The organism is Clostridium estertheticum (assembly GCF_011065935.2).
GTDB classification, from domain to species: Bacteria; Bacillota; Clostridia; order Clostridiales; family Clostridiaceae; genus Clostridium_AD; species Clostridium_AD estertheticum_A.
On sequence record NZ_JAAMNH020000001.1, the window covers coordinates 2,740,212 to 2,797,882 of the forward strand.

The 57,671-nt window shown below is 29.9% G+C and carries 58 protein-coding genes and 1 other annotated feature; of the genes, 43 read left to right on the forward strand and 15 right to left on the reverse strand.

Going from position 1 to position 57,671, the window contains the following annotated elements:
- Nucleotides 1–12 precede the first annotated feature (12 nt).
- A complete protein-coding gene (adhE, locus tag G9F72_RS12860) occupies nt 13–2,595 on the forward strand; it encodes a bifunctional acetaldehyde-CoA/alcohol dehydrogenase (protein ID WP_164958738.1) in 2,583 nt (860 codons plus the stop codon).
- Between the two features lie 140 nt (nt 2,596–2,735).
- Here adhE and G9F72_RS12865 read toward each other — a convergent pair whose 3' ends face one another.
- From G9F72_RS12865 to G9F72_RS12875, 3 genes are all read right to left on the reverse strand, one after another.
- Nucleotides 2,736–4,217 (reverse strand): sensor histidine kinase, encoded by a 1,482-nt coding sequence (locus tag G9F72_RS12865; protein WP_224676113.1) that lies wholly within the window; start codon nt 4,215–4,217, stop codon nt 2,736–2,738.
- Complete coding sequence (locus G9F72_RS12870; protein WP_164958737.1) at nt 4,210–4,893, reverse strand: response regulator transcription factor; 684 nt, start codon at nt 4,891–4,893, stop codon at nt 4,210–4,212. The genes G9F72_RS12865 and G9F72_RS12870 overlap by 8 nt, the downstream gene beginning before the upstream one ends.
- Nucleotides 4,894–5,117: 224 nt before the next feature.
- Nucleotides 5,118–5,579: a DUF4342 domain-containing protein gene (locus tag G9F72_RS12875; RefSeq protein WP_164958736.1), complete on the reverse strand. Its 462-nt coding sequence runs from the start codon at nt 5,577–5,579 to the stop codon at nt 5,118–5,120.
- Between the two features lie 223 nt (nt 5,580–5,802).
- Here G9F72_RS12875 and G9F72_RS12880 point away from each other — a divergent pair, with 223 nt between their 5' ends.
- Nucleotides 5,803–6,957, forward strand: a complete 1,155-nt coding sequence (locus G9F72_RS12880; RefSeq protein WP_164958735.1) for a glycerate kinase — start codon at nt 5,803–5,805, stop codon at nt 6,955–6,957.
- Between the two features lie 109 nt (nt 6,958–7,066).
- On the opposite strand, the gene G9F72_RS12885 is transcribed toward G9F72_RS12880, so the two are convergent.
- Both G9F72_RS12885 and G9F72_RS12890 read right to left on the reverse strand, forming a co-directional pair.
- Nucleotides 7,067–7,642: a DNA-3-methyladenine glycosylase I gene (locus tag G9F72_RS12885; RefSeq protein WP_164958734.1), complete on the reverse strand. Its 576-nt coding sequence runs from the start codon at nt 7,640–7,642 to the stop codon at nt 7,067–7,069.
- Between the two features lie 54 nt (nt 7,643–7,696).
- Nucleotides 7,697–7,852, reverse strand: coding sequence for a hypothetical protein (locus G9F72_RS12890; protein ID WP_224676114.1), 156 nt, complete (start codon nt 7,850–7,852; stop codon nt 7,697–7,699).
- Between the two features lie 139 nt (nt 7,853–7,991).
- On the opposite strand from G9F72_RS12890, the gene G9F72_RS12895 reads away from it, so the two are divergent.
- From G9F72_RS12895 to G9F72_RS12925, 7 genes are all read left to right on the forward strand, one after another.
- Nucleotides 7,992–9,437 carry a DEAD/DEAH box helicase gene (locus G9F72_RS12895; protein WP_164958733.1) on the forward strand — a complete coding sequence of 482 codons (1,446 nt, stop codon included), beginning with the start codon at nt 7,992–7,994 and terminating at the stop codon, nt 9,435–9,437.
- A 238-nt stretch (nt 9,438–9,675) separates the two neighbouring features.
- Entirely contained in the window at nt 9,676–10,467 is a 792-nt protein-coding gene (locus tag G9F72_RS12900) for a methyl-accepting chemotaxis protein (protein ID WP_164958732.1), read from the forward strand.
- A gap of 242 nt (nt 10,468–10,709) precedes the next feature.
- Nucleotides 10,710–11,699: a hypothetical protein gene (locus tag G9F72_RS12905; protein WP_164958731.1), complete on the forward strand. Its 990-nt coding sequence runs from the start codon at nt 10,710–10,712 to the stop codon at nt 11,697–11,699.
- Complete coding sequence (locus G9F72_RS12910; protein ID WP_164958730.1) at nt 11,668–12,342, forward strand: hypothetical protein; 675 nt, start codon at nt 11,668–11,670, stop codon at nt 12,340–12,342. The genes G9F72_RS12905 and G9F72_RS12910 overlap by 32 nt, the downstream gene beginning before the upstream one ends.
- Nucleotides 12,323–13,333, forward strand: coding sequence for a DUF4350 domain-containing protein (locus G9F72_RS12915; protein ID WP_164958729.1), 1,011 nt, complete (start codon nt 12,323–12,325; stop codon nt 13,331–13,333). The genes G9F72_RS12910 and G9F72_RS12915 overlap by 20 nt, the downstream gene beginning before the upstream one ends.
- On the forward strand, nt 13,294–14,259 hold the full coding sequence (locus tag G9F72_RS12920; protein ID WP_164958728.1) for an AAA family ATPase: 966 nt from the start codon (nt 13,294–13,296) through the stop codon (nt 14,257–14,259). The genes G9F72_RS12915 and G9F72_RS12920 overlap by 40 nt, the downstream gene beginning before the upstream one ends.
- Nucleotides 14,260–14,303: 44 nt before the next feature.
- Nucleotides 14,304–15,617, forward strand: a complete 1,314-nt coding sequence (locus G9F72_RS12925; protein WP_164958727.1) for a DUF58 domain-containing protein — start codon at nt 14,304–14,306, stop codon at nt 15,615–15,617.
- A 42-nt stretch (nt 15,618–15,659) separates the two neighbouring features.
- On the opposite strand, the gene G9F72_RS12930 is transcribed toward G9F72_RS12925, so the two are convergent.
- Complete coding sequence (locus G9F72_RS12930; protein ID WP_164958726.1) at nt 15,660–16,607, reverse strand: stage II sporulation protein M; 948 nt, start codon at nt 16,605–16,607, stop codon at nt 15,660–15,662.
- Nucleotides 16,608–16,700: 93 nt separating this feature from the next.
- Here G9F72_RS12930 and G9F72_RS12935 point away from each other — a divergent pair, with 93 nt between their 5' ends.
- On the forward strand, nt 16,701–17,393 hold the full coding sequence (locus G9F72_RS12935) for an RDD family protein (protein WP_164958725.1): 693 nt from the start codon (nt 16,701–16,703) through the stop codon (nt 17,391–17,393).
- A 123-nt stretch (nt 17,394–17,516) separates the two neighbouring features.
- On the opposite strand, the gene G9F72_RS12940 is transcribed toward G9F72_RS12935, so the two are convergent.
- Nucleotides 17,517–18,146: a DUF975 family protein gene (locus G9F72_RS12940; RefSeq protein WP_164958724.1), complete on the reverse strand. Its 630-nt coding sequence runs from the start codon at nt 18,144–18,146 to the stop codon at nt 17,517–17,519.
- A gap of 400 nt (nt 18,147–18,546) precedes the next feature.
- On the opposite strand from G9F72_RS12940, the gene G9F72_RS12945 reads away from it, so the two are divergent.
- Entirely contained in the window at nt 18,547–18,873 is a 327-nt protein-coding gene (locus tag G9F72_RS12945) for a hypothetical protein (protein ID WP_164958723.1), read from the forward strand.
- A 75-nt stretch (nt 18,874–18,948) separates the two neighbouring features.
- Here G9F72_RS12945 and G9F72_RS12950 read toward each other — a convergent pair whose 3' ends face one another.
- Nucleotides 18,949–19,647 carry a cyclic nucleotide-binding domain-containing protein gene (locus tag G9F72_RS12950; protein WP_164958722.1) on the reverse strand — a complete coding sequence of 233 codons (699 nt, stop codon included), beginning with the start codon at nt 19,645–19,647 and terminating at the stop codon, nt 18,949–18,951.
- Between the two features lie 194 nt (nt 19,648–19,841).
- Between G9F72_RS12950 and G9F72_RS12955 the strand changes: the two genes are divergently transcribed.
- Together G9F72_RS12955 and G9F72_RS12960 are read left to right on the forward strand one after the other, a co-directional pair.
- Nucleotides 19,842–20,264, forward strand: a complete 423-nt coding sequence (locus tag G9F72_RS12955; RefSeq protein WP_164958721.1) for a DMT family transporter — start codon at nt 19,842–19,844, stop codon at nt 20,262–20,264.
- Between the two features lie 16 nt (nt 20,265–20,280).
- Nucleotides 20,281–20,727 (forward strand): DMT family transporter, encoded by a 447-nt coding sequence (locus G9F72_RS12960; RefSeq protein WP_164958720.1) that lies wholly within the window; start codon nt 20,281–20,283, stop codon nt 20,725–20,727.
- A gap of 102 nt (nt 20,728–20,829) precedes the next feature.
- Here G9F72_RS12960 and G9F72_RS12965 read toward each other — a convergent pair whose 3' ends face one another.
- Nucleotides 20,830–22,305, reverse strand: a complete 1,476-nt coding sequence (locus G9F72_RS12965) for a UDP-N-acetylmuramoyl-L-alanyl-D-glutamate--2,6-diaminopimelate ligase (RefSeq protein ID WP_164958719.1) — start codon at nt 22,303–22,305, stop codon at nt 20,830–20,832.
- A 202-nt stretch (nt 22,306–22,507) separates the two neighbouring features.
- Here G9F72_RS12965 and G9F72_RS12970 point away from each other — a divergent pair, with 202 nt between their 5' ends.
- The 7 genes from G9F72_RS12970 (at nt 22,508) to G9F72_RS13000 (ending at nt 31,262) form a co-directional block, all read left to right on the forward strand.
- A complete protein-coding gene (locus G9F72_RS12970; protein ID WP_164958718.1) occupies nt 22,508–23,392 on the forward strand; it encodes an AraC family transcriptional regulator in 885 nt (294 codons plus the stop codon).
- A 199-nt stretch (nt 23,393–23,591) separates the two neighbouring features.
- Nucleotides 23,592–24,794, forward strand: coding sequence for a MerR family transcriptional regulator (locus G9F72_RS12975; RefSeq protein ID WP_164958717.1), 1,203 nt, complete (start codon nt 23,592–23,594; stop codon nt 24,792–24,794).
- A 128-nt stretch (nt 24,795–24,922) separates the two neighbouring features.
- Nucleotides 24,923–26,101: a DegT/DnrJ/EryC1/StrS family aminotransferase gene (locus tag G9F72_RS12980; protein WP_187356093.1), complete on the forward strand. Its 1,179-nt coding sequence runs from the start codon at nt 24,923–24,925 to the stop codon at nt 26,099–26,101.
- A gap of 33 nt (nt 26,102–26,134) precedes the next feature.
- Nucleotides 26,135–27,256, forward strand: coding sequence for a DegT/DnrJ/EryC1/StrS family aminotransferase (locus G9F72_RS12985; protein ID WP_164958715.1), 1,122 nt, complete (start codon nt 26,135–26,137; stop codon nt 27,254–27,256).
- 422 nt (nt 27,257–27,678) lie between these two features.
- Entirely contained in the window at nt 27,679–29,172 is a 1,494-nt protein-coding gene (locus tag G9F72_RS12990; RefSeq protein WP_164958714.1) for an O-antigen ligase family protein, read from the forward strand.
- Between the two features lie 407 nt (nt 29,173–29,579).
- Nucleotides 29,580–29,858 carry a CD3324 family protein gene (locus tag G9F72_RS12995; RefSeq protein WP_164958713.1) on the forward strand — a complete coding sequence of 93 codons (279 nt, stop codon included), beginning with the start codon at nt 29,580–29,582 and terminating at the stop codon, nt 29,856–29,858.
- 174 nt (nt 29,859–30,032) lie between these two features.
- A complete protein-coding gene (locus tag G9F72_RS13000) occupies nt 30,033–31,262 on the forward strand; it encodes an alpha/beta hydrolase-fold protein (RefSeq protein ID WP_164958712.1) in 1,230 nt (409 codons plus the stop codon).
- A gap of 39 nt (nt 31,263–31,301) precedes the next feature.
- Here G9F72_RS13000 and G9F72_RS13005 read toward each other — a convergent pair whose 3' ends face one another.
- Entirely contained in the window at nt 31,302–31,484 is a 183-nt protein-coding gene (locus G9F72_RS13005; RefSeq protein ID WP_164958711.1) for a hypothetical protein, read from the reverse strand.
- A gap of 310 nt (nt 31,485–31,794) precedes the next feature.
- Between G9F72_RS13005 and G9F72_RS13010 the strand changes: the two genes are divergently transcribed.
- From G9F72_RS13010 to G9F72_RS13095, 19 genes are all read left to right on the forward strand, one after another.
- Nucleotides 31,795–31,998: a hypothetical protein gene (locus G9F72_RS13010; RefSeq protein WP_164958710.1), complete on the forward strand. Its 204-nt coding sequence runs from the start codon at nt 31,795–31,797 to the stop codon at nt 31,996–31,998.
- 196 nt (nt 31,999–32,194) lie between these two features.
- A complete protein-coding gene (locus G9F72_RS13015; protein WP_164958709.1) occupies nt 32,195–33,715 on the forward strand; it encodes a hypothetical protein in 1,521 nt (506 codons plus the stop codon).
- A 29-nt stretch (nt 33,716–33,744) separates the two neighbouring features.
- Nucleotides 33,745–33,912 carry a hypothetical protein gene (locus G9F72_RS13020; RefSeq protein WP_224676115.1) on the forward strand — a complete coding sequence of 56 codons (168 nt, stop codon included), beginning with the start codon at nt 33,745–33,747 and terminating at the stop codon, nt 33,910–33,912.
- Between the two features lie 51 nt (nt 33,913–33,963).
- Complete coding sequence (locus G9F72_RS27100; RefSeq protein ID WP_263486909.1) at nt 33,964–34,089, forward strand: hypothetical protein; 126 nt, start codon at nt 33,964–33,966, stop codon at nt 34,087–34,089.
- 474 nt (nt 34,090–34,563) lie between these two features.
- Nucleotides 34,564–36,021, forward strand: a complete 1,458-nt coding sequence (locus tag G9F72_RS13025) for a hypothetical protein (protein WP_164958708.1) — start codon at nt 34,564–34,566, stop codon at nt 36,019–36,021.
- 15 nt (nt 36,022–36,036) lie between these two features.
- Nucleotides 36,037–36,189, forward strand: coding sequence for a hypothetical protein (locus G9F72_RS13030; protein WP_164958707.1), 153 nt, complete (start codon nt 36,037–36,039; stop codon nt 36,187–36,189).
- A gap of 461 nt (nt 36,190–36,650) precedes the next feature.
- Nucleotides 36,651–37,115 carry a hypothetical protein gene (locus G9F72_RS13035; protein WP_164958706.1) on the forward strand — a complete coding sequence of 155 codons (465 nt, stop codon included), beginning with the start codon at nt 36,651–36,653 and terminating at the stop codon, nt 37,113–37,115.
- A gap of 69 nt (nt 37,116–37,184) precedes the next feature.
- Nucleotides 37,185–37,444, forward strand: a binding site (T-box leader).
- A gap of 52 nt (nt 37,445–37,496) precedes the next feature.
- Nucleotides 37,497–38,492: a S66 peptidase family protein gene (locus tag G9F72_RS13040; RefSeq protein WP_164958705.1), complete on the forward strand. Its 996-nt coding sequence runs from the start codon at nt 37,497–37,499 to the stop codon at nt 38,490–38,492.
- A gap of 49 nt (nt 38,493–38,541) precedes the next feature.
- Entirely contained in the window at nt 38,542–39,345 is an 804-nt protein-coding gene (locus G9F72_RS13045) for a class I SAM-dependent methyltransferase (protein WP_164958704.1), read from the forward strand.
- 233 nt (nt 39,346–39,578) lie between these two features.
- On the forward strand, nt 39,579–39,935 hold the full coding sequence (locus G9F72_RS13050; RefSeq protein WP_202054880.1) for a PadR family transcriptional regulator: 357 nt from the start codon (nt 39,579–39,581) through the stop codon (nt 39,933–39,935).
- On the forward strand, nt 39,919–40,482 hold the full coding sequence (locus G9F72_RS13055; RefSeq protein WP_164958703.1) for a DUF2812 domain-containing protein: 564 nt from the start codon (nt 39,919–39,921) through the stop codon (nt 40,480–40,482). Before G9F72_RS13050 ends, G9F72_RS13055 begins: the two co-directional genes overlap by 17 nt.
- Nucleotides 40,483–40,669: 187 nt before the next feature.
- Nucleotides 40,670–41,095, forward strand: a complete 426-nt coding sequence (locus tag G9F72_RS13060; protein WP_164958702.1) for an EamA family transporter — start codon at nt 40,670–40,672, stop codon at nt 41,093–41,095.
- Nucleotides 41,096–41,173: 78 nt separating this feature from the next.
- Nucleotides 41,174–41,704, forward strand: a complete 531-nt coding sequence (gene sigY / locus G9F72_RS13065; RefSeq protein WP_164958701.1) for an RNA polymerase sigma factor SigY — start codon at nt 41,174–41,176, stop codon at nt 41,702–41,704.
- Complete coding sequence (locus G9F72_RS13070) at nt 41,705–42,112, forward strand: hypothetical protein (protein ID WP_164958700.1); 408 nt, start codon at nt 41,705–41,707, stop codon at nt 42,110–42,112.
- Complete coding sequence (locus G9F72_RS13075) at nt 42,112–42,336, forward strand: hypothetical protein (RefSeq protein WP_164958699.1); 225 nt, start codon at nt 42,112–42,114, stop codon at nt 42,334–42,336. Before G9F72_RS13070 ends, G9F72_RS13075 begins: the two co-directional genes overlap by 1 nt.
- A gap of 202 nt (nt 42,337–42,538) precedes the next feature.
- A complete protein-coding gene (locus tag G9F72_RS13080; RefSeq protein WP_164958698.1) occupies nt 42,539–42,745 on the forward strand; it encodes a PLDc N-terminal domain-containing protein in 207 nt (68 codons plus the stop codon).
- Complete coding sequence (locus G9F72_RS13085; protein ID WP_224676116.1) at nt 42,726–43,673, forward strand: ATP-binding cassette domain-containing protein; 948 nt, start codon at nt 42,726–42,728, stop codon at nt 43,671–43,673. The genes G9F72_RS13080 and G9F72_RS13085 overlap by 20 nt, the downstream gene beginning before the upstream one ends.
- The gene (locus G9F72_RS13090) at nt 43,660–44,415 is read left to right on the forward strand and encodes an ABC transporter permease (RefSeq protein WP_164958697.1); all 756 of its coding nucleotides are present in this window, start codon (nt 43,660–43,662) and stop codon (nt 44,413–44,415) included. The genes G9F72_RS13085 and G9F72_RS13090 overlap by 14 nt, the downstream gene beginning before the upstream one ends.
- Nucleotides 44,416–44,765: 350 nt before the next feature.
- Complete coding sequence (locus G9F72_RS13095) at nt 44,766–45,497, forward strand: TraX family protein (RefSeq protein WP_164958696.1); 732 nt, start codon at nt 44,766–44,768, stop codon at nt 45,495–45,497.
- A 65-nt stretch (nt 45,498–45,562) separates the two neighbouring features.
- On the opposite strand, the gene G9F72_RS13100 is transcribed toward G9F72_RS13095, so the two are convergent.
- Nucleotides 45,563–49,126, reverse strand: coding sequence for a S8 family serine peptidase (locus G9F72_RS13100; protein ID WP_164958695.1), 3,564 nt, complete (start codon nt 49,124–49,126; stop codon nt 45,563–45,565).
- Nucleotides 49,127–49,297: 171 nt separating this feature from the next.
- Between G9F72_RS13100 and G9F72_RS13105 the strand changes: the two genes are divergently transcribed.
- Nucleotides 49,298–50,296 carry a DUF4003 family protein gene (locus G9F72_RS13105; RefSeq protein WP_164958694.1) on the forward strand — a complete coding sequence of 333 codons (999 nt, stop codon included), beginning with the start codon at nt 49,298–49,300 and terminating at the stop codon, nt 50,294–50,296.
- A gap of 101 nt (nt 50,297–50,397) precedes the next feature.
- Here the strand turns inward: G9F72_RS13105 and pdaA are convergent, their stop codons facing one another.
- Nucleotides 50,398–51,312, reverse strand: a complete 915-nt coding sequence (gene pdaA, locus G9F72_RS13110; RefSeq protein WP_224676117.1) for a delta-lactam-biosynthetic de-N-acetylase — start codon at nt 51,310–51,312, stop codon at nt 50,398–50,400.
- A gap of 209 nt (nt 51,313–51,521) precedes the next feature.
- On the opposite strand from pdaA, the gene G9F72_RS13115 reads away from it, so the two are divergent.
- Together G9F72_RS13115 and yfcE are read left to right on the forward strand one after the other, a co-directional pair.
- On the forward strand, nt 51,522–53,024 hold the full coding sequence (locus G9F72_RS13115; RefSeq protein WP_164958693.1) for a LexA family protein: 1,503 nt from the start codon (nt 51,522–51,524) through the stop codon (nt 53,022–53,024).
- Between the two features lie 23 nt (nt 53,025–53,047).
- Nucleotides 53,048–53,590: a phosphodiesterase gene (gene yfcE, locus G9F72_RS13120; protein WP_164958692.1), complete on the forward strand. Its 543-nt coding sequence runs from the start codon at nt 53,048–53,050 to the stop codon at nt 53,588–53,590.
- 152 nt (nt 53,591–53,742) lie between these two features.
- Here yfcE and G9F72_RS13125 read toward each other — a convergent pair whose 3' ends face one another.
- Both G9F72_RS13125 and G9F72_RS13130 read right to left on the reverse strand, forming a co-directional pair.
- Nucleotides 53,743–54,138: an MFS transporter gene (locus G9F72_RS13125; RefSeq protein WP_164958691.1), complete on the reverse strand. Its 396-nt coding sequence runs from the start codon at nt 54,136–54,138 to the stop codon at nt 53,743–53,745.
- A gap of 7 nt (nt 54,139–54,145) precedes the next feature.
- Nucleotides 54,146–54,928, reverse strand: a complete 783-nt coding sequence (locus G9F72_RS13130) for a hypothetical protein (RefSeq protein WP_164958690.1) — start codon at nt 54,926–54,928, stop codon at nt 54,146–54,148.
- A gap of 363 nt (nt 54,929–55,291) precedes the next feature.
- On the opposite strand from G9F72_RS13130, the gene G9F72_RS13135 reads away from it, so the two are divergent.
- A complete protein-coding gene (locus G9F72_RS13135) occupies nt 55,292–56,149 on the forward strand; it encodes a DegV family protein (RefSeq protein ID WP_164958689.1) in 858 nt (285 codons plus the stop codon).
- A 56-nt stretch (nt 56,150–56,205) separates the two neighbouring features.
- Here G9F72_RS13135 and G9F72_RS13140 read toward each other — a convergent pair whose 3' ends face one another.
- The gene (locus G9F72_RS13140) at nt 56,206–57,099 is read right to left on the reverse strand and encodes an FUSC family protein (RefSeq protein ID WP_164958688.1); all 894 of its coding nucleotides are present in this window, start codon (nt 57,097–57,099) and stop codon (nt 56,206–56,208) included.
- Between the last annotated feature and the right edge of the window lie 572 nt (nt 57,100–57,671).

Genomic DNA, 57,671 nt, shown 5'->3' on the forward strand with positions numbered 1-57,671 from the left:
GAGGTGTAGCATATGAAAGTAACAAACGTAGAAGAATTAATGATTAGAATAAAAGAGGTTAGAAGTGCTCAAAAGGAGTTTTCTACTTATTCTCAAGACCAGGTAGATGAAATATTTAGACAAGCAGCAATGGCTGCAAATAATTCAAGAATTGATTTAGCAAAGATGGCAGTAGAAGAAACAGGTATGGGAATTGTAGAAGACAAGGTTATAAAAAACCATTTTGCTTCAGAATATATATATAATCAATATAAAGATGAAAAAACTTGTGGAGTTATAGATGTAGATAAATCTTTTGGTATTACAAAAATCGCAGAACCAATAGGAGTTGTAGCTGCCATTGTGCCAACTACAAATCCAACATCTACAGCAATATTTAAAGCTCTTATATCGTTAAAAACTAGAAATGGTATCATTTTCTCCCCACATCCAAGAAGTAAAAAGTCCACTATTGCAGCAGCTAAAATAATACTGGATGCAGCAGTTAAAGCGGGCGCTCCAAAAGGAATAATAGCGTGGATAGATGAGCCCTCAGTAGAACTATCACAAGTAGTTATGAGAGAATCAGATATAATACTTGCAACAGGTGGCCCGGGAATGGTTAAAGCTGCTTATTCTTCAGGAAAACCAGCTATCGGAGTTGGCGCAGGAAATACACCAGCAATTATTGATGAAACAGCTGAAATTAAAATGTCTGTAAACTCGATTTTACTTTCTAAGAGCTTTGATAATGGGGTAATATGTGCTTCAGAACAATCAGTATTAGTTATGGAAGAAATATATGATGAAGTTAGGAAAGAGTTTTCTGAAAGAGGAGCTTATATCCTTAAAAAAGCGGAAGTAGACAAAGTAAGAAAAATAATATTAACTAACGGATCATTAAATGCAAATATAGTAGGTCAATCTGCATTTAAGATAGCAGAAATGGCAGGAGTGAAAGTTCCTGAAGAAACAAAGGTAATTATAGGAGAAGTTGAATCTGTAGAACTTGAAGAAGCATTTTCACACGAAAAATTATCTCCAGTGCTTGCTATGTATAAGGTTAAAACTTTTGATGAAGCACTAACAAAAGCAGAAAGACTTGTTGAACTTGGAGGCTTTGGACATACATCATCATTATACACTCACAGAACTAAGTCTGCAGATAGAATAGCTAAGTTTGGTGCAACCATGAAAACAGGAAGGGTTATAGTAAACATGCCGGCGGCTCAAGGCGCTATAGGTGATCTATACAACTTTAAGCTAGCTCCTTCATTAACCCTGGGTTGTGGATCATGGGGTGGAAACTCCGTATCAGAAAACGTGGGAGTTAAACATTTATTAAATGTGAAGAGTGTAGCTGAGAGGAGAGAAAACATGCTTTGGTTTAGAGTTCCAGAAAAAGTTTATTTTAAATATGGTAGTCTTGGAGTAGCATTAAAAGAATTAAAGGACATGAACAAGAAAAAAGCATTTATAGTAACTGACAAGGTTCTTTATGACCTAGGATACGTTGACAAAGTTACAAGCATTTTAGAAGAAACTGGAGTAGAATTTAAAATATTCTATGATGTAGAACCGGACCCAACTCTTGCTATAGCAAAAAAAGGTGCTAAAGAAATGGAAATATTTAAGCCAGATACAATAATAGCACTTGGTGGTGGCTCACCGATGGATGCAGCTAAAATCATGTGGGTAATGTATGAGCATCCTGAAGTAAGATTCGAAGATTTAGCTATGAGATTTATGGATATCAGAAAGAGAGTATATCCTTTCCCTAAAATGGGTGAAAAAGCTATGATGGTTTCAATACCAACTTCAGCAGGAACAGGTTCAGAGGTTACTCCATTTGCAGTAATTACCGATGAGAAAACAGGAGTTAAATATCCATTAGCTGATTATGAGTTAACTCCAAATATGGCCATAGTAGATGCAGAACTTATGATGAATATGCCAAAGGGACTCACGGCAGCTTCTGGTATAGATGCATTAACTCATGCTATAGAAGCCTATGTATCAGTACTTGCATCGGAATATACTAATGGAATGGCTTTAGAAGCAATGAGATTAATATTCAAGTATTTACCACAAGCTTATAATGAGGGTACAACTAATATAAAAGCAAGAGAAAAAATGGCTAGTGCATCAACAATGGCTGGTATGGCTTTTGCAAATGCTTTCCTAGGAGTATGTCATTCCATGGCACATAAATTAGGTTCAGAGCATCATGTACCACACGGTGTTGCTAATGCATTACTAATCAATGAAGTTATAAGATTCAACGCTGTAGATAACCCAAGAAAACAAGCAGCCTTCCCACAATATAAATACCCAAATGCTAAGTGGAGATATGCAAGAATGGCTGACTATTTACAACTAGGTGGAAACACAGAAGATGAAAAAATAGAATTATTAATTAAAGCTATTGATGAATTAAAAGCTAAAATTAACATCCCTATGACAATAAGTGAAGCAGGCGTTTCTAAAGAAAAATTCTATGCTACCTTAGATCATATGAGTGAGCAAGCTTTTGATGACCAATGTACAGGAGCTAATCCAAGATATCCATTGATTAGTGAACTTAAGCAAATGTATATAAATGTCTTTGAAAAATAAATTTACTAATTTGATAAACTTTAAAAGTCAATCTTAAGAAGTTTATTCAACTTATATACAAAAAAAGCAGCAGTGCATGAAAATGCATTGCTGCTTTTTAAATTATACAATACTTTTTCTTATATTATTCTATAACAAATTTATAATTTGTTTTTCATTGGAAGCCCAATGGTTATCTTTGTTCCCATTTCAGGTCTGCTTTCTACTACAATGGAGCCATTATTCTTGCCAATAATCCATTTTGCTATAGATAAACCAAGTCCTGTTCCACCACTTTCTTTTGTTCTTGACTTGTCACATCTATAAAACCTATTGAAAATAAAGGGAAGATCTTCTTTAGGGATACCTATTCCTGTATCTATAATTTCGATCAATAGAATCTTCTTTTTAATATAGCTATTTAACACAATAGTTCCACCCTTTGGAGTATACTTTATGCTATTATCTATAAAAACCCTTAATGCCTGCTTAAGTAGTTTTTTATCTGCATAAATAGAAGCTTGTTCATTCACATCAGATTTTATTTCATGGAGAATATCAATTAATTTCGTTTCTTTTATGATTTCATCTATCAATTCATTAATATAAAAATACTCTTTTTCTATTTTTTGAGTATTTTTATCACTTCTAGCAAGGAATAAAAGCTTTTCTACTAACAGTTGCATATCCTCAGCTTCACCCTTGATAGCGGTTATAGACTCCTCTAGCACTTCTTTATCATCTTTTCCCCAGCGGTATAGCATGTTCGCATAGCCCTGAATAACAGAGATTGGCGTTCGAAGCTCATGAGAAGCATCTGATACAAATTGGTTTTGCTGTTCATAGGAAGTTTGAATACCATCCAGCATTTTATTAATAGTTTCAGCTAAATCTTTTAGTTCATCATGGGAAATACTAACATTTAATCTAGTATCTAAGGCATTAATTGAAATGGCTTTTGTGATTTTTGTCATGTCTTTTATAGGCAGAAGCATTTTTTTACTGGCTTTAGATCCAACACCTAATGTAACAATTAAAGAGAATATGTTTACTAGAAAAATAATTAGAGAAAAAATGCCCCAATATTCATTTTCTTTTTTAAGGCTTTTAGAAAATTGAAGGAAAAAGGTTTTATTATTTTGGGTCAGTTTAGTAGTAACAAAAACAATTTGTTGGTTTATTTCATTAATAACAGGGTAAGTTGAGGTATCTTTATTAAAAGATACCTTTGTTTTATCTTTTTGGGTAGAATAAACAAGATTTTCACTTTTATCAAAAACACTAAAGGTTACATATTCTATATTAGAAAAAATATCCACATTAAATTTCTGAATATCACTGTCTAATTTAGCATAATTAATAGCCACTGAACTATATTTAGTAAGCTCACCCTGAACTTCGTTTAGTTGAAATAACCTAAAGCCTATAATTAAACCTACACTTAACAGAAGTAGTGTAATAGAAAAAATAAGAGTGTATACTGCGGTCATTTTAAAACTAATTGAAAATCTTAACCCTTTATGAATTTCGTAAGTTAGTTTCTTTAATAACTTTGGTATAAAAATTAGTATTATTTTTATTGCCTTGAATAGAAATCGCAAGTATTGTAACATAAACTTAAAGATAAATTTTAAATTATTCATCTTTTAAAAGATACCCCACCCCTCGTACTGTATAAATAAATTTCTTGTTGAATCTATCATCTATTTTACTTCTTAAATATCTAATGTACACATCCACTACATTAGTATCACCCATATATTCATAGCCCCATACTATATCTATAATTTTATTTCTTGTAAGTACAATATTTTTATTTTCAATTAGGTATTTAAGTAAATCAAATTCCGTTTTAGTTAGGTCTATGGAGTTGCTTCTAAATGTAACCATATGTCCATCTAAGTCTAAGGACAATTCCCCAATAGATAATATATTAGTGATTCCTTTAAAAACTGGTGCTTTTTTTAATGCTGTTCTTATTCTTGCTAGTAATTCTTCAATAGCAAAAGGCTTAGTCATATAGTCATCGGCTCCTATGTCAAGGCCCATAACTTTATCCATTATCTCATCTTTTGCAGTAAGCATTATAACGGGAACCGCAGACACTAGCCTTAGTCTTCTTAATACTTCTAGGCCGTTTAGTGAAGGTAGCATAATATCAAGAATTATTATATCAAAAATTTCGTTAATAGCTTTATCTAAGCCCTCTCGTCCGTCATGACATTGATAAACGGTATAGCCCTCATAGGCTAATTCTAGCTCAAGAAATCTTGCTATTTTTATTTCATCCTCAATTATTAAAATTTTTTGTCCACTCATATATACATTAACCCCCAAAATATATTATATTACCCCCCAACTATCGCACTTAATTTCTCTATGCAGTAATATAGAACGATTATGTGCGAAAGTTGAGTTAATTACCATAGTTTTATTATATATTATTTTGTATATAATTGCAGACATTCGATTTTATATTTTTATTTAAATTTTACTGTTATAAAAGAACAACCTACATTGATAAAATGTAGGTTACTAGGGCATTATTCAGTTTTCATTTCTTCTGTAATTTTTGTAGTTACTTTATTGATAGCAACGGACATCTTATCAAAAACTTTATTTATTTCTAAGTTTTCACTATTTTTCTTTTGAATTCTTATTTTATGGTTAGTTACCAAAGCATATATTATTGCTGCAATTGCTAATGGAGTAGCCACTATACTTATTATAATACCTAGGGTTACAGAAATATTTAATACAACATTATCATCCTTTTTAACTATTAATTTTGTTTCGTTGCCTTTTTTAATAAGCTTCTTTACACTCTTAAAGAATTTGCTTTCACTGGAAGGAGTCTCTTCTGGCTTAATCTTGTTTTGTTTTTCAAGATATACTATTGCCTCTATAAGGTTTCCTGCATTTTGCTCTAAGGCGTTTTTAGCATCCTCATAACTTACATTAGCTCTTTTTCTTAACTCATCAATTTGCTCTAAATTTATTGACATTTAAATTCCTCCTAATTTTTATTTGGGTTGTATAAGAATTATTTGCTTTCTATGTTTTTATTATATAATGCACGGATTAAAGCATTATTAGTAGGAGATTAGAATTGCATTAGAAATATCTTTCCGTGATATTAATAAAAGTGATATATTTAGAGTGAGAATTAATAATAGAATATATTTCAATGTGTAAATTATAGACTTACTTTGGAAAGGATAGATAAACATGAAATTTTTATTAGCTCCTGATTCCTTTAAGGAAAGTATGACAGCAAAAGAAGCAGCAGACGCTATGGAAAGAGGAATTAAAAAGGTTATTCCATATGCAGAATGCGTTAAGGTTCCCATGGCTGATGGTGGAGAAGGGACAGTTCAGTCTCTTGTAGATGCAACTGAAGGCGAACTATATAAAGTGCTAGTTAAAGGACCTCTTGGTGATGAAGTTGAAGCTACATTTGGAGTACTTGGGGATAAAAAAACAGCAGTAATTGAGATGGCTAGCGCTAGTGGGTTACACCTTGTGCCTAGAGAAAAAAGAAATCCTCTTTTAACTACAACTTATGGTACAGGAGAATTAATTAAAGCCGCTCTGGATAAGGGAGTTAATCATTTGATTATAGGAATAGGTGGTAGTGCTACAAATGATGGAGGAGCAGGAATGATACAAGCACTTGGTGGAAAGCTTTTAACCCTGGATAATGAAGAAATTAATTTAGGAGGTGGATATTTAAATCTTCTTCATAAGATAGATTTAGAGGGACTAGATAAAAGACTAAAAGGTATTAAGATTGAAGTAGCTTGTGATGTTAATAATCCCTTAACAGGAAAAAATGGTGCGTCACATGTTTTTGGACCGCAAAAGGGCGCCACTGACGATATTGTGAAAATTTTAGATGAAAATTTAAGTCATTATGCAAAAACTATAAAAAAGCAGTTAGGAATGGATATTGAGGGTATTCCCGGAGCAGGAGCAGCGGGTGGGCTAGGTGCAGGACTGCTAGCTTTCTTCAGCGCAGAACTTAAAAGGGGAATAGAATTAGTTACGGAGCATACTAAACTTAAAGAGAAAATGCTATATGCAGATTATGTGTTTACTGGAGAGGGAAGCATTGATGCGCAAACACTTTATGGAAAAACACCTCTTGGAGTGGCTTTAATAGCCAAAGAATATAATATACCTGTTATAGCATTTGCAGGACGTATAGGTGATGGAATAGTGGATTTATATGAGCATGGAATAAATTCAATAATAGGCATATTATCAGAAGCTGATACAATTGAAAAAGCACTTAAAAAAGGTCCAGAAAATATTGAAAGAACTTGTGAAAATATAGCAAGAATTATCTTGCTTTGCAATTCACAAAGGTCAAAGGACAAATAGGGCTTATTTTTACTCTAACTAATAGAAATAAAAGAAAATAGTTCTTAATATGATTTAGTATCTTATTAAGAACTATTTTACTATTTTTTGTTAAATGAAAAATTCACAATTATTCACTCTTAACTGTCAAATCTCCACTGTATCTAAAGCAGCTTGCAATATGGTCATTTATTATGCCTGTAGCTTGAAGATGAGCATATGTTATGGTTGAACCTAAGAACTTAAAACCACGCTTTTTTAAATCCTTGCTAACCTTATCTGATAAATCAGAGGTTGCGGGAACATTTGCAATACTGTCCCATTGGTTTATTAGAGGTTTATTGTCTACAAAAGCCCATATGTAATTATCAAAACTACCAAATTCCTCTTGAATTTTAATAAACATCACAGCATTATTTATGGAAGCTGCTATTTTAAGTTTATTCCTAATAATGCCTTCATTTTGAATAAGCTCAATTACTTTTTCATCATCGTATTGTGCTACTTTATTAAAATCAAAATCATCATAGGCTTTTCTATAGTTTTCTCTTTTTCTAAGTATGGTAATCCAGCTGAGTCCCGCTTGAGCAGATTCAAGAATTAGAAACTCAAAATGCTTTCTATCTTCGTGGACGGGTACCCCCCATTCCTCATCATGATATTTCATATATAGTGGATCATTTCCACACCAATCGCATCTAATCAATTTGCTACACCTCTTTCAAAAGTTATTAATCTAACTTTATCATATATATCATAATTATTTCAATATTTCATCTCCAGTTTTAATCTTTGAGGTTTGTACTAAAATAACACCTCCTAAAATGACTACAGTAGATAATACTACACCTATGGAAATAGGCTCCTTTAAAATTAGTGCTCCAAGCAAAACCGCTACAAGTAATAATAGGCACATACAAATAAATAAATTTGTTAATTGTTAAAATTTGCAATAGGAATTATGTGTCTAAATATGGTATAATATCTACTTATGAGTTAAAAATATATTTAAGTTATGCTTAAAAATTATATATGAAACAAGAGAGGAAGTTAAAATGAGTAACATAAAATTTGAGGAATTTAATATTAGTGAAGAAATATTAAAAGCAATTGTTAATTTAGGATATAAAAACCCTTCAGAGGTTCAAGCTGCAGTAATACCTATAGCGCTAAAAGGTAAGGATATTATAGTAAAATCACAAACAGGTAGTGGAAAAACAGCAGCTTTTGCTATACCACTTTGTGAAAGTGCAGACATAGAGGAAACAGAGCCTCAAGCACTTGTATTAACCCCTACTAGAGAACTAGCGCTTCAAGTAAGTCAGGATATAACACAAATCGGTAGGTATAAAAAAATTAGAGCTATAGCTGTTTTTGGTAAACAACCTATAGCAATGCAAGTTAAACAGTTAAAGCAAAGAGTACACGTAGTAGTAGGTACCCCTGGAAGAACCTTAGATCATATTGAAAGAGGTACTATTAATTTAGCTAAAGTAAAATATTTAATATTAGATGAAGCAGATGAAATGCTTAGCATGGGATTTATAGAACAAGTAGAAGAGGTTATTAAGGCTGTTCCTAAAAATAGGGTTACTATGTTATTCTCAGCCACAATACCAGAATCTATTGAAGCAATTTGTGTTAAATACATGGTGAGTCCCGTTAAAATAGAAATAAACCCTGAGAATTTAACCGTGGATAAAATTGATCAAGTTTGCTATGAAGTAGAGGAAGATAAGAAATTTAGTGCCCTTAAGAGAATACTTTATATTGAGAGTCCAGATTCTTGCATAGTATTTTGTAGAACAAAAGAAAATGTTGATGCAATAACTGCTCAAATGAAAAATCGTTATTATTCATGTATTAAGATACATGGAGGCATGCTTCAAAATGATAGATTAGATGCCATGGAAAGATTTAAAAAAGGTGAATTTAGATTTTTAGTGGCTACAGACGTTGCTGCTAGAGGAATTGATGTTGAAAGCATAACTCATATTATAAATTATGATTTACCACTAGAAAAAGGTAATTACGTACATAGAATAGGTAGAACAGGGCGTGCAGGAAAAAAAGGAAAAGCTATAACCTTTGCCACACATTATGAAAATAAATTTCTGCATGCCATAGAAGAGTATATTGGTATGGAGATACCTAAAGCGGCAGTTCCATCAAAAGAAGAATCAGAGCCTTACAGGCAGGCCTTTTACGAAAAGCACGATACTAAGCCTATTCTTAAAAAGACTAAAGCCTCTAATTTTAGTAGTGATATAATGAAATTATATCTCAGCGCAGGTAAAAAGAAAAAAATAAGGACTGTAGATATTGTAGGAACCATATGCAATATTGAAGGGGTTAGTTCTGAGGATATAGGCATTATAGACATTCAAGATAATTTCTCTCATGTAGATATTATGGGCGGAAAAGGCAAATTGGTATTAGAAACCCTTAAAACATCAACAATAAAGGGAAAAGCTATTAGGGTAGAAAAAGCAAATAAATAGTAATTATTATGTACCTATAGTGGATACATGTAATAAAGGATGAGGCGGATAATCAGATTATCTACCTCATCTTTTATTAGCTATTGAAGAAAAATAACTAATAATTATTAAAAAATTTAATCTGGTTTATATTGAGAATAAAATGTTTACATGTTACAATAATATAAGATTTTACTAAAGTTATCCAAAGTTTTTTCATGTTATTTTGTAATAATTCGTTAAGAAAAGAGGGGTTCGCTTGAATATTGTTATCGTTGGCGCAGGAACAGGTGGGTGTGAAATATTAAGTTCACTAATTCATTTAGAAGATATAAAAATTGAAATGATTATTGACAAAAATTTAAATGCTCCAGGCATGGAACTCGCTAAAACTTTGAAAATTGCTTTTTCACAAAATGTAGAAGATATTAATGTAAACAAAACAGATATTATTATTGAAGTTACAGGGAATGAGAACTTAAGGAATATTTTAAAAGAAAAGTTTGAAAATAAATGTACTATAATTGATTCAAAATCAGCGCTTTTGTTTAGTATGCTAGTAAAAAAAGATGCACAGCGAGCTGAAAAAATAAACAAAGACATAAACATTATTAAAGGTACTTCAGAAATAATTCAAAGTGAATTAAATGATATTTCTTCCTCCGTAAATAATATTCACGATGTTAGTGCTAATTTAATGAATTCAATAAATTTATCTAAACAACATATAGCAGAAAGTGATAAGATTATTAAGTATTTTAATGATATATCCAAGCAAACAAAGATTCTAGGTATAAACGCATCTATTGAGTCAGCAAGAGCAGGAGAGCATGGTAAAGGTTTCTCTGTGGTTGCTATGGAAGTTCAAAAATTAGCAAACAATAGCGGAGAATTTGCAAAAGAAATAAACCTTATATTAACAAAATTATCAAAGGAAATAACAAATATTAATAATGAAATTAACAATATTGATAAGCAATCAGATATTCAAATAAATGCATCAAAAAAAGCTAATATTGCTGTAAATAAATTAGTAGATGAAACTGCGTAATAATATAAACCAATGATTTAACTAAATATCAAAGAGTGGTTGATTATTTTTCCAATAGTATACGGCTGTTCATTTAATAATAAGTCAAACCAAGTTAGATATACGAAAATTTAACTTGGTTTTTATTTTATGATTTAGAGGCTAATATTTCTAGTTTATCAAATTTGTAGAAAAATATTTCTAACATTAGAAATTATTATTCTTGCATATTAAATTCCAATATTTTCAAAAGGAGATGTGTCATGGGCATAATGAGTCTTACCGAAATAATGGATAAATCAATAGAAACTTTAAAAAGATACATAAAAACGATAGTTACTTTTAATCTTGCTTATGGGGCTCTGTGTTTTATTGGAATCATTGGGGCCATTATTGTAGGAGCAATTCTAATGGTAATAGCTCTAGGACTTAAATTAAACCATGTAGTATTGGGAATATTTTCTTTCATACTAGGTATAGGCATTTTTACTTTTGTAATGAGTTTCAAAATAGGACTAATTAAAATATCCAGTCAAGAATTCTTGGAGGGCAGAATTTATGCAAGTCAAGCTATAGGAGTCTCATTTAAAAATTTTTTTGTGGTTTTAGGAGTTTTATTAATGGAAATGATATTATTCCTTCCTATTTTTGGTGTTTTTGCTGCTATAGGCTACGTATTTTATAATGGATTTCAACAACCATTGCTATGGTTTGGAATGTATGACAACTATGAAATAAGTACAATAATTCTGATGATTATATTTGCAATACTTCTAATTTTATCTGTTCTAGCTTATATCACTATATTTTCTTTTTCATTTCATGCAGTTGCAATAGAAAATAAAGGGGTGTTTGCTGCATTAAAACGTAGTTATAATCTTGTAAAAGGAGATTACTTTAAAATATTCGGATGTATTATATTATTCAACTTAAGTGTATATGCAATTGTATATTCCCTTCAAAGTTTTTTTGGAGTAGTGGCTAGCGTAGTTTTTATGATTTTAAAGTTCTTAAATATTCAACAAGACCTTCTTTCCTTTGCTACTATGGCTTATAATTACTCCTCATGGCCTATTAGCATTTTATCATGGCTAGTTATATCTCCATTAGGTACAATTATGTTAACCTACTTGTATTACAACCAGAGATTTAAAAAAGAAGGATATGATATTACACTAAGGCTTAATAAAATACAAAAGTGTGAAGAAAAGGAGCAGTTGTGTGAAAGTACTCAGTATAATAACTCCATCTAACAAAGAGTTTGATACAACCATTAATAAGATACTTCAGGGCTCTGAATATAAACATTTAAAAAATAACTTATTAGATTTTATTACCAAAATTAAGGAGAGTATAAGTCAGTGGATAGTGAAAATAATTAAAAAAACTATTTCAAACATACCATCTCCAGATTCTGTATCAAATAATTTAGCCAATATACTAATAATTATTGGATTATTACTGATTTTTGTAATAGTTGTGATAATAATTGTAAAAGTGTGCAAAACCTTTGAAAGAAAATCAAGAATTAAAGAAATTTTAGGAGAAAAAATCAGTAACAAAACAACTCCAAGTAGTTTAAGAAGTACAGCAAAGGTCTTTGGAGAAAAGGGAGATTTTAGAGAAGCCATTAGATATGATTTTATTGCTATTTTGCTGCTCATGCATGAAAAGAATATTATATATCTTGATGAAACCAAAACCAATGAAGAAATCTACCAGTATTTAAAGAAAAATAAATTTACTATATTTTCAATATTTGAATATATAATAAATGACTTTAATTCATCCTGGTATGGGCATAAGGTTTATAATAGGGAAACCTATGATAAGGCTTTGAAAAGCATTAATCTGATTTGGAATGAGGTGATAGCGTATGAAGAAAAAAACAAATAAAGACTTAATATTATTTGTTTTAGTTGTGCCTGTATTTCTTTTTTTAGCCTTTTATATCTCTAATAGAATGGAAAAAAGCAATCCCGCATATTCTGTAGTAAATAAATCTAAAATGGGATACAGTGTGTTTTATGAAGCATTAAAGCAACTTAATTATCCAGTAGAAAAAGCGTTAGTGCCTGTGAATGAGTACCCAAATAATAGTGTACAGATAATGCCACCTGGAGGGAATTTTAATATAAATAACCAGGAGGTAAAACAATGGTTAGAAAATGGTGGAACACTGGTTTATCTTACAACAGAGAGTGATCAAAACATTGGATACGGAGCACCGGTGGAGACAAAAAACAATATAAAACAATATACATATCTTAAGGGTAGAATAATAAACGCTGATGCCGATTTTATGACAAATAAGACGCTTATTAAAGATACCGATTACGCCTACGAACTACTTAAAGAAATTAGTAATTTACCCTATGAAAAAATATATTTTAACGAATCTTATTTATTTTTATCAACTAGTACAAAATCACTGTGGGATATTACACCTATAGAAATAAAATATATAATTTATCAAATGATTATATCTTTAGCAGCATTCTTTTATTATAAGAGTAAAGGTTTTGGAAAAAAACTACCTCTATATGAGGAAGTAGAGCGAAGTGAGAACGAGTACTTGTATTCAGCCGCTTCTTTATACAGACAGGCTAAATGTTATGATTTAATGGTGGATAACTATTATAAAAATTTTTTAAAAGGATTTGTAGGTAATAGTGAAGAGTGGTTAGAGTATTGGGAAAAAGAGAAAATACCATCACTAAATCAAGCTAGAAGTGTTTATGAATTTATGAAATATAAAAAAACAAAGCCAAGGCAAAAAGAATATATTAAAATAGTAACTATGATAGAACATCTTAATAATATTTTGGATAAAAGGAGCGATACGAATTGGAAAACCTTGAAAAAGACACTACACGAAAACTTGTAGAAAAAATAAATTTAGAGTTAAAGAAAGTTATAGTAGAGCAGGATGAACTTATAGAATACTCATTAATAAGCTTATTTTCTGGGGGCCATGTACTTCTAGAAGGATTTCCTGGTGTTGCTAAGACTTTGATGGCGAGAGCACTATCTAAGACCCTGTCAGTGGATTTTAAGAGGATTCAGTTTACACCAGATTTAATGCCATCAGACGTAACAGGTACAAAGGTATTTAACATGCAAACAAGAGAATTTGAACTTAAAAAAGGTCCTATTTTTACAAACTTTATTTTAGCAGACGAAATTAATCGTACTCCTCCGAAAACACAGGCAGGACTGCTTGAAGCAATGTCTGAGAGTACTGTTTCTATTGATGGAGAGATGTTTACTCTAAATGCGCCTTTTATGATATTTGCAACGCAAAATCCACTAGAATATGAAGGCACTTATTCACTGCCAGAAGCACTTGTAGATAGGTTTATGATGAAAATCATAATTGATTATCCCTCAACTGTTGCAGAAAAAGAAATTTTAAGGCGTCACAATGAAGGATTTTCAAGTATAGATTTAGATAAGTGTGATTTACAAAGGGTTTGCACTGCAGGAGATATCTTAAAATGCAAAGAAGAAATCCAAAAGGTTAAGGTAGATGAAGCTCTTATGGAATACATAGTGAATATAGTCTATGAAACTAGAAATAATCCTATTATTGAAATCGGAAGTTCTCCTAGAGGAAGTATTGCACTACTTCAGTGTTCTAAAGCTTGTGCTGCTATTTGTGGCCGTGACTACGTAATTCCTGAGGATATAAAAAAAATGGCAATACCAACACTAAGGCACCGTATAACCTTAAAGCCAGAATTAGAGCTTGAAGGTATTATGCCAAAAGAGGTACTTATAGATATACTTTCTAAAGTAAAAGTACCCAGGTAGAGAGCTTAGGTAAAGAGTACCTAGATAGAGAGTGGGGGATAGCATTGGGTATTACTAAGCGATTTGTAATTTTGTTATGTGGTGGTATTGTGCTTCTTATATTAGCACTGTTTTTAAATAATTCCTTTACAATGCTTATAATTTATAATCTGATATGTGTTGCACTGCTAATAATTGATTACTTTATTTCCATAGATGAAAGGGATATAACTCTTTTGCGTAATGGTGATGATAAGTTGTCAATATATGAAAGTGGAATTATAAGTATTCAAGTTTTTAATAAGAGTAATTATATGCTTTATTTGGAGATTAAGGATGAAATTCCAGATTTTCATTTTGAGACTAAAACTACTACAATGAAAGGTAGGGTTATGCCTAGGGAAAAGGATGATTTTAAATACATGGTATATCCTACTAAGCGTGGAGCCTTTACTTTTGAAAATGTTCATGTTAAATGTGAAGGAAGATTGAAGCTTTGCACAAAGATATTTAAAGTAGAGATTCCTCGTGATTATAAGGTTTACCCAAACATGGAAAACCTTCGCAAATACAGGCTTAACATGTGTAATAATCGATCCTTTAAACAGGGTCAAAAAACACTAAAAACCATCGGAAAAGGTACATCCTTTGAAAGTTTAAGAGAATATGTAGCAGGGGATGAGTATAGAAAAATTAACTGGAAGGCAACTGCTAGAGGGGATAAACCAATATTAAATCAATATGAACCTGAAAAAGATCAGCACGTTCATATTTTAATAGATACTGGGCGAGCTATGAGTTATAGCGTTAGAGGTTTTAGAAAGCTTGATTTAGTTGTTAATACAGCCCTAGTACTTTCAGATATAGTGAATCAAAATGGTGATAAGTCAGGACTCATGGTATTTAATACCAAAGTAGACAATATGATAATGCCTGGAAAAGGACCGGGACATAGAGGCAAAATCATGGAGGCTCTTTACCACATTGATAATACTAATCAAACTTCTAACTATGATGAAGCTTTTTACTATTTAAAAAAAAAGGAGCGTCATAGAAGCATTGTATTCTTTTTTACAGACTTTAATACAGTAGAGGAAACTGAAAGTATACTTAAAGTTCTACCAACTATTTCAAAGAATAATCTAGTTGTTATTATTCTTATAAAAAATGAAAGCATAGAATTAATAAGTTCTTTAAAAATAAAAAACAAAGAGGATTTATTTAATAAAGGTGTTGCGCTAGAAATTATTGAAGAAAGACGCAAGATAATAAACCTTTTGAATAAAAAAGGAATTCTTTGCATTGAATGTGCACCGGAAAAACTAGAATACACAGTGGTAAATAAATATATTCAAGTTAAAAACCGCACTTATTTATAAAAAAATGGAGAAGCTCGTCCTTAGGATAAACTTCTCTAGTTATTATTTTTTTATTAAGTAGGGAATAGAAAAATATAATGTTAATATTACACCTGTTATAGCTGCAAAAATTAGTTTTGATACTTCGGAAATTTTCAGAGGAGTAAAGAAACCTTCTATAATTCCTGCAATTATAAGCATAAAGATTATACCAATTATTAGAGAAATAGATTCTTTTGCACCTTTTATAAGTGAATGTCTTCTAGAATATTCGCCAGGAAGTAATATGCTTTTAGCAATAATAAGCCCTGCAGCACCTGAAATAAAAATAGCAGTGAGCTCAATTATTCCATGAGGAAGAATAAGAGACCAATAGTTCATAGGATTACCATAAGTATAAACTAAGGCTGTTAGAGCTCCAAGTAATGCACCGTTAGAAAACAGAACATAGATTGTTCCTATTCCAAGAGTTATACCCATAACAAAAGCTTTTAAGGAAACTGAAATGTTATTTACCATAATATAACTTGACATTAAGGGATAGTTCCACTGGCCACCACCGGATTTGCCACTTTTTATAGTAGCAATTAGATTTTCAGGAAGAAATATACTAGCATTATCAACGTTCACTATAACTAATAGCATACTGAGTAGAACACCAACAGCAAAAAAAGAAAAGGAACATATTATAAACCATCTATACTCCTTTAAAAGCCTTGGAAAATCTCGAGCAATGTATTTTAATAAAATCCCTGGGGATATTTTTTTTACTGCATAAACATGGCTGTGGCATTTATTAATAAGTGAATTTAAATATGACACCACACTGCTACTCGGGTAATGAGTTCTAGCATAAGCTAAATGATGACTACTTTTCCTAAAAATACTTAGAAATTTTTTTACATCTTTAGAGGGTAGAATTTTAAGACCCTTTTTATTTATTATTGTGGAGAGTGTTTCAAGTTCTCTCCAAGTATCAGAATTTAATTTTATGAATTGTTCTTCTTTCAATATTTTCACCTCATACTTATTTTATCATATATTGTAAATATTGTAGATATTTTTTTGAAAAAGGTATTTTAAAAGAAAGAATTGGAGGGTACTATGGAAATAATTAAAATTACAACTCCAGAAAACATAGAAGTTGAATATACGCTAGCGGGGCTAGGTTCACGAACAGGCGCCGCACTTATTGATATGGTAGTTCAGGGCTTAATGCTTTTGATACTGGGAATTGCACTACTACTCATAGGCTACTTTTCTCCGAATTTTTGGGAAGAATATTATGGCTGGATTATAGGTGGAACACTACTAGTTTTCGCACTAATAAGCTATGGGTATTTTATAGCAATGGAGCTAAGCATGAATGGCATGACACTAGGTAAAAAAGTTTTTAAAATAAGAACCATCAGAAATAATGGCCAACCTATAACACTCAAACACTCTGCACTAAGAAATTTATTTAGAGTGTTTCTCGATATTTTTGGGGTAGGTGTGGTATTAATATTTTTCACAAAGCAGCATAAGCGATTAGGAGACTTTGTTGCATCAACTATTGTAGTTTCAGAAGAAAATAAAGCTCGCCCAATTACATTAGAAGGTCTAAGGGGAATTAATGAGAACTACAGGTATCTAATGTCCGCGGAAGAATATGAAATCTTAAGGGATTATGCTGCGCGTAAAAGTAGTATGGAAGATTGTGATTATTTGAAAGAACAACTAAAGACATATTTCAGGAAAAAATTTGAGCCCCAAGTAAATTCAAATGAGTGGGATGCTTTTATTGATGGATTGTAAAACTTTCAAAGATAATATACAAAAAGAGACTTAATGCGGATTAGTATAAAATATTAATCTGCATTAAGTCTTTTTTTTTATTGTGTAGGAAAGTATAAATTTATGATTGTGTTAGATAAATTGTTAATACATTGCCTTTTGCTGAGTAGTTTTTAAATTTTCATAGAAGTTTGCAGTAGCACCGTAGATATATGGTGTTAACCACAAATAACCTATTCCAAGTGTTAGTATTCCAAGTAATGCCCAACCTATAAAAGTTAAATGTAGGCAAAATAACTTCCATTTAAAGCCTAGCATCATTTCTTTGCTTTTGTTTAAAGCTTCCATTGCGCCTATTTGTGGGTTGTCACTTAATACATAAAATACCATGGAATATCTATAAGCTGCTATTATTCCTGGTATTAAAAGAAGTAATGACCAAAGTAAAACAAATATTGTTATTAATAATTGCGCAATCACAGAAGATGAAAAGTTTTTGAAACCGTCAAATAAATTTTCAAACATAAAAGATTCATGTCTAACAAGCTTTAAAAAACATGTGTTAAGACCTAATGCTAGTGGGCCACCTATTATTATACCAAAAATCTGGCCAGCGTAAGGATTAAATTTAGAAAAGATAAGACCAGGCGAGCCACATATTATAGAGAATATTAGGCATAATAAAATAGCGGTACCCCAGTTTCCCTTAAGTTGTTCTCTTGTAGAGCGTCTAAGCTCAGAATTTGTTTTGATAGATACATTTTCGAATTGCATATGTTTCCCCCTTAAAATAGTGTGCAGTTACTTATTGTATATTCTTCTAATAAGTACTTAAGACTGTGTTAAAAAAATAAAAAATAAAAATGCATAAAAATTTACAATAAATAATGCTTTAACAATTTATTGTACCATATGAAATCCATATAACCTAATAAACTATGAATTATTCTATGTCTAAAATAATGGTACACTTGAATATATTTTATTAATTAGGAAATTATAAAATTTGTTTATAAACATAATTCAAATATTCTTTAATATGTGTTAAAATATAAAAGTTGTGAGAAAGATTAGTAAAGAGTAACTTTCTTAAAACAAACAACTAGGTGATATTAAGTATAACAAGGATAATATAATCAAACCATAATATTACCTGTTAAAAAGGAGAGCTAAAATGAAAACATTTCAAGATTTAGTTAATGAGACTTTAGAGGTTCAAGATTTAGAGGAATTAGAATCAGCAGCAGATTTATTTCAGTTTGGCATTGAAAAGGGGCATTACAATAAACGCCAAGCAGATCAATTTAACATAACCTATTGGAAGATGAAAAATAAATATTTAGCTTATGAAGTTGCCAAAGAAATAAAAGGTAACAAATTAGATATAATTAGCATGGTTACTAGCGCTCCAAACGAAATAAAAGAGAATAAAAATGAGCTTGTTAATTATGTAAATGGGAGAGTTAAGGCGCTAAAGGGTAAAATGAATGGTATGAAATAGCATCGCTATTTGGGAATAATAAGAAAAAGGGTATGTATTGTTATAAGGGGATGAGCTTATAACAATGCATGCCCTTTATTCATACAAATCTCCTGCAAGAGCTTCCAAGGCCTTTATATTTAGGATGACAATAGAATTTTTTTCTTTTTTTATTATGTTTTCCTGGCATAATTTATTTATGGTTCTAATCAAATGTCTATAGCTTGTTCCAAGCAAATCTGCCATTTCTGTAAACTTATCTGTAATAATTCCACCATCTAAATTTGAATGTTGACTATTTTCAGGTGTTATAGCAAGTAGATAACTTGACAACCTATTTTCTAGTGGATAAAGGATATTTATTGATGAGGCAATAGATGAGCTAATAAATTTCTTGCCAAGGCTTGCACACATACACTTTAGAAAAGTAGAATCGTTAACAGCATATCTTCTTATATTGCTCATAGATATTCCAATGCACAAGCATTCATTTATTGCTTCAATGTTTGAATTAGCTGTATCACAATCAATAAATTCTACATCACCTATTATAATCATAGGTTTATATAATCTAAAAAGTAGAGATTTGCCGTTTTTCAGAACAGTGTATACCTTTACCTTACCTTCAACAAAAAAGTAAAAATAATCTATGGGTTCATTAGTTTTTACAAGGTGACTTCCTTTTTCGAAAATATGTAATTCCATATATTTTTTCATATCTACTCCAAAGAAATCTTCAATACTATATTTTTCTATGTAATGCTCTAATTTAGTTTGATTATAAATACGTTTCATATAAGCTGCCTCCTTGTAGTTCTCTTTGAAGATAAAGGATATTTATTATTGCCTTATGTCTTATTATAATTGTTTATTTTAGTTTTGTATAATAAATTTGATGAAAATATGACATGTGTCATATAGATGAACAAGCTTTTATGTTAGTCTTATCTAAGAGATATGATGAACAATCAAAGAATGGAGGAACTTAAATGTATAAAGCATCTGCGGTATTAATAGGAATATTAATTGCTATAATGGTTACTTTTAATGGAGTTTTAGCAAATTATACAGATCAATATAAATCAATATTAATAATTCATGTAGTGGGACTTATTGTTTTAATTATTATTTTATTGTTAAAAAAGGAGAAACTCAAGTTTAAAAAAGACATTCCTATTTACTTATTTAGTGGGGGGTTAATAGGAGTTTTTGTAGTTTTTTTAAATAATTTATGTTTTAATTCTCTTGGAGCTTCTTTAACACTATCCCTTGGAATTTTTGGACAATTAGTTTTAGCTTGTTTTATAGATCATTATGGCCTATTTGGCCTCAATATTTATAAGTTTAATAAGAAAAAGATTATTGGATTTTTTATAATATTATCTGGGCTAATTACAATGATAAGATATTAGAAAGGGGGGTGAAAATATGTTATATATAATTTTAGCGGTTTTTTGTGGCTGTATTACTATAATATCCATGATTATAAATTCACATCTAGCTAAAAAAATAGGGACACTTCAAGGAACCCTTATAAATTATATTGTAGGATTAACTACTACTATATTACTTATGCTTATAGTAAAAAGTTCTTTAAGCCTTCCTTATAGTAGTTTTGCTAAAATACCATGGTGGGCTTTTTTAGGTGGGCTACTTGGAGTAGTGGTTGTCTCAAGTTCTAATATTGTACTTCCTAAAATTCCTACAATATATACCACTTTGCTTATATTTATAGGCCAACTATTTACAGGGATACTCATTGATTATTTCAGAGTGGGTTTTATTTCAAATGGTAAAATTATTGGTGGATTATTAATTCTTTTAGGATTATTATATAATTCTAATGTTGATAAGAAAGAATTAAATGTACAATAAATTTTAAATATTCAAAGAAGATTCGGCATGTAGGATTCTAAACAATTATTAATTGTTTAGCATCCTACATGCTTTCACCTTCATAATTAAATTTAAATTATTTTAATATAAAGAATGAAGAGAGAAATACTCCATTACCACTTCTACATCATCAAAGTGTATAACTTTGTCTTTTAATATCTGATAGTTTTCATGTCCTTTTCCAGCAATAATAACTACATCGGAAGGATTAGCTTTTTTAAGTGCAGTATGAATTGCAACTTTTCTATCCTCTATTTTTTCATAGGGGCATGAAGTTCTTTCTATTCCTTCTTCAATCTCTTCAATTATTCTAATAGGATCTTCCTTTCTAGGGTTATCGCAGGTAAGAACACAGTAGTCTGCAAAGTTACCTGCTACTTCGCCCATGATAGGCCGCTTTGTCCTATCTCTTTCACCGCCACATCCGAATACAACAATGAGGTTACTTTGAACTTGCTCTTTCACATCCCCAAACGTCGTTAAAATATTTTTAAGACTATCTGGAGTGTGTGCATAATCTACAATGACCAGATATCCATTATCATTTGGGACTACTTCAAACCTTCCTTTAACTCCATTAATATTTGTTAATGCAGCAATAATTATATGTAACGGAAATCCTAAAAAATAACAAGATGCAATAGCACTCAAGGCATTATAAACATTGAATTCACCTGGGACATTAAGTTTAACTTTTTTATGATTATCACAAAAGTTTAAGGTGAACGATACCCCTTCTTGTGAATACTTAATATCTTTTGCCATAAAATCAGCAGCGGTATTAATGCCATAGGTGATAATTTCACAAGTGGAATTTTGGATTATATCTTGTGATACTGGATCATCAGCATTAATAATTCCAAATCTACACATTTTAAATAATTTCATTTTTGCATTTTTATAATTTTCCATTGTGCCATGATCATCTAAATGATCTTGCGTTAAATTAGTAAATATACCTATATCAAAATCACACATATAAGTTCTGTGCTGTTCTAGAGCTATAGAAGTTACTTCCATAACAGCATCTGTAACATTGTTTTCTATCATTTCAGCAAAGGAGGATTGAAGTTCAATGGAATCAGGAGTTGTGGGATTTAATTTTGCTGTTATTAATGGAGTATTTCCGATGCGGTTTTCAATAGTACTAATAATACCAACCTTACGTCCAATGCATTCTAATATTTTTGTTATAAAGAAAGTTACAGTTGTTTTTCCATTAGTTCCAGTAATCCCAATAAGATTCAGTTTTTTCGAAGGCTCATCATAAAAGCGACTTGCAATAATAGCCATAGCTAACTTTGTATTTTTAACTTTTATTACATTAACACTATTAGGTATATTTTCAATTTTATGTTCTATTAACAACGCTGTAGCACCAACATTAATTGCCTCATGTGCATAATCATGTCTATCTATATTTTTATTTTTAACACAAATGAACAATGAGTTAGGTTTTAAGCTTCTTGAATCCCATGAAATATTAGGGACATTTATTTCATCCGTGCCTTGAATTACCTCATAGTGAATTCCTTTTAAGAGATCTTTCATTTTCATAGTTAGTCCTCCGTTTCACAAAATTATATCTATATACTTATTATATTGAAAATTTTTACTATGTTTATTGCTAAAAATGCTTGAAACATTGCAAAAAGTGCTCTACTATTAAATTATCATATAAAAGGCTCGTATTAATGACCTCTAATGACTGAACAATTACTAATTGTTATTTTCAAAAGAGAAGTACTAGGAGGATATTATGAAAATCGAAAGGGATGCACCTAATAGTAAAAGAGGTTACTTAAATGAAGATTTTCAATTATTCAATTTAAAAGATCAGAGGAACATTGAGTTTGGATTTCATCACCATGACTTTAATAAAATAATAATTTTTATATCAGGTAATGCTACTTATCTAATAGAGGGTAAGGCTTATAAACTGAAGCCTTGGGATATACTTTTTGTAAGTAGTAGTGAGGTGCATAAGCCTATAATAGATTATTCTATACCTTACGAACGTATAGTTATTTGGGTAAATTCTAGGTTTTTAGAGAAGCATAATTCTGATGATTGTAATTTACTAGCTAGTTTTGAATTGGCTGTAAAAAGGAAGTTTAATATGCTTAGACTTAACAGTGAATTACTCGTTAACATAAAACATATATTATTTAACCTTGAGGAGGAGTGCAAAAGCAGTGAATTTGGAAGTTGTATATTAAAAAATTCATTAATTTTACAACTATTAGTTTCTTTAAATAGATTGTATATGGGCATGGAAAACAATAGTGGAATAAGTGGGATTGAATATGATGAGAATATCGGTGATATTTTGGATTATATAAATAAAAATATTAGTGAAGAATTATCTATTGATAATCTTGCCAGCTGGTTTTATATGAGTAAATATTATCTTATGCATAAATTCAAAAAGCAAACGGGATATACTATTCATAATTATATACTTCAAAAAAGATTAATTATGGCCAATTTGTTGATAAAGCAAGGCAAATCAATAATGCAGGCATGCGCTGAATGTGGATTTGAGGATTATTCTAGTTTTTTTAGAGCGTTTAAAAAGATGTTCGGATTATCTCCAAAAAAGCATTACAAGGAATTAAAAGAGATTGAAAAGTTATTGCAATAAACTATTAAGTTTTACGATGAAGAGCGATAATTTTAATTTGTCGTCTTTCAAAATCAAATAACATATATGGTTATTATAAAGAATTCTTAAAAATTTTTAAAAAAACTATTGCACATGACGTAACGTAATGTGTTAATATACCTATAGAAGGATAAATCATAACATATTTACCATCTAAGTTCCATAAGGGGTGATGACATTGAAAAATAATGAATCACAGTTTTTCACAATTGGTGAATTTGCAGAAAAAGCAGGTGTTACCTTAAGAACTCTTAGATATTATGATAAAATTAGTTTAATGAAGCCTAGTTCCTATAGCGCGGCAGGGCACAGATTGTATAGTAATCAAGACTTTGCAAGGCTTCAACAAATTTTAACCTTGAAATTCATTGGATTTTCTCTCCATGAAATTAAGAAAATAACTGAAAATGATGTCACTGATGAAAATTTCGTAAAATCCTTGGAAATACAAAAGAAAATCATGAAACAAAGAGCTGCACATACTTTCATGGTAATTAAGGCTATTGAAGAAGCCATTGACATGGAGAATAAGCAGAATGTAAGTTGGGATAAGTTTACCAATATTATAAATGTAATTAATTCGGACAAAAGGCTAATTGAACAATATGAAAATGCATCAAATTTAAGAGCCAGAATAAACATTCATGAGATGTTTAGTGTAAACAAATATGGATGGATGAGATGGTATTTTGATGGATTAAATCTACCAGAGAAGTGTAGCATTCTTGAGCTTGGATGCGGAGATGCCAATTTATGGGAGAAAAATAAAGATAGAATCCCCAGTGACTTAGATATTACATTAAGTGATTTTTCAAGAGGAATGTTAAGTGATGCTAAGATAAACTTAGGTAAAAAATCAGAGAATTTTAAGTTTCAAATTATAGACGCAGAGGATATACCTTATGATGAGGGTAGCTTTGACGTTGTTATAGCAAATCATATGCTTTATCATGTGGACAACATTCAAAAAGCACTGTCAGAAATACATAGAGTATTAAAGCCCGGTGGATATTTTTATTCTTCAACAGTTGGACAAAATCATATGATGGAAATTAGAGATATTATGTCTAAGTTTAAATCAGAAACAATGGATATTAAAAGCTCAGATATTACTTCAAGGTTTAAGTTAGAAAACGGCGCTGAAAAGTTAAAAAAATGGTTTGATAACATAGAAATGAAAAGATATGAGGATAATTTAATTGTAACAGAGAAAGCATCTATTATTGATTATATGTTTTCAATGCCAGGGAATGTACGTGAAAGTTTTAATAGTGAAAGGCTTCAAGAGCTTAACAAATATTTAAAAGATAAAATTGATACAGAAGGTGGAATTTACATAACAAAGGATACAGGCTTTTTTAAGGCACAAAAGAGTCTATAAGTTCAAATTTCATTTACTCTATATTTTTTAGTTGTTGTAGTTTATTTATAAGATTTAAGTAAAAAATAAAATATAAATAGTTTAACACAAAAATAAAATCTAATTTGAAAGGTAGGATATATATGAAAATTAAGAATATTCCTTTTTCACCACCAGACATAACAGAGGAAGAGAAAAGGCTTGTAATGGAGGTTTTAGATTCAGGTTGGATTACAACGGGACCTAAGACTATGGAATTTGAAGATAAAATTGCGAAATATTGTGACGCTAATAATGCAGTAGCACTATCAAGTGCAACTGCGGGTTTAGAGCTTATATTAAAGGTTTATAACATTTCAGAGGGTGACGAAGTTATTACAACCCCTTATACCTATACAGCTACAGCAAGTGTAATAGTTCATAGAGGAATTAAACCAACTTTTGTAGACGTTAAAGAAGGTAGTTTTTTAATAGATGAGCAAAAAATGGGTATGGCAATTACACCTAAAACAAAAGCAATAATCACTGTGGATTTTGCAGGGGTTCCTGTAGATTATGATGCTATAAAAGCAGTGCTTAAGGAAAAAAACAGAGAAGATATTATATTTATATCAGACTCAGCTCATTCCTTCGGAGCAACTTACAAAGGAAACAAAGTTGGAACACAGGCTGATTTTCATGTTTACTCCTTCCATGCGGTTAAAAATTTAATTACAGCTGAAGGTGGAGCAATTACCTTTAATGATAATAATTTTAAGGGCAAGGAAGATTTAAAGAAAGAGCTTAAAATTAATTCTCTTCATGGACAGTCAAAGGATGCATTGTCTAAGATGAAAGCGGGAGCTTGGAAATATGATATTATTACAGATGGATTTAAATGTAATATGACGGATATTAATGCAGCTATAGGTCTTGCACAAATTGGAAGATATGAAGGAATGCTTACAAAAAGAAGAGCTATTTTTGATATATATACAAAAGCTCTTGGCACTAAACCTTGGGCAATAATTCCTTTTACTAAAGATGAAAATAGTGAGACTTCTTATCATCTGTACCCACTAAGATTAAAAGGATTTACTGAGATGCAAAGGGATGAATTAATACAAAAGGTTGCAGATTTAGGCATAGCTACTAATGTTCATTTTACCCCTTTACCAATGTTTACACTTTATAAAAATCTTGGATATTCTATAGAGGATTACCCAAATGCATACAATCAGTATGCAAATGAAATTACACTTCCAGTATACTCAACACTTAAATTAGAGGATGCAGCATATGTAATTAAAGAAGTAATAAGATGTGCAGAAGAGATAATTGCTAAATAATAAATATTTTTATATTAAATCGGAGGTTAAACAATGGAAGTTAAATTTTATACATCTACAAGAGAATATAATGAAAAAAAAGCGGAATTTGATAATGCTGTTCTAGGAGTTATGGGAAGAGGAATATCAATGCTTGGCAAAGAAGTAACTGCCTTTGAAAGTGCAGTTCAAGAATTTACTGGAGCTAAATATGCAATTGGTGTTGCATCCGGTACAGATGGTCTAGTAATGGCTGCTGATATACTAGGTTTTAAAGATGGAAAAGAAGTAATAACTTCACCCTTTACTTTCCTCGCTTCTACATCTTGCATTGCAAAGCATAGAGCAAAGCCTGTATTTGTAGATATTGATGAAGAAACTTTTAGCATAGATGCCAATAAAATAGAAGAAAAAATAACAACAAATACTGCTGGAATTATTCCAATTCATTTATTTTCACAAATGGGTGATATGGATAAGATTATGGATATATCTAATAGAAATAATCTAAGGGTTTTAGAAGACTCTGCAGAATCATTTGGTATGAGATTCAAAGGTAATGGATCAGAATACAAACATGCAGGAACTATAGGAGACTTTGGTGTATTCTCATTCTTCCCTACAAAGACTCTAGGCGCATATGGCGATGCAGGTATGATTGTAACTAATGATGAAAGCTTAGCACGTATTACTAAGATGTACAGAGTTCACGGAGCGTCTAGGAAGTATCATTATGATTTTATTGGTTATAATTCAAGATTGGATTCAATTCAAGCTGCTATATTACAAGTGAAGATGAAATATATAAATCAGGCAATTCAAAAAAGAGATCAGATTGCAAAATTATATATAGACAGATTACAAGATTGTGAATATATTAAAATTCCTAAAATTAGTGCAAATCAAAAACCAGTTTATTATGTATTTAATGTATTGGCACAAAAAAGAGATGAGCTTTCAGAATACTTAAAAGCAAATCAAATAGGAACTAGCATTTATTATCCAATACCACTTCACCTTCAAAAATGCTTTGAATATTTAGGCTACAAAAAAGGTGATTTCCCAATAGCTGAAAGAACTGCAGATAATATCATTGCACTTCCTATATATCCAGAGATAACTGTTGAAGAAGTAGAATTTGTTTGCGAAACTATTAAGAAATTCTATAAAAAATAATGGAATCCCAGAGTGCCTTAGTATGTCTCTTGGATACATAACAATTATTAATTGTTATGCGTCCTGGGCTGCTTACGGGATTTTTATTACATAAACAAAAGGAACATTACCTAATTAGTTCGACTAATTAGGTAATGTTCCTTTTGTTTTGAATAACATATAATTAAGAATATTTATATATTGAAATCCGAAACTTGGATAATTAGGTTGATATTAGGGGTTTATGTAAGTATAATGGAATTATTGCATAAAGAACTCCATAGGGTAAGCTCCTTAAATATAGTAAAAGAATTTAGAGATTATACAGATAATATTTGAACTAATAAATTTAAATAAAATGTTTTTAAGTCAAACTTATATAAAGTGAAAAATGAATAATTCATAATTGTTCAGTACATCAGAGGAATAACAGGGGGTAAGAAATGAATTTATTAATTAAAAATGGGTCAAAAGAATATATCGAATACTTATTAAAATATAAAATATTAATTTTAGTAGCATATTTAGTTTGTCAATTAGGTATTTATTTGCATATAGGAAAAACCAACTATTTTATATTTGCAGCTAGTTTTTTCACAACAATATTTATAATTAGTTCATTAGTTTTAATGCTAAAGGATTCAAAAACTGCCATACTCATATATAATATTTCCATACCAATACTGCCTATGCAGTTATACTTATTAAATAGATTGAATCAAAATAGTATTGGTGCTACAATGTATTTTATATTTTTTATATTTTTAATAATTGGTATAAGAAAGGAAAAATTAAATTTTAAAAAGGTTAGTATAAAAAGTAAATATAGAGTAGTTACCATAGTATATTTTTTCCTGTGTGCTATTGCCCTAATTTCATCATTGCTAAGTGCTTATAAATTTGAAGCATTTAGATTAACATTTATTGGAGTCATATTTATGCTTCTTTATAGTTTAATATTAATATGTTTAGAAATAAAGGAATATGATTTTTATAAAAAGATTATTTTATTTTTATGTATAGGAGTTACAATATCGGGAATACCAGATACTTTTATAGCCTTATATAGTCTAATATTAAGTGGGGAAAATACTCACCTGTATGGGGTATTAGGCAGTAATTTTATGCTAGGATATACTTTGATGGTACTTCCATTTATACTAATATATGCTGTTAACAAAGAAGTTTCAGGTAAGTATAATTTTATATACAAGTTACTGTTGCTAGTTGACATTGTTAATTTATGTACTCAAAGATCTAGAGGTTTCTTGGGCGTATTAGGTATAGCCTTTGTAGCTATTATTATAATAGATCATAAAAATTATAAAAAATATTTAATAGTATCCCTAGTAATACTAGGATGTAGTACTTTTAATGTACTCCAAAGAGGTGAAATGGCAGAAATAACTGAATCCATTGTAAATGTTGGAGTACCTAAAATTGAAGGTGCTCTAGCAAGTGATAATGGATTCTTTTATAAATTAAGTGAGCAGGCTGGTAATAGAAAACCTATTTGGTCAGCGGCATATAGAATGATAGAAGATCATACTTATATTGGAGTAGGTCCAGCTAATTTCAAGTATTATTTTCAAGTATATACACCGGAACTGCATAAAGCATATATTGATGCTCATAATATATTTTTAAATGTTGCGGTAGAGTTTGGAGTACCTTTTGCTATAGTATTCTTCTGTTCATGGTGGATTACCTTATTCAAAGCTCTAATATACGGATTTACTAAAAAGAAAAAATACAATAAAAGATTCATATTTCCTACATTTATAGGCATGGTTTCACTTATGGCATATGGTAATATTACAGGTCAGGCATTTATCACATCAAAGCATCCTATAAGTGTGGTTCCAGCATTTGTATTAATTAGTTTATTGACTATTTTATTAATAATAATGAAAGAAGAAACTATTTCAAATAACTAAAATTAAATTGAGGTGTTAAAGTGAGTAATAATATATTATCGATATTGTATTTTTTTCCACCTATGGTGGAAGCGGAGTCCAAAGAACTTTTTCAATAATTAACAATAAAAACCAAATATGTTAAAATGTAAAAAGAATATAAAATCCGTTCTTATAAGGGGGGTGCTATTATGAGTCTCTATATGTTTCATACATTTTATAAATCGAGTGCAAATGCTCCAAGCAAAGACTACTAAAATAAAGTTATGTTTTGCTTGGAGCTTAATTTAAAAACAATATGAATTAAGCTAAATAAAATTCAGGAAACTAAATAAAATATAGACATAGCTAACACATTAAGGCATTTAAAAGTGCCTATGTAGTCTTTGCTTTTTTCCAAGTATTGAAATATGAGGAGGGGCAAGGAAATGAGATATTCTAAAGCACAAAATGTGTTGCCAGAGGAGATAGTAAAAATAATACAAGAATATGTAGATGGTGAATACTTATATATCCCTAGAAAAAATGGAAATGAAAAAGCTTGGGGCGAGAAAAACGGAACAAGAAAGAGCCTTAAACATAGAAATGTCGAAATTTTTAATAAGCACATTGAGGGATCTAGTGTTATAGAACTAGCTAATCAGTATTATCTTTCAGAAAAAAGTATAAGAAGAATAGTAAGTCAAGAAAAGGTATTATGCGCATAATAATATTATTGTGCCATAAGAAAAATGTGATTATAGGAAAGGGTTTTATCATTGAGATAACGCTCTTTCTTTATATTATATGCTTAAGTTTAATATAGAACTGTTTATGGGCTTTGGTTAGCAGGATGTAAAGGATATAATATGTGTAATGAAAACAAGGGGGGAAAGATTAATATGAAAAAATCTTTATTGAAAAGTAGGATTATCCTTCAATTAGAGGAGAAAATTAAACAGTATGGGGATAGGGTGATAGAAGAATTTTTATGTGATATTGAACAGAAGGGTACTCCAATAATAGAAGAGTTAGAAAATGATACTAAAAACAATTTAGTTACTTTTATATACGAAGGGGATAAAGAATGTAAAAGTGTTTTGTTTGTGCCTGATATAGGATTAGATAGATTTAAAGATAATTATAAAAATTTTCAAATGCAAAGAATAATGGAAACAGACCTATGGTACATCACTTATGAAGTGAAAAATAATATGCGGTTTGTCTACTATTTTTCACCAAACGATCCATTGGATAATGATTGGAATGACAGATTTTGTAATAGAGTTATATATGATAGGTTTAGTAAAAAAGTATTAATTTTTAAAGGGGGAAATGGAGAAGAGGATGATAAAAGTTCTTATGTAATAATGCCAAAGTCACCAGAAGATATTTGGGCTAAAAAAATAGAAGATGTACCAAGAGGCAATGTAAAAGAATATAAATTTGAAAGTAAAAACTTAGAGGACAAGCGCAGAGTTAGAGTTTACACACCTTATGAATATGATAAGGAAGAAAAACCATATGGATTTATGGTTTTCAATGATGGTGATGACTACATTTCTGTTCTTTCTGCCATAGAAACTTTGAATAATCTTATAGCTTCTAAAAGAATACCTCCTATAGTTGCAATATTTATTGATTCAACAGAAACAAGGGGAAAAGAATTAAAGTGTAATGATTCTTTCTGTGAAATTATTATAAAAGAATTAATTCCATGGGTTAAGCAAAATTATAATATTTCTAGCAATCCAGAAGAAGCCGTAATTTGTGGGCTTAGTTTAGGAGGTTTGACAGCAGCTTATTTAGGATTAAACTATCCAGAAGTTTTTGGCAATGTTCTTTCTCAATCAGGCTATTATTGGTACAATTCAGAAGACTTTGCACCTAATGAGGATTGCTGGATGAGTACTAAGTTTAAGGAAATAAATAAGCTGCCTCTTAAATTTTATTTAGATATGGGAGTTTTAGAAACTAAGTATAAAATTATTGATACGAATATAAATTTAAGAGATACATTAATATCTAAAGGCTACCATGTTGATTTTCAATTGTTTAATGGCGCTCATGATTATTTATCATGGGGAGAAACATTGGCATATGGATTAATTTCTCTTATCGGAATAAAATAGTACAATAAGATAATAAATATATAAAAATGACAAGTTTTATTACTTGCCATTTTTTCTTGTAATTAATTTTAAATTTACAATGTACATTTTTATATAAGCTCTTACCTTGTAAATTTCTACTGAGGTAAGTAATGTTGGTGGGCCTAGATTAGATATAAATTTAATAACTTCTGTACCTTGCTGTGAAGCATCTTTTGCATATACTTGATCTTGGTTTAACAATATACTGCTCGTTATAAAACCTATTATGGCTGGGTATGCGTTAATTTTAATATCTTTTAGTTTTGCTTCAAAGATAGCATTATTAATGCTATCTACTAAGGCTTTTCTGGGGTGACTTAAATTTATTGTTTTGAATATAATAAATACCCCCTAAAAATTATATATATTATGTATAGTATATGATATAAAGGGGTAAGTGATATAGGCATCTCGAAATAGTTTAAAAAGGGTGTTCTTAAATCATGTAAGATGTATAAAAATAATGTATAATAGGTTTAAATATAATATATAGAATGAGAAGGAGATAATTATGGATATTGAAATAAAAGAAATGTTAATACAAATGCAAAAGGATATTAAAGACATCAGTGTTAGGGTTAAAAACATTGAAACCAATCAAGTGAATGTGTCAAATGCTGAACATAAGAATTGGCATATGTTAGCAGATAAGCTAGGGCAATATGATTTAATATTACATAAACTTTATGGGAAAAAGGGTTCTGAAAAAGAATAATAGTCAATTGGAAAAATAATGGGGTGAAATTTAAAAACAAAAAAGAGGATGCCAATAAGGTATCCTCTTATTGTTTTTGTGTGACTATAAGTTGTAGCTATTTTGTAACCAAATATTCTCTAAATTTTAACTATTTCAATAAGTAAATGAGATACTATTAGTATATAAAACAATTAGTTTAAATGGAGGAATAATTATGATAAATAAATTTTATACGCTATCAACTATACTTTTAAGCTCACTGATTATTGCAGGAACTACAATAAGTGCCCAAGGTATTACAACATCTAAACTGGCAAACTATAAAATAGGTTCACCTATATCAATACCTGAACTAAAATTAAGTAAAAACACTTATGTTTCAGATTATAAATATGTTGATATAACTGGTGATAATATAAAAGACAATGTAATTTTAACAGGAACAAAAACAAATAAGGCTGATATATATTTTGAGAACTTAAATATAATAGTTCAAAATGGAAAAACTAAAAAATTTATTAAATCATCCTTAGGAAAAGACAGTGCTGGATATCAGCCTACAATATTTTTAGGCGATTTTAATGGGGATAAAAAACCTGATATATTCATAAAAATGCCAACTGGTGGAAGTGGTGGATTTACCGACTATTCCATTATTAAGCTTAAGGGAAATAACCTAAGTGTGCTTTGGGATAGCAAAAAAAATGACGGTGAAATAGACCTAATAGGTAAATTTGAAGATAACTTTATGGTAAGTTTAAGTAGTAAGAAATTAAATAAAACTTTTGAAATTGATTTATCAGCTAATAAGGTTCAATATATAGACTCGAATATATATGATAAAGATGGTAAATTGAAAGAAAATATTGAGCCATGGATGGGAGGATTGGGTGAACTAACCCCAATAGACACAGATAAAAATGGAACATATGAGTTAATTGCTTCTCAACGCATAGTGGGAACATGTAATGCGGATACACTTGGATATTTACAATCACGGTGGAAATGGGATGGCAAAAATATAAAACTAGATGTTGATAAAGTAAGTATAAAACATATTTTTACTCAAACTGAGGCCGATGTTAATGGCGATGGAATAAAAGAGTTTATTAGCTTAACAGGAACCTCTGACCTTAGTTTATCAGGTTTATATGTAGAGAATATAAGTATTGATGTTTATGATTCTAAAACTAATAAGGTTAAGCAAGTCCCTGTTAGCAAAAACAATTCTGGATATACGCCAACATTGTTTGTAGCTGATTTAAACAATGATAAAGCTGAGGAATTACTTATTAGCATACCAAGTGGCGGGAGTGGTGGTATGAAATCCTATAGCTTAATATCACTAAAAGATAATAAAGTAATTAATTTATTTGACACAGAGAAGTTTAGCTATGGTTTAGAATATGATGTTCAATTTAAAGATGGTTTTAAAGTTGATGTTAATGTTAAAGATAGTAATAAAACATATTCATTAGACATAAGTAGTACGAAAGATGCTTATATAAATTTAAATGTATACAATAGTGATGGGAAACTTATGGAAAACGCTTCTGGCATGAGAAATCCATTAAGTAATGTTGAAGTTAAAGCTGTTGATGGTAAATATCAACTAATAAGTTCTCAAAGAGTAATTGGAACAAGCAATGCTGAAACCCTTGGATATGTACAAGGAACATGGGATATACAACAAGATGGAATTAAACTTGTTAATGTTGAAGTTGTAAATCCTTAAGTATATATGAAAGATTACCTATAGCATTTGTGAAAACAGGTTATTTAGAAAAAGTTTCAATGAATGCAAGAATAATTCAAGTGATACCAAAAAAGTTAGACCTTTCGTCCTATAGTAGGATGAAAGGTTTTTTGCATGAAATTAATTTACAATTAGATGAAAATAGCATTATAATTATAAGTGAGTTAGATTTATAAATGTACAAGTTAAAAAGCTTTTGAACGTATATATGCGCGGGAGGGATATCAATGAAGGATTTAAAAAATCTAAATAAAAAAAGAATAGATATTGATGAAATACAACAATATCTTAATATAAAAGATTATATAGAACTGGTAAATGTAGTAACAAATTTATTAATAATGAAGCAATAATACCTATAAAAAGCAGCAAGTTAAATGGTAAGAAGCCAGCTTTATATAATAGATATACCATTGTAGGAGAGAATGAAGATAATACTAAGTATACACAGGAGTTATCCTATGGTATTAACATTCAGTTAGATAAAACCTATTACTTGAAAAATATTGATAAATATAAAGAAGACAGGAAATTTATTCTTTCTTTGAGTAAATTTCTTGATAAAAGGTTAAATTTACTTAATACACAAGTAGCAGCTAATGAAAGAAGTTTTCAAATTTGGGAAAGAGAAAAGTTCCTTAACAGAGAAGGTGGAAAAAGGATACTGAAAAATCTTAACTTATCCTGAAAGTTCAACTAAAAAAGAGGAAATAATTACTAAGAGCAAAAAGTTATATGAAGATAAATCTATTGAGGTTAAGGCTCGAGAAAGAGAAAAAGATGATATTTCAAAAGAAATAAGTAATATCAATAATGAAATATCCAATATGAAAAATGAGAAAAACAAGCTACTTAAAGAAATAGAAAATAGAAAGAATATTATAAGATATATAGATGTAGATGAGAGCAAGCTTTTTGATAAAGAATATATAATAAATGAGTTTAATAGTAAAATTAGAATTTTAAAAGAAGAAGAAAATAAATTTATTATTAAATTAAATAAGTTGCAACAAGATGAGAAAAAACTTCAAACAGGAAGAACACTAGAGATTCCAAGGGACATGGAAGAAAAGCTTCGCTTGCGAGATATAAATATAATATATGGTATGGATTGGCTTAAGAAAAATAATTACAGTGAAGTGGAAAATATAAAATTCATAGAGGATAATCCATTTCTACCCTATTCCCTAATTATGGATCCAGAGGATTTAATAAAGCTTCAAAAGGAAGAGCTAGGAGTGTTTACCTCCTATCCTATTCCTATAGTGAAAAGGGAGAGCTTAACTAATAAATCTAGTGGAAAAGTTAATAGTTTATGCAACCTAGAGGATATCACATTTTATGTATCCTTTAACAATGGGCTTATAAATGAAGAAGAGCTAAAGAAATTATTGTGTGAAAAACAAGGTGAAATAACTTCATTAAAGGAGGCTTTAGTCCGAAAAGTAAGTGATATTGAGTTTTATGAAAGAAATAGAAGTGAAGTTCAATTTTCTGTATTAGATAAAGAAACTTACGAGAACTTAGAAAAACATTTGATTTTAAAGGAAGAAGAATTAATATCAAAGGAAAACAGGTTTAATATTATTCGCGATACCATAGTAGATATTAATAAAACTATAGAAAAAACAAACAAAATAATAAGAACAGAAGAAAATGAATTACAGAATCTAAAAAGGGAAATAGAAGATTTTAATTCACTTCTAAAAAGCTATGAAAAATATACTTTTGATAAGAAAAAGCTAGATGATCTTTCTGAAAATATAACGCAGCTTGCTAGTGATAAAAACACTAAAGAAAAGAATAAAATGGGCTTAGAAACCTCATTGTCAAATCTAAAAGATGGATTTAGAGATCTAAATGGAAAGCTTAAAAAAATTAATGATAATTTCAATAAGTACAATCAATATAATCAAGGCGAAATTTTGCAAAAGGATATAGAAGACTTAGAAGCTAGATATGATAGCTTAACTAAGGAAATTTCCACAGATATTCAGCTTTTAGAAGATAGCCTCAAAGATGCAAATGAAAGATTTAGGCTAAAAGAAGAAGATTTAATAGCTAAAGGTAGTGAATATTGTTTAAATGAAATTCAATATAGGGAAGCAACCTATGATAGATTTAAAGAAGAAGAAATAAAAGGCCAGTTAAAGAATCTTAAAGGTGCTATAGCTAAAATCAATAATAACATAAATGAGTTACAAATAGCTATTGCAAAAGTTGATACCAATATAGAAAATCTTTATAAAAGAATAAGAGATGATTTTAATAAAGAAACTCCGTAAGCAAGAGAAGAAATATTGGATAGAGATTTTAATAAAAGAACCTTTGAGAAAAGTCACCAATTAGAAGAAGTTAAAAAGGGAAAATTATTATCAGTAAACACTATAGAAAAACTTGAAAACAATTTATCTAATTTAGAAGAGTTTAAGGATTTCGTTATAACTCAATAGCTTATAATAGATGTTGAAATTCAAGGGCTTAACAAATATAGCGGAGAGCTTAGGCGTGATTATAGACAGTCATTAGATGAAGACGCAAAGAAAAGTCTTGCATTAAGTAATGAAATAAATAGAGTATCAAGAAAACCATTATTTTTAAATGATGATTTCTTTAAAAAGTCCTTAGAAACTATTGAAAGAAGTATAGATAAGCCAGATATTGTAATAGAAAACTTAAACTCCTCAATAAAAATAAAAGATAAATATGTAAAGATGTAAGTATAAAGCTTCCAGAGTGGGAGTCAAACAGTGAACTTTATAGATTAAGAGTTAATGATTTTTTAGAAACTCTTACTATAAAAGCCCTTGAAAGACTTCAAAGCAATGAAAATATAGAAGACTTAATATCTAAGAGTATTAATACCCGTGATCTTTACAATGAAGTTGTATCTATAAGCAATATAGAGGTTAAATTGTATAAAATAGAAGAGGATAGACAAATTCAATTATGTTGGAACGAAATTGCACTAAATTCAGGGGGAGAAGGCTTCCTTTCAGCCTTTGTAATATTGTCAAGCCTGCTATCATACATGAGACGCGACGAAACAGATATATTTGCAAGCAATGAAGATGGAAAAGTTCTCATAATGGATAATCCATTTGCTCAAACTAATGCAGAGCACTTATTAAAACCTCTTATGGATATAGCTAAGAAAAGTAACACGCAGCTTATTTGTTTGTCTGGACTCGGAGGAGAATCTGTATTAAATAGATTTGACAATATATATGTGCTGGATTTAATACCATCAAAGCTTAAAAGTGGGTTGAAATATTTAAAATCAAAGCATATAAAAGGCGAAGAATATATAGAAACTATTGTTGCTTCAAGATTTAAATTAGAAGAAGAAGTAGCCGTTGATCAAATGGAACTTTTTTAAAGTTTATATATGAAATTTCTTATTGACAATAATAATAGCAACCAATATAATGTAACAAATGGAAAATTTATAAATACTATGAAGAGAAGAGTAAGTTTTGGAAGAAGTTATAGCGAGCCAATGATGGTGTGAGATTGGTATGGAAACCTTAACCGAAAAACATCTCGGAGTATCCAGCTGAAAGCAATGCTCTAAAAAGCAAGTAGGTGGGGACGGTATCACACCGTTATAAGTGAGCAGTATCGAATATTGTTCCGTACTGCACAGTGAGTGATTATTTTTATAATAATTTAGGTGGTACCACGGAAGTTAAACCTTTCGTCCTATAGTAGGATGAAAGGTTTTTTTGTATTGAATGAAATTATAAGAGGAGGAATTGTAATGGATAGCATAATGAAATTAAAAAAAGGAGATTTGATTGGTGTATTTTCACCATCATCACCTATAACTTACACTTGTCCTAAAAGATTTGAAAGATCAAAAAAGTATTTAGAAAACAAGGGGTTTAAAATAGTTGAAGGAAAATTAACGGGAAAATGTGATTGTTATAGAGCAGGAAATATTAAAGAAAGGGCAGATGAATTAAACAGTCTAATTAGAAATGCAGATATAAAATGCATTATGGCTACTATAGGAGGTATGAATTCAAATTCAATTCTTCCATATATAGATTATGAAGCATTTAAAAGAAATCCTAAAATAATAATAGGATATTCAGATGTTACTGCAATTTTACTTGGCATATATGCAAAAACAGGAATAAATACTTATTACGGACCTGCACTGGTAGCATCCTTTGGAGAATTGTCTCCTTTTGTTGATTGGACTTATAACTATTTTAAAGAAATTACTGTAGATGAAATAAAATTTCCTTATGCTTTAGAGATTCCTGAGTATTGGACAGATGAATGTATTAATTGGGAAACACAAGATAGAAGTAAAGAAAAAATAGAAAACCAATGGATTACGGTTTATGAGGGTACTGTCAAGGGGAGAGTAATTGGCGGTAATTTAAATACAATACAAGGTATATGGGGTAGTGAATATATGCCAGCAATAGAAGATGGGGATATACTTTTTATAGAGGATTCATTAAAAGATGCAGCAACAATAGAAAGAAGTTTTTCCTTTTTAGAAGTAAACGGTATTTTTGATAAAATATCTGGAATAATTCTTGGTAAGCATGAATTATTTGATGAATTGAAAACGGGTAGAAAACCATATGAAATTCTTTTAGAAGTATTAGGTGATAGAAAAATACCATTTATTGCAGATTTTGATTGTTGCCACACACACCCCATGATAACTTTACCCATAGGATGTGAAATAGAGCTTGATGCCACAAATAAAAAAGTAACTATTATTGGTGAATGGTAAAAATGATATTTAAATACTTAGATAAATAGAAGGTTAGGGGGAATTTAGAATGAGTGATATAGTTAAAGGATATTATGATGAAAATGCACAATATGAATGGGAGAGATTAGGCAATCCATATACAAAAGTGGAGTTTCTAAGTACACTTTATCTTATAAATAAGTACTTTCCTAAAAATGGAAAGCTTTGTGATATAGGATGTGGACCAGGCAGATATTCTATTGAAATGCTTAAAAAGGGTTATGATGTAACTTTATTCGAGTTATCAAGTGAAGAGCTTAAAATTGCTGAGGAAAAGATTAAATTAGAAGGATTAAAAGCAGAGGAGTTTATTTGTGACACAGCATTAAATATTCATAGATTAGAAGATAAGAAGTTTAATGGAATGCTCCTAATGGGACCAATGTATCATCTTTATAAAAAAGAAGATAGATTAAGGGTTTTAAAGGAAGCTAAAAAGAAATTAACTGATGATGGAGTAGCATTGATTTCCTACATTAACTCAATAGGAGTTTTGAAAGCGGGTCTTACTGAATTCTATGAGACCTTTGAGGAAATTGACAATGTATATAACTATTTAGGAGAACAAGTATTTGATGAAACTAAAAGCTTTACAGAGGTGTATTTTACAACTCCAGAGGCTGCATTAGGAGAATTAGAAGAAGCTGGTTTTGAAATCATAAGCTATGGTGGAGCAGAAAGCTTCTTAAGTGGACTTCATCTTCCACTTAAGAAGGTTTATGAAGAAAATAGGACAGTTTATGATAATTTCGTTAAAGTTGCTGTAGAGAAATGTGAACTTCCACAATATAGAGATGCCACGGAACATTTAAATATAGTAGTTAGGATTTAAAGTTAGTACAGAGAAGCTCTTGATTTTCAGGGGCTTATTTTTCTTTAAGGATTTATAAGAAAATTAGAATACAATAATGAGTCTGAAATAAAAAGAAAAATATTCCAATAAAGTGTTGACAATTTTATTGGAAAGGCATACTATGTTATTAAATGATATATCTATAAATGATATATCTATAAATGATATAGTGTTAAATAATATATATAATAACAATATAAGGGAGTGAAGAGGTGGCTAGAGGAAAAGCTTTAGATGAGGATATACTGACGGATTCAACCTATTACATTTTACTCACACTAGTAAAACCTATGCATGGATATGGAATAATGCAGGAAATTAATGAATTTCCAAAAAGTGAAATGGTAATAGGTCCAGCAAGTCTTTATACAATTATAAAGAAGCTACAAAGTGCAGATTTGATTCTATTAGTGGAAGATGATGAAGAGATACGGAAAACATATACACTAACTTTAAAGGGAAAAGAAATATTGAAAAAAGACATTAAGAGAAGAATAATTATGGTAAGACAAGGAGAGGAAGCTTTAAAATATTTAGAGGAGGAAGATATCAATGGAAAAGAAAAATAGGTATATAATGAATATGGGGCTAGCTTTTGATGAAGATAGAGCTATGAAAAAACTGTGCCTAATGGCTAAAGAGGGTTGGATTCTTGAAAAAATGTCATTATTCAGATATAAATTAGCAAAGAGTCAACCAAAAGAAATAGTTTACTCCATGGATTATAAAAAGCTGGGCCAAAATACTGATGAATATTTTGAATTATTTCAAAGAAGTGGATGGGAGCACATGTGTTCTTATGGCGATTTTCATTTCTTTACAGCCCCACCAGAAACTATTCCAATATATACTGAAAAAGAGAACTATCTAAGCAAGTATGAAAGTTCAAAACAAAGCTATAAACAAACGGCTATTATATCTGTTGTATTGCTTATTATTGTAAACATGATTGAATTTGTATTAGGAAGTAGAATTGAAGGACCAATTATAAGAAATATATTGGTTGTCATAGGAACTATTCTAGTAGCCATTGCAGTGCCTTCACTTATGGTAAGTGTTGCATATTATATAAAAGAAAAAAGGATTTTAAAGAATGGTAGCAAAATAAATCAATAATTACAAAATAGAATATAAAGAACGTTTTTTTACTGGTTTTTAAGGGTTTATTTGTCCAAGTAAAGGAAAGTTCTTTTATTTTTTTAAATAGTAATGTATCATAAATATAATATGCATGATGTTAATGCTACTAATGGAATTTCATAAAAGTATAAAAAATAATCAAGAAGATAGGTGAATTAAAATTATGTTTATGTATGTGTTCTCTATTGTACTAATAATAGTTTCAAATATTTTATATAATGTATGTCAAAAATCAACACCACAGAATGTTAATCCCTTTTCAGCACTCCTCACAACATATTTGACTGCAGCGACTTTAACCCTCATTGCAGCTCAGTTTTATAAAAGTGATAAGGGCTTCATTCAGTCCTTTAGTAAATTAAATTGGACAAGTATAGTACTAGGGGTTTCAATTGTTGGGCTGGAATTTGGCTATCTACTTGCATATAGAGCAGGGTGGAATATAAGTTTAGGGTCTTTAGTAGCAAATATTATTCTTGCAGTTATGCTCATACCCATAGGAATATTCTTTTTTAAAGAGGGATTTGAGCCTCATAAAATACTAGGAGTGGCATTTTGTATAGTTGGTCTTATAATTATAAATAAATAATAAAAATTAAATAATAAATAAATATAGTGAACTTTTTAATAAACTTTTCCGTTAAAGCATTGCTAGGGGTGATTATTATTGGATGAATTAGAGCTTATTTATAAAGCTAAGGATGGAAATAAAAGTGCACTAAATTCACTTTTAAAAGATAATTTTAATATTTTAAAAGGGTACACTGTTAAAATGGTAGGAGACCCACACTTAGCACAGGATATTATTCAAGATACAATGCTTAAAGCTGTAATTAATATAAATAAATTTGAGCCTAGAGCAAAATTTTCTACTTGGTTAATAAAAATAGCTATCAATGTTTACAGAGATTATTTAAGAAAGAATAAATCTTATCAATTAGTAGATGAGAATTTATTCCACAAGAGTGAACAAGTAGAGGACATTGTAATGTCAAATTACGAATATAAAGAGATAATGAAAATAATTTTAAAGTTACCTTATGAGAAAAGGGCTGTATTTATTTTAAAACATTATTATGGTTACAAATATGAGGAAATATCAGAAATTATAGGCTGTCCCATTGGAACAGTTCGGTCAAGGCTTCATAATGCAATAAAATATATAATAAGTGAAATTGAGAGAAAGGAGATTGTATGAATGAAGGATTCTGATAAAATTAAAAACTCTATAATTGATGAATTCTACAATGAAGCACAGGGAGAAGTTGATAAAAATACAGAGTATAGTGACGAATATAGAGAGTTTAAAAGTAAACTAAATGCTACCCGTGAGAAAATGAATGTGGTAAATAAAGATATATTCGATTTTGATATTGATACCTTAAGCATAATTGAGCAAGGTGAGTATATAAGAGAAAACAGTAAGAATAAAAAAGAATTCATTCTTTTTATATTATCCTCTACTATAATTCTTTCTTTATGTGCCATAGCCATCCTGAAAATGGGTCCTAAGTTGCTTATTATTTCACAGATTATTATTGTTACTCTTGCTCCTTGGATAATAATACCTGTAATAGCAATTAAAAAAAGGGGAAGTGAAGTTTAATGGACTTTTCAAATGATTCACTAATTATAGCACTAGCCATATTCATTCCTATCGTATTAATTCAAGGAGCTTGGGTGTTTTATGATGCAAGAAGGCGTAAAGAAAAATATTATTGGCTTTGGGGTATATTTGCACTGATGAATACGCCAGGAAATCTTCTTGTATATTTATTGGTAACACGAGTAATATTAAATAATAAAAACAAAGGTAGCAGCAATTTATAGCAGCTATCTTTGTTTTATTCTATAGGGAATTATAAAATTTATTTAGAATTTCTAAGGGAAAAGAATTGTTTTGATTAACATTATTTTTTAAAAATAAAATGAACTTTTTTATCCGAATTGCGTTAAAGCTATGAAAATATAAAAAGGAAGATAAGAATTGATATTTGTTATCTTTCTCAAAAAATAGAAGGAGGACTAATATATGTTTGAAGGAATGGCGCTAGCAGAGATAGTAAAATTACTTGCACCTATAATTATATTGGAGGTAGGTCTTGTGGTTTTCTGCTTATATAGATTAACTCAGGATAGAGTGAGATTCTTACCTAAGTGGGGTTGGGCTTTAATAATACTTTTTATTCAATTAATAGGTGGCATAACTTTTTTATTAATTGGAAGAGAGCGTGATTAAGATGCTTAAGGTAGTAAACATTAAGAAAAAATATGGAGAGTTTGAAGTTTTAAAGGATATATCCTTTGAAATAAAAAAAGGAACTATATACGGATTTCTAGGGCCTAATGGATCAGGAAAATCAACAACCATGAATATACTTTCAGGGTTAATTGATTTTAATGGTGGAGAGATATATTTAGGTGGAGAAAATTTTAAAAAAAACAAAAGAAGATTATTAAAAAAGGTGGGATACCTTCCACAAGATCCTGTGTTTTATAATTACATGAATGCAAATGAATATCTGCACTTTATTGGTGAGATATCTAATATGACAGAGAAAAATATAAGGGAGAGAACTATAGAGATTTTAGAGATTGTAAAGCTTACTGAACCCGCAAAGAGAAAAATAGGACAATATTCAGGTGGAATGAAGCAACGGCTAGGAATTGCAGTGGCATTATTTAATAAACCAGAAATAGTTTTTTTAGATGAACCCACCTCTGCGTTAGACCCTGAGGGAAGAATGGAAATATTAGAGTTTATAAAAAAATTGAAGTCAGAAGGAACCACTGTTTTTATGTCCACTCATATTTTGAGTGATATAGAAAGGGTTTGTGACCATGTAAGTATTTTAGATAAAGGGAAAATACTAGTATCTGATAATTTAGAGAATTTAAAGAATAAGTATATTCAACCTATATTTGATATTGAGTTTGAAAAACCTTGTGCAAAATTGGACAGTATTCTTTTAAACTTTAGATGGGTAGAAAGTGTTTTAATAAGGGAAAATAAGGCTTCTATTTATGTGAATAATTTAGAAATTGCTAAATCTGAACTTTTAAAATTTCTTGTACAGGGAGAAAATACTATTTTATCTTATGAACTTAGAAAAAGTAATCTTGAAGATATTTTTATAAGGCTGGTGAATGAAAATGAGAACCTTTAAGGCTTATTTTAAAAAAGAAATAATGGAATCCAAAAGACAATACAAATATATAATCCTTGCGGTAGGAATAATTGCATTTGCTATAATAAACCCATTTATGTTAAAGCTACTTCCTAAAATATTGGGGCAACAGTTAAAAGGAGATTTAAGTTCGTTTTTTATTGCAACACCTAAAAGTGCAATTAATGAATACATTAAGAGTCTTTTTCAAATTGGAACCTTATTCATTATATTTACATTGGGAAGTAATTTAAATGAGGAAATAAATGAAGAAAAATTCGTGTTCCCATATTCTAAGGGAAGTGTGCCAGTGGGCATAGTTCTGGCTAAAATAATTCATTATACTATTGTGGTAACCTTACTCACCTTCATAGGATTTTTAACTTGTGCTTATTATGGAAGCATTTTGCTTAAGGGAGAAATGGTCCCACTATCAGGTATTATGAGTTCAGCTCTTTTAATGTGCGTCTATTATTTTTTTAATATTGCATTAGTAACACTTTTTAGTAGCTTTGTGAAAAAAGGTGTAACAGCAGGATTTATAACTGTTATGATAACTTTCACAAGTGCTGCATTTGTAAATTTAAATACTATTGGAAAGTTTATGCCGTACAAGTTAGTTGAGGGCGCAAATCTATTTACACTAGAAAATTATTCTTATTCTATAGCATTTTCAATTATATGTAGCATACTCTTTATAATAGCTACTATTTTTAACATGAACAAGGTTGAGGTAATATAATTACAGTTTTTAAACAAACACAAATAAGGTTTATTTTACCAAAATTTCATAAAATATTGACATTAATGTAAATATTAATTATAATATTTATATAGAACCTAGTGCATTAAAAGTAGAGCAAAGAGAATACCTATTAATAATTGTTATGTTACCTAAAACAAAGAGGATATCAAAACAAGGGGGTATATATTATGCCAGATAAGGGTAAAAGTAAGGGTACTACAACTAAGAACACTGGTAAAAAAGGTGAGAAAAAAGAACAAAAAAACAAAGGACCTAAGAAGTAAAAAAAATTCCTGAGCTCAAAGAGTTCAGGTTTTTTTATAATTACCAAAAAGGGGGCGGTATTCATGAGCACTAGTATGTTAAAAATTATAGCATGTTTATTAATGTTAATAGACCATATGGGAGCAGCACTTTTCCCAGAGGCTATAATTATGAGAATGATAGGAAGATTGTCATTCCCTATATTTGCTTATTTAATTGCTATAGGATATTCTAAAACAAATTCATTTTCTAAATATTTATACAGATTGTTACTATTTGCAGCTGTATCTCAAATACCATTTTCATTAGCCTTTAGTGAAGAGATTAGTGTACATAGTTTTTCGGATTTTCTAAGATTTTTTGTAGGGAGTCCATCTCCATATTTAAATATCTTCTTTACTTTAGCAATTGGATTAATAGCAATACGTGCATGGGATAAAGGAGAATCTACAATTGGGAAAATAGTAGCTGCCTTAGCATTAGGTATAACCGCTCAAGTTTTTAGTACAGATTATGGAATCTATGGAGTTGCTATGATTCTTGCATTCTATATTTTTAGAGATAACAAAATTAAAACAGTTATATCTCAAACCTCTGTATTTATATTATTTTATGCATCACAAATTTTACTAGCTATCTCAAGATATCCTGGTATATCAATTAAGCTTATTTGGTTTAATCAAGCATTATCGATACTCGCATTAGTTTTTATATTTAGCTATAACGGTAAGAAGGGTAAAAATTTAAAATACTTATTTTATGCTTTTTATCCAGTACATTTATTAGTAATAGGATTAATAAAAATTTTCATGTAGTTTATTATTTTAGTATTAAAAAAGTAAGTATAACTTAAATTAACGTTATACTTACTTTCTTTGTTTTAGTGCAATAGAGATATTATTTTAGTTGTTACATTCCCGGCAACATCTACAGCTTTAACTTCAATATAATTCATTCCTGCATTAAGGTTTACTTCGGCTACAAAGTTAGCAGTTTTATCATATATATCTGAAGTTGTTGGTATTTCATTTCCATTTACAAATAATTTAAATCCATAATTATTATCTGAAACTTCACAATTAATTTTAAAGGTCTCAACATTTTTGGCCAGGGCTATTACTTTATCGTTGTCAGATATATCAGTATTTTTAATAGTTAGCTTAGGTGCAATTAAATCGCAATAAAGGCTTAATGCATAGGCAAGGTTTTTACCTTTATCATCTGTAGCGGAAACTAACACTTTGTTTTGTCCATCTATTAAGTTTATTTTCTTAGCAAAGGTTAAATTTGAGTTTATCGTAACTTCTTCACCCTGTATTTTAAAAGATTTAACGCTAGTGGATAGGTCCCCACCTAAAAGTGCAAAGGGGGTATTGTAGAAGCTACCTTCTCTTTTGATACCAGTAAAATTAATATAAAGCTTTTCGTTTTTAACAATTATGTTTGTGATTGCAGATTCTATAATATTATCGTTTATATCACATGCTTGTACTTCTATTTTATGTTTTCCAGGAGTTAGATTGTCAAAGTTATAGAATAATTCCATTATGTTTTCTGCTACAACCTTACCATCAACTATAATATTGAAATATCTCATATCTGAAATAAGTTTAAAATCTCCTGAATAAGCTAGCTTAAAATGACCAGAAGGTAATGCAATGTCTGATTTAGGAGAAGTAATTACAAGTGGTTGGGCTTCTATGATAGTTTCATATTTATAGGTATTTCCAGCATAATCGGTACAGTAAATTAACACATTATTTTTACCGCTTTCCAAGTCTAAATTGACAAAATAATCTCCATTAGCATCTTTAGGCAAAGCTAAAAAGGTACTTCCAGCCTTATCATTGCAATACTTTTCATTTAAAATTATTTGAAAATTTTTTATTCCAGATAAATTATCTGTTGCTTTAAACTTTAAAACATGTTTTCTTGAAGTAACAACACTTGGAGAAACCATTGATACGAGTGGCTTAGTTGAATCTACTTTAATTGGTAATTTCATTGTTTGATATTTAGAGTCAGCAGCCGAGTCAATTGAGGCTTTAATTTGAAAATAATATTGACCATCTTTAACTGTTTCATATTTCCCACTAGCAGGGTTGTAACTAGTTAAGTCCCATATCCAAGGTGATGATTCTTTATAGTTATCATCTTGGAGAACATCAATAGGATCTGGAGACCATAAGTCTTTATACAAATCTTTTTCTATTCCAAGACTACGCACTAGGGTTCCCTTTTCATCAACTATGTCAACTATCATAGTTTTTGCATTTCTAAGCAAAGCAATTTTAGGATATACACTTATTTTTCCATTTGCAGAGGTTGCCGCGATTCTGGTTTCATCAACGATGGGTAATAGTGTGTTTTTGTTTAGAGACACTACACCTAGAAGGGAATCAGATCCATTTTCGTTCAGTTGATAAAATGCAGTTTCTCCTAAATATGAACTACTATCCCAAAGAGGTTTATCCATTATTAAGGATTCGTTCCATTCGCCATAGAAACCCATATATGGAACTCCTAGTGATTGTCCCTCTTCTGATGTAGCTTCAAAGGTTAAAAAGCCTTCCAAGAAGATTCCTTTAGGAGTAGTTTTTGGTATATTTAATGTTACATTTATATTTACTATAGAGCCAGCAGGTACAATTACCTTATCCTTGTCGAAGGAAACAGTCGCTCCTTCTAAAATTAGATCTCTTGCTTCATCACTTTTATCGGAAAGAACAAGATTTGAAGTTTTAATGGAATAGGTTTCTTCTTTAACTCCATAGTTTTTAAATGTTAAAGTGAATTGTTTTGTAAGTTCATTAATTTGCTTTAATGCAACGGTAGCATTACCATTTTTATCTACAACAGTTACATTAGATTTAGCCGCCGAAGCTGCATCTACAAGTCCGGCACCTTGTCTCCTTGGAGAAAATGGGATTAATGAATCGCCTGATGATGCATCTATTTGTGGTTTTGCAGTATTTATCACAAGTTGTTTTGCAAGTTCAGCTTTTTCTTTTGGTGTTAAGTTATCTAATTTTAATTCTTTCATATGTTGCAATACTAAGGTCATAATACCGGAAATATGAGGTGAAGCCATAGAAGTTCCTGAAATATATTTATATTCATTATTATTGACAGTGGAGAGTATGTCTCCTCCAGGAGCAGTTACTTCAGGTTTAAATTCTAAATCAGAGGTAGGACCCCAGGATGTAAAGTCAGACATTTGTCCTTTAGTAGGATTCTCTATATTGACTTTTTTATCTGGAAATTTAATTTTTGCACCACTTTTTATGGCATTTTGTATGCTAGTTCCATCTTTGTTAGTTACGAATATAGATGGAATTTTAACATTAGCATCAGAAGCCATACTAATAAATCCACTTTCACCATCACGATTATATATAATAGCGGCTATTGCTCCTGCAGCTTGCACATTTAATTTCTTTTCTATAAAAGTAATATCACCCCTTTTAATTAAGGCTACTTTCCCTTTTAAATCAATATCTTTAATATCATCAGGAGTTCCAAGGTTACAATCAACTATTGAATATTCACCTTTTAATATTCCAATTGGCGCAATTTCTGATGGAGAATATGCAACATCTTTATATTCACTACCTACACGATAAGTTAGTGCTGGGGTTATAAGCATACTATTTTGAATAGAAGCCACACTGAGGGCCTCTTTTGCTACACTTGGAGCACCAACGACGGATGTATCCACTATGTCTTCAACTTTTTCAGGAGAAGTTGAGTATGAAGAGTTCCCCGCAGATACAACCACAACCACACCTTTTTCTTCAGCGTCCCTTATAGCCTTTTGAATAGGTGCACTATCTTCTACAAAACCTGAATCAGAGCCTAAACTCATATTTATTACATCAGCACCAAATTTTACAGAGTCCTCTATAGCTGCAACTACATCTTCATCATTGCAACTAGGGTAATCAGGGTCATTGGAGAATACCTTCATTGCAAGTAATTGTGCTTCTGGTGCAACGCCTTGGATGGCTTCAAATTTTGAAACCTCTGTAGAGGTTCCATTTGCAGCTACTATACCAGCTACATGCATTCCATGCATGCTACCTTCATCAATTATATTTTGATTTTTATCTGCATAATTATATCCATAGGGTACTTTGTCTGTGAAGTATTTTCCTTTTCCTTCTGGGTTTTTATTTTTCAGTTTTGCCTTTGAAGGATCTGTGAGTCTCATATCTTTATGATTATAATCAATACCACTATCGATTATAGATATTACCATTCCTTCTCCTTTGTATTTAGAAACCTGCCATTCTTTTAGTACATTAGTTAAATCCTTGGCTGAAGTCATAGTTTCGTTATAAGCAAGCTCCTTAGTTACTTCTTTTGCTGAAGTATTAAGAATTAAGAAATTGGAAGATAAAAGACTAATGGTAAGAATTAGGCTTAAAAGCTTATGTCTTTTCATAATTTCCCCCTTATTTTTTAAAATAATTCAAATAACATTATATCACATTAATGGTAATATATAAATATAAGGTTAGAAGATTACTCTCTACAAACTTTAGTGAGAATTTTAAAAAGTTATTATTTAAATGGTATAATGTGCTAAAATATTATAAAGGGGGCGCTATTTATTATGGAACAATTAGTGAAAGAAAAACTAGATAGGCTAATAGACTTATTTCAACAAGTGTCATCAGAATATAAATGGGAGCAGTCATTAACTAATCATTTTACAGCATTGACTTATACATTAAATAACAGAAATTTTGATAAAGAGAAGATTGAAGATGTGAGGTTGCATATTAAAAAAACTACGGGTGTATTCTCTAATTATCGGGGTACTTCTAAAATAATTTTATCAGCATTGCTAGCATGCCAATATGATAATCCAAAACAAGAATTTGATAAACTGCTTATTTATGATAAAAGGATGAAAGAGGCAGAATTTAAGAATAATATGTATTTACCCATAGCCAATTATGCTCTTTTAGCTACTTGTAGTGAGGAATTGGTGGATAAAAGAATAAATAAAGCCAAAGAAATTTATAATGAAATGAGAAGTAACCATCCATGGTTAACTGGTGGAGATGATTACCCACTTTCTATACTTTTAGCCAATTCAGATGACTCAGTTAATACTATTATAGAGAATATGGAAGAGTGTTATCAACTATTAAATGAAAATGGGTTTGGAAAAAATAACGGACTTCAATTCTTATCTCATATACTAGGATTTCGAAAAGAGGAGAATAAAGTTAAGGTCTTAAGATGTAGTGAAATATTTGATAAGTTAAAAGAGAATAAAATGAAGGTGTATTCTACTGGATATGCAGTAATAGGCTTCTTATCTATACTTGGGGAAAAAGGTTATGAGGCAGTAGATCAAGTTATCGAAGTTGTAAAAGTTCTAAAGTCTACTAAAAAATATAAATGGTTAACTAAAGAAACACATTTATATACAGCGGCTGCTTTGGTTAGTGATTTATATATTGAGAATATGAAAGAAAAAAAGGATCTTATTCAAACATCTATTGGAATTTCCATTGAAGCACTAATCGCAGCTCAAACTGTAGCTGTTATTGTAGCGGCTAGTAGCGCCGCAGCTTCGGCAGGAGCATCCGCTTCATCTTAATAATCAATATTTCTAAAAAAAGTTAAGAAAAGTATATATTATTAGAATTACTTAGCGAAGAGAAACGCAATTGTAATAATATATACTTTACTTTTATGTTGTTAATGTTTAGTAGGTAAGTCATCTAATGTTTTTAGTTGGTATCCTTGGCTTTCCCATTGCGCAATTACATCATCTAATATTTCAGCATTGGTTTTTGATACTGCGTGTAATAACATAATTCCACCATTGTGTGTTCTTTGCATAATGCGTTTTTTTGCACTTTCATGTGAGGGCTGTTTATCAGTAAGCCAATCCATATAAGCGAAACTCCAAAATATAGTTTTATACCCATAGTTTTGAGTATATTGTAAGGAGCGTTCACTATATTTGCCCATGGGAGGTCTAAAATATTTAGAAATTTTTTTGCCCGTAATATTTTCAAATGCCACTTCTACATCAGATAATTCACTATTGAATTTTTCTAAATCTATTATAGAAGCCATTGAAGGATGGCGAGCACTATGGTTGCACACTAGGTGTCCGTCTGAAACCATTCTTTTAATTAACTCTGGGTTAGAGGTAATATAGGGCTTTACAACGAAAAATGCAGCTTTCACATTATGTTTTTTTAAAACATCTAATATTGGAGCGGTATATCCAGCTTCATACCCTTCATCAAAAGTTAAATATAATATCTTTTTTGATGTATCTCCTAAATAATAGCACTCATAGTTTGATATAATGTTACTGGTTTCTTTAGGGCCTTGAGGTGGAGCATTGTCATTACGAGGCTGGAAATACCAATTATATTCTTTAGTACTTAGTCCATTGAGGGTTTTATTATTACTAAATACGTTTTTGAAAAAATTTATTTGGACAGGTGTTTTTGAATTACCCTTGTTATGACATTCAACACATTCAGTTTTAGAGTCCATAATTGACATACATTTTAATTCTTTGCTATAAACAGTAGTTGATAAACAGCTAACCGTAAGCATTGAAAAAATAATAATACTCAATAACTTTGATTTCACACTAATCACCCCTAGTTAATCCTATTTAGAAAAGTTTTTAAATTATTCTACAACTTAGTATGCTCCGTAGATGTATGTATATATACAAATAGCTAACTATGTATTATAGGTAATTTTAAAAAAAATTTCCAAAAAATATTTACAACAGTTTTTAAATAGTATAATTTAATGTATACTATTAGTATGAATACAACAGTGGAGGTGACGAAATGGAATTAACTTTAGAGCAACAAAAAATGATTCATAGCAAACCCTCAAGATATAGCACAATTAGGGGAAATCAAGGTTCAGGGAAGACAATTGCATCTATTTATAGAAGTCTTTATTTAAAAAACAACTATTGCCTATATGAAGAGGATAAAATATTAATGTTAGCGTCTAAGAATGAAGATATAAATTATATTGAAGACATATATAACATAGTAGAAGAAGAAACTAGGTTAGAATATTTAACTCTATTTTCTAATAGTGAAAGAAAATTTCATGTCCTTACATTGGAAAGCATTATACATAGATATTTTTTAGAATATAAAAATAAATATAAACTAAAAAACGAATCAATTATAGGTAATGATAAAAAAAATAGCATTATAAAAAATTGTATATTGGACATTAAAAATATTTATCCAAGGCTAAGAATATTAAATACTGATTATGCTGAGTTCTTTATTGAAGAAATAAAATGGATAAAAAGTTGCAACCACTTAAAAGATGATTCCTATTTGCAAGCAAATAGAACAGGAAGAAAATGTGAAAAGGGACAAGGTCCCCAAAGAATTAACAAAAATTCAACTGCTAGAAAAGCAATATTTCAGCTTATGCTCAGGTATAATGAAAAGCTTAAAGCAGAGAATTTAGTTGATAATGAAGATATTAATATATACGCGTTACAAATGGCACAAACCTTTAAAATAGATAAGTACTGTCATATTATAGTCCATAAAAGTAGCAATTTAACTAAGGTGCAGGTGGATTTTATTAATGCATTATTTAATGAAAAATCTTATTCTAGTATGATGTTTCTTGTTGATATGGATATGATCCACAATACTAATTCTTGGATGGTAAAAGGCAAAAGAGTTAATACAAGCCCTTTAGGAGAAAAGGCAAAAGCGCATTCATTTAAAAATAAACATAAAACACAAGAAGCCCTCCAAAAAAAACAGGTGAATATATGTAGTGAAAATTTAGACATTAATTCATTAGAGAACTTTAGATTTTGTGATTTAAGGCATAGTAGATCCTATGAATTTATGAGAGATTATAGTAGAATATCAGATATTCTAGTAAATGATGAAAAAGGCGATTATGAGTATATTAATGAGGAATTATTGGAACTACCAGTATATAGTGATATAGCCGCAGGTGAACCTATACTTATTAATTCTGAAATGGAAGGGAAATTTTACCTTCCAAAGTACTGGTTAAAGGGAGTAAAAAATGCCTTTATTTTAAAGGTTAAAGGGGACAGTATGATTGGGGCTAATATTAACAATGGAGATTATGTAATAATAAGGCAGGAGCATGCTGCAAATAATAAGGATATTGTAGCAGTTGATATAGGTGGTAATGCTACTTTAAAAAGGCTTTCTATAGAAAAAGATAGAGTACTACTTATGCCAGAAAATGAAAAATATAAGCCTATTGTAATAGATAGTGAAGATACATACATCATAGGTACAGCTATAGGAATTATTAAACATAAAAATTGATTTTTGGAAGGGGTCCAGTAGAAATGAAAATATTTTTTATTTCCGATATACATGGTTCACTTTTTTATTTAAAAAAGGCATTAAAACGGTATAATGAAGAAGGAGCGAGCTATATAGTAATGCTAGGGGATGCGTTATATCATGGACCAAGAAATCCAATGCCAGAGGAGTATAATCCACAGGGAGTAGCTAATCTCTTAAATGAATATAAAAACAAGATAATAGCTGTTAGAGGAAACTGTGATAGTGAAGTGGATCAAATGCTCATAGAGTATCCTATGATGGCTGATTATTCTATAATATTGTACAATAACAAAAGAATATTTTTGACGCATGGTCATATATATAATGAGGGTAATTTGCCAAGTTTAGGTGAAAATGATGTTTTGGTACATGGTCACACACATCTTCCTGTAGCTAAAAAACATAATAATATATATATATTAAATCCAGGATCCATATCATTGCCTAAGGAAAATAACCCTAATTCTTATGCGATACTCCAAGATGATTTATTTCAAATAAAAGATTTAGAGGGAACAGTTATAAAAGAAATATATTTATAAAAAAATAAAACTTCAGGAGATCCTGGGACATCGATATTTGGGGTGAGAAGAAAAGAAAAAACTTGACTTGGTGGGAAGGTTCTCTTCTACAAATACAGCAACTAGTATTAATGATAATATAGTTGTAGCTGCATCACCTAAAAATAAAATTTTCAAATAATGATTATAGCTTTACCGAGAAAGGCACAAGGAATAAGGCATAGTGCTGCCAGACCTTGAAAAATAATAATGATTTTTTTTCTGCCAACATGATCTGATAACTTTCCACCGATTAGTGAACCAGGTATTGAAGAGAAGGCCGCCATCATTAAAAATAAACCTACAGTTTCAATTCCAAGACCAATGCTTTTAGTAAGAAATAGTGTTAGAAATGGATGAACAAAACTACCCATACTGTTAATGATTCTAGCGAAAAATACAACATAAATACTTCTAGGTAAGACTAAAATTCTATTAGAATCTCCAGTTATAATCAAATTATTTATAAAATATAAGGATAGCCATAGGCTATCCTTGATTTTCTTATTATAAAAATTAACACTTTTCATTTATAAATTACTTCCTAAGAAAAAAGCTGAATTTATCCTTTTCTGAAACTGAAATAGATACATTTCGCTTATGAAGTATATTAGTATATTCTTGAACTTGACCATCACATATATTGGCATAGTCAGTCTTGCCATCTTCTACCCAACCCATAAACACATAAGCGTGGGAAGGTACACCAGGCTTTTTAGCAACATCTGTGGTGAAACATATATCACCTTTTTCTAATTTAGTAAGGTCAGTATTTTTTTTCCACTCCATCGAAGTTAAATCTGTCATCAGCTGTTTAACAGTAGATGTTTCTTTAGGGATAGCAACTTCATTAGATCTTAAAATTTCTGATAAGAGATATACAGTAACACCAGTTTTGCTTCCTTTGTTTAATTCAATTGCTTTTTTTAGTGTGGATGTTCTATTTGCTTCTACACCCAAATATTCATAAATTTTTTCTTGCGATGTAATAGGTTTAATGGTGCTATCAACAGTACTTTTTGTAGCGACTTTATTGGTAACTACGTCTGTTTTTGGATTCATGAAAGATGTGTTCATTAATATAGAAAACACAATTATAGCTGCTATAACAATAAAAAGTCCTATAACAGTTATATTATTCTTAAACTCATTTTTGTCTGCTAGTTCATGCATTTCTTTTATGTACTTTTGACTTTCCCCATGTGCTTTTAACTGAGTAGATTCACTAGATTTAGTTTTATGATTTTCTAAATTGTTGTTTGAATATAAATTTTTTATACTTTCACTAGTGTCTTTTTCTGATTGTTCATTTTTATCCATATTTTCCTGCTTGCAAATATAGGTAGGTGTATTATGATTTAACCTATATTTTTGCAGCACCTCCCTTTTATTGCATATTGGTTATATTAAAGCTTTAATTTTAATAGTGATTTATTTCAAAAGAAACAGTTTAAAATTATTTACATCACCTACTTTTTAACACTATTATTATAACATATGACAAGGCATTTTAGTGCTATTTGTAAAAGTTTAAAATAATTTAATATTTTGTGAAATATATTACCGTTATTTGGTTATAAATTTAATATAATTGTTGATTTACCTTATTCATAACTTCTAGGGTATTGTTTAGCGCAAGACTGTAGTATAATATATTTAATAATGAATAAGTGGAGGTGGACAATGACTGTAAAAATAGTAACTGATAGTACCTCGTATATAAGTGAGGAGTTAACAATAAAGTATGATATTTCTGTAGCTTCATTAAGTGTTATTTTTGAAAATGAGGAGTTTAAAGAAATCCATATTAAAAATGAAACTTTTTACGAAAAACTAAACAATAGCGCAAGTATTCCCACTTCATCACAACCATCATTAGAGGAAATGTACAACATCCTAGAAAAGCATATAAAAGATAATAATGAAGTTGTTGGTGTTTTCCTATCTTCAGAGATGAGTGGGACATATTCAAATGCATGCCTTGCAAAAAATATGATTCTTGAAAATTATCCGGATGCACAAATAGAGAATATAGATTCTAGATCTAATTGTATGCAGCTTGGATTTGCAGTATTGACAGCAGCGATTGCAGCACAAAAGGGGAAATCAATAGATGAAGTGGTCTGTATAGTAAAAGATAATATAAAAAGAAGTAGATTTCTGTTCATACCTGATACTTTAGAGTATTTAAAAAAAGGTGGCAGAATAGGTGGTGCAAGTGCTCTGCTGGGTACTATTTTTCAAATTAAACCTATTCTTACTGTAGTAGATGGAAAAACAGAATTATTTAATAAAGTGCGGACTAAAAAACGTGCCATACAAACTATGATTGATAAATTCATTGAAGATATAACAAAGCATGGCCTTGGCGAAGTAATGATCCATCATATAAATGATGTGGAGGGAGCTCAATCTTTTGCAAAAACAGTTGAGGAATGTATAGGTAAGAAAGTAGACATAGCTCCAATTGGACCTGTAATAGGAACTCATGTTGGACCTGGAGCGTTAGGTATTGTATATTATACAAAGACAGATTTATAATTTAATAAGTAAAGCCATACTGTAAATTCACAGTATGGCTTTGCTTATTAAATATCTCAATATTTTTCTGAGTATATCTCTCTTAAAATCGTCAATGTTTCAAGTAATTTCTGAACATGGAAGTTAAATACTATGTTCATATCGTTATTCATGTAAGATTTAATAAGTATATTTTCATGGAACAATTCGTTTATGTTAAAGCGGTTATTTTCATTGAAATAGCAATTACAAGGTGAATTGGTGAATGTTAGAGAGTTTAGTATAACTAGGTGATTATAAGCAGTTTTTGAAGTAGCTATAACACTATTAATTTTGTGAATATGTGGGCTTTCAGCTTTCTGACTTTGTATTTCACTTAAGTAGGAGTCTAGTGCTTTTTCCAATTTGGATATTTGAAGATTTAAGCCAGAAAGATTAATATCCCCATTGAAATTAAATATATCTTTAGATAATATAAAAATATTACGGATTAAAATTTTTCCGTCTTCATGTAAGTTATCTAAAAATTTAGGATGGAATATAAAATAGTTTACTAAAACTGATACAAATATACCTAGAAAAGTTTCTATTACTCTATTGGAACTATAGACTAATGGAGTACCTTCTTTAAGATTCGTCATTATTGCTAAAAAAACTACACAACCAATGATAATAGAATTTTTTCTATTAAGAAGGTTCAGTGAATAAATTACAAATACTATCCCGATGCTACTAAGAAATACATTGTTAGGACTTATAAGTGCGAAGGCTAATCCCCAAATTGCTCCTATAATAGTACCAATCATCCTGTTTTTACCTGTAGTAAAAGAATTGTGCACAGTACTTTGCATTGTTATTACTGCAGCAATACATGCATAAAAGGGAAATGTACTGTGAAAAGCTCTTAATATAATTATACATATAAAAACCGAAATCGCAGTTTTTATATTTCTCATTCCTATCTTTTGCATACTGTTGCCTCCTAGTTAATCTTTGGGGTAGATATATTATAGCGGATTATAAATAATGGTAGATACATTTACTATGTTATCAAATCTGAATAAATTTGCAACTAAAAATTATATTTATACATTGACAAAATGCAAAATTTAAATTAAACTAAGAAGAAATTATAAACTATATATAAAAAAGAAGTACACTTTTAAGTTAGTCCTGTGAGGCTAGGAAGGAGTATAGATAATTATGCCATATTTTTTTTGCTTTGCCAATTTTGAATTTCATACTATTAAATATAACACAGTTATTAATATTAGCAATAAAACTGTAAGTGTATTTTCTATTTGCTTAATAAATATAATTAATATATTAATAAGGATAACATAAGGATTATTTAAGTAATCTCTTTGTTATCCTTTATTTTGTTAGAAAAAATACTTTTATTGTGAATAAATATTATATTAAATGAATAATATAACACGAAAAAACATTGCATTATCATAACAATTAATATATAATAAATAAAAATAAACTAGTGAAATCAATGATATTTGCTAAAATACAATTCTAAATATAATATATAAGA

What these genes read in the sequence shown, in the direction of transcription:
- adhE (WP_164958738.1), top strand. Translation starts at nt 13, where the DNA reads ATGAAAGTAACAAACGTAGAAGAATTAATGATTAGAATAAAAGAGGTT.
- G9F72_RS12865 (WP_224676113.1), bottom strand. Translation starts at nt 4,217, where the DNA reads ATGAATAATTTAAAATTTATCTTTAAGTTTATGTTACAATACTTGCGA.
- G9F72_RS12870 (WP_164958737.1), bottom strand. Translation starts at nt 4,893, where the DNA reads ATGAGTGGACAAAAAATTTTAATAATTGAGGATGAAATAAAAATAGCA.
- G9F72_RS12875 (WP_164958736.1), bottom strand. Translation starts at nt 5,579, where the DNA reads ATGTCAATAAATTTAGAGCAAATTGATGAGTTAAGAAAAAGAGCTAAT.
- G9F72_RS12880 (WP_164958735.1), top strand. Translation starts at nt 5,803, where the DNA reads ATGAAATTTTTATTAGCTCCTGATTCCTTTAAGGAAAGTATGACAGCA.
- G9F72_RS12890 (WP_224676114.1), bottom strand. Translation starts at nt 7,852, where the DNA reads ATGTGCCTATTATTACTTGTAGCGGTTTTGCTTGGAGCACTAATTTTA.
- G9F72_RS12895 (WP_164958733.1), top strand. Translation starts at nt 7,992, where the DNA reads ATGAGTAACATAAAATTTGAGGAATTTAATATTAGTGAAGAAATATTA.
- G9F72_RS12905 (WP_164958731.1), top strand. Translation starts at nt 10,710, where the DNA reads ATGGGCATAATGAGTCTTACCGAAATAATGGATAAATCAATAGAAACT.
- G9F72_RS12915 (WP_164958729.1), top strand. Translation starts at nt 12,323, where the DNA reads ATGAAGAAAAAAACAAATAAAGACTTAATATTATTTGTTTTAGTTGTG.
- G9F72_RS12935 (WP_164958725.1), top strand. Translation starts at nt 16,701, where the DNA reads ATGGAAATAATTAAAATTACAACTCCAGAAAACATAGAAGTTGAATAT.
- G9F72_RS12940 (WP_164958724.1), bottom strand. Translation starts at nt 18,146, where the DNA reads ATGCAATTCGAAAATGTATCTATCAAAACAAATTCTGAGCTTAGACGC.
- G9F72_RS12945 (WP_164958723.1), top strand. Translation starts at nt 18,547, where the DNA reads ATGAAAACATTTCAAGATTTAGTTAATGAGACTTTAGAGGTTCAAGAT.
- G9F72_RS12950 (WP_164958722.1), bottom strand. Translation starts at nt 19,647, where the DNA reads ATGAAACGTATTTATAATCAAACTAAATTAGAGCATTACATAGAAAAA.
- G9F72_RS12955 (WP_164958721.1), top strand. Translation starts at nt 19,842, where the DNA reads ATGTATAAAGCATCTGCGGTATTAATAGGAATATTAATTGCTATAATG.
- G9F72_RS12960 (WP_164958720.1), top strand. Translation starts at nt 20,281, where the DNA reads ATGTTATATATAATTTTAGCGGTTTTTTGTGGCTGTATTACTATAATA.
- G9F72_RS12965 (WP_164958719.1), bottom strand. Translation starts at nt 22,305, where the DNA reads ATGAAAATGAAAGATCTCTTAAAAGGAATTCACTATGAGGTAATTCAA.
- G9F72_RS12970 (WP_164958718.1), top strand. Translation starts at nt 22,508, where the DNA reads ATGAAAATCGAAAGGGATGCACCTAATAGTAAAAGAGGTTACTTAAAT.
- G9F72_RS12985 (WP_164958715.1), top strand. Translation starts at nt 26,135, where the DNA reads ATGGAAGTTAAATTTTATACATCTACAAGAGAATATAATGAAAAAAAA.
- G9F72_RS12990 (WP_164958714.1), top strand. Translation starts at nt 27,679, where the DNA reads ATGAATTTATTAATTAAAAATGGGTCAAAAGAATATATCGAATACTTA.
- G9F72_RS12995 (WP_164958713.1), top strand. Translation starts at nt 29,580, where the DNA reads ATGAGATATTCTAAAGCACAAAATGTGTTGCCAGAGGAGATAGTAAAA.
- G9F72_RS13000 (WP_164958712.1), top strand. Translation starts at nt 30,033, where the DNA reads ATGAAAAAATCTTTATTGAAAAGTAGGATTATCCTTCAATTAGAGGAG.
- G9F72_RS13010 (WP_164958710.1), top strand. Translation starts at nt 31,795, where the DNA reads ATGGATATTGAAATAAAAGAAATGTTAATACAAATGCAAAAGGATATT.
- G9F72_RS13015 (WP_164958709.1), top strand. Translation starts at nt 32,195, where the DNA reads ATGATAAATAAATTTTATACGCTATCAACTATACTTTTAAGCTCACTG.
- G9F72_RS27100 (WP_263486909.1), top strand. Translation starts at nt 33,964, where the DNA reads ATGAAGGATTTAAAAAATCTAAATAAAAAAAGAATAGATATTGATGAA.
- G9F72_RS13025 (WP_164958708.1), top strand. Translation starts at nt 34,564, where the DNA reads ATGAAAAATGAGAAAAACAAGCTACTTAAAGAAATAGAAAATAGAAAG.
- G9F72_RS13040 (WP_164958705.1), top strand. Translation starts at nt 37,497, where the DNA reads ATGGATAGCATAATGAAATTAAAAAAAGGAGATTTGATTGGTGTATTT.
- G9F72_RS13045 (WP_164958704.1), top strand. Translation starts at nt 38,542, where the DNA reads ATGAGTGATATAGTTAAAGGATATTATGATGAAAATGCACAATATGAA.
- G9F72_RS13055 (WP_164958703.1), top strand. Translation starts at nt 39,919, where the DNA reads ATGGAAAAGAAAAATAGGTATATAATGAATATGGGGCTAGCTTTTGAT.
- G9F72_RS13060 (WP_164958702.1), top strand. Translation starts at nt 40,670, where the DNA reads ATGTTTATGTATGTGTTCTCTATTGTACTAATAATAGTTTCAAATATT.
- G9F72_RS13070 (WP_164958700.1), top strand. Translation starts at nt 41,705, where the DNA reads ATGAAGGATTCTGATAAAATTAAAAACTCTATAATTGATGAATTCTAC.
- G9F72_RS13075 (WP_164958699.1), top strand. Translation starts at nt 42,112, where the DNA reads ATGGACTTTTCAAATGATTCACTAATTATAGCACTAGCCATATTCATT.
- G9F72_RS13080 (WP_164958698.1), top strand. Translation starts at nt 42,539, where the DNA reads ATGTTTGAAGGAATGGCGCTAGCAGAGATAGTAAAATTACTTGCACCT.
- G9F72_RS13090 (WP_164958697.1), top strand. Translation starts at nt 43,660, where the DNA reads ATGAGAACCTTTAAGGCTTATTTTAAAAAAGAAATAATGGAATCCAAA.
- G9F72_RS13095 (WP_164958696.1), top strand. Translation starts at nt 44,766, where the DNA reads ATGAGCACTAGTATGTTAAAAATTATAGCATGTTTATTAATGTTAATA.
- G9F72_RS13100 (WP_164958695.1), bottom strand. Translation starts at nt 49,126, where the DNA reads ATGAAAAGACATAAGCTTTTAAGCCTAATTCTTACCATTAGTCTTTTA.
- G9F72_RS13105 (WP_164958694.1), top strand. Translation starts at nt 49,298, where the DNA reads ATGGAACAATTAGTGAAAGAAAAACTAGATAGGCTAATAGACTTATTT.
- G9F72_RS13115 (WP_164958693.1), top strand. Translation starts at nt 51,522, where the DNA reads ATGGAATTAACTTTAGAGCAACAAAAAATGATTCATAGCAAACCCTCA.
- yfcE (WP_164958692.1), top strand. Translation starts at nt 53,048, where the DNA reads ATGAAAATATTTTTTATTTCCGATATACATGGTTCACTTTTTTATTTA.
- G9F72_RS13125 (WP_164958691.1), bottom strand. Translation starts at nt 54,138, where the DNA reads ATGAAAAGTGTTAATTTTTATAATAAGAAAATCAAGGATAGCCTATGG.
- G9F72_RS13130 (WP_164958690.1), bottom strand. Translation starts at nt 54,928, where the DNA reads ATGGATAAAAATGAACAATCAGAAAAAGACACTAGTGAAAGTATAAAA.
- G9F72_RS13135 (WP_164958689.1), top strand. Translation starts at nt 55,292, where the DNA reads ATGACTGTAAAAATAGTAACTGATAGTACCTCGTATATAAGTGAGGAG.
- G9F72_RS13140 (WP_164958688.1), bottom strand. Translation starts at nt 57,099, where the DNA reads ATGCAAAAGATAGGAATGAGAAATATAAAAACTGCGATTTCGGTTTTT.